This window comes from Sedimentitalea sp. XS_ASV28, assembly GCF_041224545.1.
GTDB lineage: Bacteria > Pseudomonadota > Alphaproteobacteria > Rhodobacterales > Rhodobacteraceae > Sedimentitalea.
The window spans coordinates 1-57,671 of sequence record NZ_JBGFGP010000151.1; the positions used below are offsets into that span (position 1 = coordinate 1).

Genomic DNA, 57,671 nt, shown 5'->3' on the forward strand with positions numbered 1-57,671 from the left:
ACGCCTTCGGCTCGCGCGCGAAGTTCCAGAGCCGGAACAGGGACCATTCCGAACGCCGCTCCTCGGCCACGGCCAGCTCGGTGCGGCTGATGTGGAAAGGGGTGCGTTCCCAGCCATTCGTCGTCTTCACCTCGACTAGGCGCAGGCGGCCATCCGGCGCGAAGCTGGCGATATCGTAGCCCGCACCATCGCCATCCTCCTCCGACACCCACCGAACCCTCCGCGCAAGGTCGTCGCGGCCCGCTGATTTAAGGGTTGCACGCTCGTGCGCTAGGACGCGCTCCTCACCGGCACGGCCGAGGGTGCGGTTTCTCTCGTCTCTCGCCGCGACATCGAATTTTCGGGCGATGTGCAGCATCTGCTCCAGCTCCTGCGGCGGCGGCTGGTTCGACAGCGTGGGCGGCGGCCCGATCCAGATCGGCGCGGCGTCAGCCAGGCCGGTCGGCGGTCGCGCAGCAGGACGGCGACCAAGCCAAGCCGGGTTCAGCGCCAGCCAGCGCGCCACGGCATCCACCAGCGTCATCTGGAAATTGAAGGCGGGCTTGTAGCCCGGGATCCAGTCTTCACCCAGCCCCTTCAGCACCGCGCTGATGTTCTGGTGCTTGAACTCGACCGATCCCTCAGATCTATCGTTCAGCAAAGGCAGTAGCGCCCGTCGATGCTCGGCCTTGTTGTAGCGGTGCCCAGCGATGTCATCGGCCAGCATCGCGAAGTAATCCGCGACGATCAGGTCGTTTTCTTCATCTGTCCAGGGCACAGTCGACATGCCGCCAGGCTAGGGGCGGAAACTGCGTTTGTCATCAGAGACTTCGCGCGAGCGTTCGCACTGTTTCCAAGAACCACGCCGCTTTCGGGTGTCTCTGTTCGCGTTGATGGCGGTCGAGCCTGCCTCAACTGCGGCGCAGTCCATTCTCGCCAAGCCTCTGAAAAGAATACCAGTTTCAATTCCGTCTCAATCTGGGTGCGGGGCGGATGGAAAGAGACGCGGGACGTTCGGAGACCAATTTTGGCCAAACGACCAGTCTCCGAAAGTCGGATGGCATCGCTAAACCCCTTTGAACCAAAAAGAAAAAAGGCCCCGCTAGGAACCTCATCTCGGGTTTGCGAATAGTTGGTGGCGGAGAGACAGGGATTCGAACCCTGGAGACGGTCTCCCGCCTACACACTTTCCAGGCGTGCGCCTTCGACCACTCGGCCACCTCTCCGTGGGGGCGATATGTGCCGGAACATGCGGGGTATTGCAAGCTGGAAAACGACCGTTGCAACGCTGACCTTTTGCGATCGCGTTTCGGCGCAGCCGGGCGACTGACTTGCTGCGGCGGATGCCACCCCGCCGCCGGGGCCGATCTGCAATTCCTGCTGTGATCGGGCGGCGCCACCGCGTGCAGAAGCGGGTGCGAGGCATGGACAAACCCCGGCAGGCATGGCACGCAACTGTTCAGATCAACAGGAGCACGTGTTCATGTCCGACCTCACCATCGTTCCCGGCCCTGACACCAGTCGCGCCTATCGCATGGCGCTCGGGTGTTTCGGCACCGGTGTCACGGTGGTCACGACTGCGACAGAGGATGGCCCGCTGGCGATGACGGCGAATTCCTTTGCCTCTGTCTCGCTCGAACCGGCCATGGTGCTCTGGTGCGCTGCCAAGCATTCGAAGCGGTACAACGCCTTTGCCAATGCGCGAGATTACGCGATCCACATTCTCGCCGAGGACCAGATGGACCTGGCGGTGCATTTTTCTCGTGTCGGCACCGATTTTTCACCCACCAGCTGGCAGCCGGATGAGGCGGGCGTGCCGATCCTGCAGGGGTGTATCGCGCGGTTCGATTGTCGGCAGACCGCTCTGCACGACGCCGGGGATCACACGATCATCGTCGGCGAGGTGCAGCGCGTCATGCGCCGTCAGGGCACCGGCCTGTTGCACAAATCAGGACAATATGGCGGCTTCAGCGGCTTTGACGAACGGGCCTAGCCGCCGGGCGATCCATGCACGGCAAACTGGTCGAGCCCCGCAGACTGTGGCTTGATGGTCCGGTAGGTCTCGCGCACTCCGGCCTCTGTCAGTTCTCTTGCCACCGTGATCAACGTATTGGCATCATGTTCTTCGCAGAGTTCGGCCATATGCGCGATCTCCTGCTGCGCAACGTCGCGGGCCTCGTCCACCGACGGGGCACCGTAGAGGTCAACGAAATGCCGCGCCAGGGCGTCGGTCAGCGTCGCGACTTCGCCCGGTTGCACCTGCGTGACCGCCACGAATGTCACCCGACCGAATGTTTCCAGACCAAGCCAGCCATTGGCAAAGGCCTGTCGGGCCTTGCCGCTCAGATCGGCCTCGGTCCAGTTGGAAAACTCGAACCCGCCAGAGATGCACCATTCACCGGTGCGCGCAGGGTTGCTGAACACGTTTCGATCACTGTCATCGAAATGAATGGCGCGGGCCAGCTTCATTTGTCTTCTCCCAGCAGGGTGCTCAGCGGTACCAGGTGCGTGGCCGCGTCATCGCGCAGCAACATACCGAAACGCTCGTCCGTGCCAAGCAGGCAGCCGCTCCGCCCCGCATAGGCGACCGGCTGGCCGATACTGTGCAACAGGCCGGACCAGGCGGCGTGCAGCGGCGCATTGCCCTCTTCACTCCAGCGATTGATCCAGACCAGACAGTGACGCGCCCAGCTTTCGAGGAGGAGCACGGAGTCCACCTCGGCACAGCCTTCGTCATAAAGCGCGGTAACATCGGGAGTATCTCCGGGGTTGTCGCCGGTCTGAAGAAGGGTCAGATCCAGCCCGATGACCAGCCAGTCGGGCACATCGTCCGCGGCCGCCCGTGCTGCCGATGCCCGTAGACGGCCGCACTGCGCACCGTTCACCCGGATGCCGCCGTCCCAGTCGAGATGCACAGCCACTTCGGGCGGCGACAGAGCGCCAAGCGCATTCTGAAATCCGACGGCGCATAACGGCAGCATCGCCATGGCATCTTCGATCGTGACTTCCGGCGCAAGGACCATCGCGGCGCGCAAGCGGTCGGCCTGGACGTTGTGCACGATGGTGCCGCTGTCACATCCGCGCACCGCCATGTCACGCGCCAGATCGAACGGGTCGCCTTGCCCCTCTGCCGCCACGCCGACCATCAAGGGTGGAAAGCGTGGCGTCACGATCATGACTGACCCTTGGCGATCAGATTGCGGGCCACATGGCGAAACGCCTCCGCCTGCGCGCTGTCGGGTTTGCTCACCACAACCGGGGCGCCCCCGTCGGCGGCAAGCCGGATGTCGAGGTGCAGTGGGATTTCAGAGAGCAGCGGCACGCCCAGCTTTTCGGCCTCTGCAACGACGCCCCCATGCCCGAATACGTGCTCTTCATGACCGCAATTCGAACAGATATGCGTGCTCATGTTCTCGATCATGCCGAGAATCGGCGTGTTCAATTGCCGGAACATGTCGATCGCCTTGCGCGCGTCCAACAGCGCCACGTCCTGCGGCGTGCTGACGATGATGGCGCCGTCGACCGCGAATTTCTGACACAGGGTCAGTTGCACGTCGCCGGTGCCCGGCGGCAGGTCGACCACCAACACATCCAGCGCGCCCCATTGCACCTGCATCATCATCTGCTGCAACGCCCCCATCAGCATGGGTCCGCGCCATACGACCGCCTGGTTTTCGTTGGTCATCAAACCAAGCGACATCATCGTGACACCATGATTGCGCAGCGGAAGGATGGTCTTGCCATCCGGGCTGGCGGGGCGTCCGGAAACGCCAAGCATGCGCGGCTGGCTGGGGCCGTAGACATCCGCATCCAGCAGTCCAACGCGCCGCCCCTCGGCGGCAAGGGCACAGGCCAGGTTCGCCGACACCGTCGATTTGCCGACACCGCCCTTGCCCGAGGCAATCGCGATGATCCGGTCGACACCCGGCACCTTTTGCGGCCCTTTGGGTTCCGCCGGCTTGGCCGGTTTCAGATCGGGCGGCGCCTTGTCGCTATGTGCGGTCATCATCGCCGACACGCTGCGGATACCATCCAACGCCTTGACCCGCGCCTCTGCGTCTGCGCGAACGGGTTCCATCACCTTGGCATGCGCCGGGTCGATCTCCAGCACGAACCGCACCGCGCCTCCTTCGACGTTCAGCGCCCGCACGATCCCGGCAGCGACGATATCCTGACCGCTTGCGGGATCCGTGATCTGTTTCAGTTCGGCCAGAACCGCCTCGCGCGTCGCCATTGCTCAGTCGGTCCCCTTGATGGTGCCGGTCACGACATGTTCGACGTCCAGACCGTCAATGGTCAGCACAACCTTCGCCTCATAGGTCTTGCCCTGCGTGTTGCCCGCCTTGCGCAAACCTTCCTCGATCGCCTGCTGGCTGGTCACACCCACCTGCTTGAGGAATTTGCGCATCGACATGTTGAATTCTTCGCTCATCGTCATTCTCCTGTCCGGTTCCTGCACTTGACGCGGCGCATCATGCCCCCTGGGGACTCACAAGATGCACGCCCTGCTTCTTTGCCTCACTCTGTTGCCGAGTTCCAGCCCGGTCGCCACCCAGGACACCCCCGAACTCGCAGCGCCCGGCCAGTTGGTCGAAATCGGTTTGCGACAACATATGCTGCCGAGGTATCGCTCAGGACATCGCTGCGCGTCGTTCATGATCCGTCCGGTTCCATGATCATTGGCGCATCGCCCATAGCGCCAGTCAAACTGAACAAGGACGGCATGGAAGCAATACTTGCCGATGTTGCACGCCCCAGCGCCGCAAATCTCGGCCCACTTCTCTCCTTTCAGTGATCCCTCCGTCCCGACAGGTAATCGTCTGTGGTCCGCACCCTTGGTTTGTCATTACCTGCAAACGGGTTGTCGGTGTTGCGGAACTGGCGGTTGACGCGACAATCGTCGCACATCCGGATCAGCTTTGCCTGCTCGCTGCTCGCGAACATCGGGTGGCTGCCGGCGAGCTTGTCCATGACCCGCTCAACGGTCGATTTCACGCCAAAGAGCGCGCCGCATTCGATACAGGCAAATGGCTCTTCCTCGTGCAGCACGCGCTGCGTCAGGGCCGCGTCGCTGGTATCCATCTGCGGGGTCAGCGTAATCGCCTGTTCCGGACAGATCGTGCGGCAGATCCCGCATTGCAGGCAGGCATCTTCCTGGAACCGGAGTTGCGGCATATCGGGGTTGTCGATCAATGCCCCCGACGGGCAGAGCGATACACAGGACAGGCACAGGCTGCACGCATCGGTATCGACCTGTACTGCCCCATAGGGCGCGCCCGCCGGCAAGGGCAGCGGCGCGTCCGCCGCGGGGTTCAGGGCCTGGGCGGAGAGCCGGGCAATCTGGCGGCGATTACCAAGCGTCAGAACCGGAGATACATCGACCGGATCGACCGTGGCCGCGTAGAGCGCATCGCTCATCAGATCGGGATCGCTCTCGTCGAGCAGGATCACCCGACCCGCCGCTCCCATCGCCTCGGCAAGTGTGGCTTCACGCAACAGCGCATCGCGCTCGGTTGCGGGCGCAAGCAGCACATGGACCGAGGCAAAGCCCTGCGCCAGTGCCGCGAGCATTTCCGCATGCCCGAAACCCGAGACAACGCCAAGTTCCAATGGAATGACATCGGCAGGCAGACCCCGCCCGAACCGCGCGGCCAGCCGGATCATCTCGGCACCGTGAGCGTCATGCACCAACAATCGTGGTGTGGCGCCACCTGCGGCCCGGAACGCCTCGGCCAGCCTGCGCAATCTTGTGACCACATGGCCAACCGGTGGATCCTGGTAGGTGATCGCCGTCGACGGGCACAGGGCGGCACAGGAGCCGCACCCCGCGCAAACCATCGGATCAATCGCAACCTGGTCTCCATCAGGAGTGATCGCGCCCGTCGGACAGATATCCAGACACTTAGAACAGCCGACTTGCCCGGCCCGCGAATGGGCGCACAGCGTCTCGTCCAGCCGGACATAGAGCGGCTTTTCAAACGTCCCGGTCATTTGCACCGCTTCAAACGCACATTTCTGAACCGCGCTCCGGTCACGCGGATCGGCGCGCAGATAGCCTTCGCGCTTCTCGGGTGCCGGCACCATCGGAGTGGCACCGCTGACGTCGATCACGATATCACAGGTCGAGCGCGCTCCATCCTGCGGTGCCCCCCAGCCAAACGTGCCACGCCCACCCGGAACAACCTGTTGCAGGGCGTCGATCAGGATCTCGAAACCGCCGAACGCGCCGCTTACACGCGTCAGACGCCCGCGCACTACATCGAATGTCCGCAGCGCCGGTGGTTCCGTATCGTCGGTCAAGAACACCGTAACGGCCAGCGCATCGGCAAGCTGCGCCGCGAGTTCCAGCGCTACCTCACCCGGCCCCACGATGAAACAGACCCCGTGCGAGACCACATCGACGCTGCGCCGTTCGGGTGCGGGCAACAGCGCCTCGGCCACCAGCGCCGCCATCTTGGGCGTGGCATCGGCGCCCTGTTCCGACCAGCCGGCCCGATCGCGCAAATCGACGGATCCCGGCTGTTCCACCCCGATTTCCTCGGCGAATTCGCCAAGACGCACCTGTTCCTGTCCGCAGGCGATAATCGCCTCGCCCCCATCCATCAACGCAGCCGCCGACATGATCTCGGTGGTGCAAAGCGCCGAGTGCACGCGTGAACATGCAACACCGCACACGTCGGAAATGGCCTCCGGATCGATGCGCTGCGTTCCCATGCAATCACACAGGATCAGTGACTTGGTCATGGCTTCCTCCCCCGGTTTCATGTTGCTGCACCCGGGCAGCCGCGTCACGAGAGCCTAGGGCAAGCATGTCTGCAAGGTAAAGCCGGAACCGCCCTCCGACATCGGTTCGGCCGTCTACTACTTTGGTCTCAAGACCGTCACGGACACGAGCAAAAAACTTGGCGAAATCAGATTTTTGTCCCATAGTTGACGGGCGCGTAAGGGAGAAAACGTGTCACCAACGGTCGGATACAAGATCGAAATGCCCCTCGGGGTCGTTGTTCGCAAGACGCCGGGCGTAACCCGCTGGGCGAGATGGAACTGGTCGGCGGTCGCCGTGCTGCCCGGTGCGGCACCGGCGCGCTGGATGGAACTGCGACGCGAAGGCGAGGCTGTTGAATACCATGCAGCCACCATGCCCCTGATATTGTGGGCCAGCGATAGCGAGGCTTATCTGGCGAATCTTTCGGACCATCGCCCATCCATCTATGTCGTCATGCGTGACGAGGGCGCAGGGGGGGCGCCCCTCACCATGCTGCTCGCGACCGCCTCGCCCTACGAAGGACAGGACTATGCCGACAATGGCGAGGACATTGTCGAAAAGGTGCCAATGCCCGAGGGGTTGATCGCCTGGGTGTCGGATTTCGCGTTGGCGCATCATGAACACGAGGTTTTCGTCAAACGCCGTCGCGACCGCGCGCGGATCGACCTTTACCAGGACGGCAAGGGCGATGCCCGCATCCGGCAGGCATCCGACGTCTACCGCGCCCCGAACCGGGGGCTGCCATGACCGCCCGCGACCCCGTTGATTTCTGGTCCCGCCGACGGGCCGCCGTCGAGGCCGAAGCCGGCGCAATCGCCGAGGCCGAAATCGACGAAAGACGCGCCGCCCTGGAGGCGCGAGAAGATTCCGAAATATTGCAGGAACTGAACCTGCCCGATCCGGACACGCTCACCTCCGACGACAATATCAGCGCCTTCATGGGCCGGCTGGTCCCCGACCGCCTGCGCCGCCGTGCGCTGCGACGCTTCTGGCGGCTCAATCCGGTCCTGGCGAATGTGGACGGCCTTGTCGACTATGGCGAGGATTTCACGGACAAGGCAACGGTCATCGACAACCTGAAATCGGCCTATCAGGTCGGCAAGGGCATGCTGGCGCATATCGAGGCCCAGGAGGAGAGTGGCAAGACCGTCACTTCCGAACCGGCCGCTCCAGCCGACGAAGAAGAAGATGTCGAGTCACCGACGACGGCGGCAATCGCCGGGGAGGTCGCAGCCGCGACCGACACAGGCAAGGAGGCGGTCCCCGTCGGGGACCCCGACGCGCCTGTCGACCGACCGGCTCCGCGTCGCATGCGTTTCGATTTTCCCGCAGGCAGCGAGGTGTCCTGAATGACCGGCGCGGCCATATCCACCACCGAGGTGCCCGCAGAAGACCGGCTGCGCGCGGATTTCTACAACTTTCTCGGCCTGCTGCTGTCGGCCCCGCCGGATCAGCCGGTTCTGAACCAGGTGGCGGCGCTCGACGGCGACGACAGCGAACTCGGCCGCGCGATCGGCGCGATGGCACGCGTCGCCAGAGTCACCCGTCCCGAGGCAGCCGAACGCGAATTCAACGCCCTTTTCATCGGGCTGGGCCGGGGAGAACTGTTGCCCTATGCGAGCTATTATCTGACGGGTTTTCTCAATGAAAAGCCCCTCGCCCAGTTGCGTGCCGACATGGCATCGCGCGGGATCAGCCGCGCGCCGAACGTCTACGAACCCCAGGACAACATCGCCAGCCTCATGGAAATGATGGCCGGAATGATCGTCGGGCGTTTCGGCACCCCGGCACCGCTGGACGATCAGAAAATCTTCTGGTCGCGACACATAGGCCCCTGGGCCGGACATTTCTATTCGGATCTCGAAGCTGCAGAACACTCGGTTCTCTATGCCTCGGTCGGCACGGCCGGCCGGATTTTCATGGAGATCGAACGCGACGGCTTCAGGATGCTCGCGGGTTAGGCCCGCCCCTCAGCGCCCCGGCAGCGGGGCAGACCGCATAACGGAAGGAGACACGCCGATGCGCAAACCCAAGGAAGACGGCGGCAGCCGCCGCGATTTCCTCAAACTGGCGGGCAGTGCAGCGCCCGCGGCCATCGCCGCCGCCACGCTTGGCGCGCCCAAGGCCGAGGCCGCCGCGCTGCCGGTCGACGAAACCCGGCTCCAGGACACGGCACATACCCGCGCCTATCTGGACGCGGCGCGCTTCTGACGCGGCCACAGCCAACACACGCGCCCGGTCATGACAACCGGACGACATACTCCAAGACAGGCGATGGCATGACGACCTGACGCCGGACCGGAGACACCCAGCCAGCCATTGCACAGGCCAGCACGGAAGGAAATAAAATGCTAAGGAAAAAGACCAACGGGGTAACACGCCGTCCAACCCGGACCAGCATCCTGTCTGACGTGACAAGAACATCCGTGGATCGCCGCGCATTCCTGCGGGGTTCGGGGCTTGCCATCGGCGGGCTCGCCGCAATCAGCGCCACCGGCGGCACGGTCGCCCCGGCCAACGCCCAGACCGCGGCCAAAGCAGCGGTCGAAACGGTCAAATCCGTCTGCACCCATTGTTCGGTCGGCTGTACCGTCATCGCCGAGGTTCAGGACGGCGTCTGGATCGGCCAGGAACCCGGATGGGACAGCCCGTTCAATCTCGGCGGGCATTGCGCCAAAGGGGCCGCCGTGCGCGAACATGCCCACGGCGAACGCCGCCTGAAATATCCGATGAAAAAGGAAGGCGGCGAGTGGAAGCGCATCAGCTGGGACCAGGCGATCGACGAAATCGGCGATGGCATGATGTCGATCCGCGAGGAAAGCGGGCCTGACAGCGTCTACTGGCTCGGTTCCGCCAAGTACAACAACGAACAGGCCTATCTGTTCCGCAAGTTCGCGGCCTATTGGGGCACCAACAACGTCGATCACCAGGCCCGGATCTGTCACTCCACAACCGTGTCCGGCGTAGCCAATACATGGGGCTATGGCGCCATGACCAACAGCTATAACGACATTCACAACAGCAAGGCGATTTTCCTGATCGGCAGCAACCCCGCCGAGGCGCACCCGGTCTCTCTGGTACACCTGCTCAAGGCCAAGGAACAGAACAACGCACCGCTGATCGTGTGCGACCCGCGCTTTACCCGCACCGCGGCCCATGCGGACGAATATGTCCGCTTCCGGCCGGGCACCGACGTGGCGCTGGTCTGGGGCATCCTGTGGCACATTTTCGAGAACGGCTGGGAAGACAAGGAGTTCATCCGCACCCGGGTCTGGGGGATGGACCAGATTCGCGACGAGGTGGCCCGCTGGACCCCGGAAGAGGTCGAGCGCGTCACCGGAACACCGGGCAGCCAGCTGCGCCGTGTGGCCCGGACCATGGTCAACAACCGTCCGGGCACCGTGATCTGGTGCATGGGCGGAACCCAGCACACCAATGGCAACAACAACACCCGCGCCTATTGCATCCTGCAACTGGCCCTCGGCAACATGGGCACCTCGGGCGGGGGCACCAACATTTTCCGTGGCCATGACAACGTGCAGGGTGCCACCGACCTGGGTGTCCTGTCGCATACCCTGCCCGGTTATTACGGCCTTTCCGAAGGCGCATGGGCGCATTGGGCCCGTGTCTGGGAAGAGGACCCCGAGTGGTTGTCCGCACGATTTGCCAGCATGACGGACAGCGAGGGCAAGGAGAGCTCGCTGCAATACGTCACCGGCATCCCCGTCAGCCGCTGGATCGACGGTGTGCTTGAAGACCCGGACAACATGGACAACCCCGACAAGCTGCGCGCGATGGTCCTGTGGGGCCACGCTCCGAACAGCCAGACGCGGGGCAAGGAAATGAAGACGGCGATGGAGCAGCTCGACATGCTGGTCGTCATCGACCCCTATCCGACCGTATCGGCGGTGCTGCATGACCGCACCGATGGTGTGTACCTGTTGCCGGCCTGCACGCAGTTCGAAACACGGGGCTCGGTCACCGCGTCCAACCGCTCGCTGCAATGGCGCGATCGCGTGGTGGAGCCGCTTTTCGAAAGCCTGCCCGACGAAGTCATCATGGCCAAATTCGCCAGGAAATTCGGTTACGCCGACCGTCTGTTCCGTAATATCGAGATGGAAGACGACGAAACACCGGTCGTTGAAAGCCTCACGCGCGAGTTCAACAAGGGCATGTGGACGGTCGGCTATACCGGGCAATCGCCCGAGCGGATCAAGCTGCACATGGCCAACCAGCACACGTTCGATCGCACCACCTTGCAGGCGGTCGGCGGCCCGGCTGACGGCGATTATTACGGCATGCCATGGCCTTGCTGGGGCACGCCCGAGATGAAACACCCCGGCACGCCCAACCTCTACGACATGTCCAAACCGGTGGCAGAGGGCGGCCTGACCTTCCGTGCCCGGTTCGGTGTCGAGCGGGATGGCGACAATCTGCTGGCCGACGGTGTCTATTCCGTCGGGTCCGAGATTCAGGACGGCTATCCGGAGTTTACCTATCAGATGCTCAGGGATCTGGGGTGGCATACGGACCTGACCGAGGAAGAACGGCGCGCCATTGCGCGGGCCGCGTCGCTGGATGGTTTCAAGGAGGTCGGCGAGGCCGGGATGTCGCCTTTCCCGTCGGACTACGATGATCGGGTCAGCAGCGTGAACTGGAAGACCGATCTGTCGGGCGGCATCCAGCGCGTCGCCATCGCCCATGGCTGCGCACCCTTTGGCAACGCCAAGGCGCGGGCCGTGGTCTGGACGTTCCCCGATCCGGTGCCCGTGCATCGCGAACCGCTCTATACGCCGCGCCGCGATCTGGTCGCCGACTATCCCACTTACGAGGATCGCAAGTTCTATCGCTTGCCGACCATGTATGCCTCGATCCAGAAAAACGACTTCTCCCAGGAGTATCCGATCATCCTGACCTCGGGGCGACTGGTCGAATATGAAGGCGGCGGAGACGAGTCGCGGTCGAACTCGTGGCTGGCCGAGCTTCAGCAGGACATGTTCGTCGAGATCAACCCGCGGGACGCCAACAACCTGGGTGTTCGGGACGGCGCACAGGTCTGGGTCGAAGGGGCCGAAGGGGCAAGGGTCAAGGTCATGGCGATGGTCACCGAGAGGGTCGGGGCCGGCGTGGCCTTCATGCCCTTCCATTTCGGCGGTCATTTCGAAGGCAAGGATCTGCGGGACAAGTATCCGAGCGGTGCCGATCCCTATGTTCTCGGAGAAAGCACGAACACCGCCCAGACCTATGGCTATGACAGCGTAACCCAGATGCAGGAGACCAAGGCCACTCTCTGCAAGATCTCGGCAGCATAAGGAGTAAGGACATGGCAAGAGCAAAGTTTCTCTGCGACGCCGAACGCTGCATCGAATGCAACGCCTGCGTCACCGCCTGCAAGAACGAACACGAGGTTCCCTGGGGCATCAACCGGCGGCGGGTCGTCACCATCAATGATGGCAAGCCCGGCGAACGGTCGATCTCGGTCGCCTGCATGCATTGTTCGGACGCGCCTTGCATGGCGGTCTGCCCGGTCGATTGTTTCTATCAGACCGAGGAAGGCGTCGTGCTGCACTCCAAGGATCTGTGCATCGGTTGCGGATATTGCTTCTATGCATGCCCCTTTGGCGCGCCACAATATCCACAGGCCGGCAATTTCGGTTCGCGCGGCAAAATGGACAAATGCACCTTCTGCGCCGGTGGTCCGGAAGAGAGCCATTCCAGCGCCGAATTCGCCAAATACGGCCGCAACCGGATCGCGGAAGGCAAGCTGCCGATCTGTGCCGAGATGTGCTCGACCAAGGCGCTGCTGGCGGGGGATGGCGATGTGGTCTCGGCCATCTATCGCGAACGTGTCGTCGCGCGCGGCTTTGGCAGCGGGGCCTGGGGCTGGGGTACGGCCTATGAGCAAAAGGGCGGTTAGGCCCTGAACCGGATCGGGCAGCGCACAATGCTCCCGCCCGATCATACCACGCGACGGACCGAACCAAGGATGGGACAAACGAGATGCGCCTTTGCCTACTGACGCTGCTTGTCAGCCTGCTATTGCCGCTGTCTGTCACCGCACAGGACATGTCCGTGCGGCAGTTGACCGAACCCCTCGCGGTCGATCCCGGCAGCGCACCACCGGACGCGAGCGACAGCCGCGCGGCGACCGGCGGCGCACAGACCCTTGCGGATATCCTGGCCCGGCAGCGCGGCGAAAAGATCGACGACAGCTTTCGGCGCAATGCCACTGGAGATCCCGACAGCGCCAGCGGCATCGCTTCCCAACTCGGCACATTGGGCGGCAGTTCGGATTCCGAGCTGCTCCGCGCCATGCGCTATGGCAGCGCCGACATCACCGTGACCTCGCGCAGCCCCGCCGCCGATGTCATCATGCAGGATGGCGGCATGTGGTGGCTGAAGTTCCGGCAAGGGCCTCTGGCGACCTACGGCGCCTATCTTCTGGGCGGCACGCTGCTCCTGTTGGCACTCTTCTTTCTCATCCGCGGCCGCATCCGTATCGACGGCGAAAGGACCGGACGCACGATCACCCGGTTCAGTAGTTTTGAACGGTTTGGTCACTGGCTGTTCGCAGGCAGCTTTCTCGTGCTTGGGGCCACGGGTCTGATCTCGCTCTTCGGCCGCACGGTCATGATCCCGCTCTTTGGCAAGGACATGTTTGCCTCGCTCGCGCTGGCCAGCAAATGGATTCACAACAATGTCGCATGGGCGTTCATGGTCGGGTTGGTCATCGTCATGCTGAACTGGACCCTGCAGAACATTCCCAACAAGCATGATCTGAAATGGCTGGCCATGGCGGGCGGGCTGTTCTCCAAGGGTGTTCACGCGCCCGCGCGAAAGTTCAATGCCGGCCAGAAGATGATCTTCTGGGGATGCGTCATTCTCGGCCTGTCGATCAGCGCCTCGGGTCTGTCGCTGCTGTTTCCGTTCGAAATGCCGATGTTTGCCAAGACCTTTGCCATCCTGAACGATATCGGCGTACCCGGGTGGTTCGGACTTGAACCCTTTCCCGAAGTTCTCGCCGCGCAGGAAGAGATGCAATATGCCCAGCTCTGGCATGCCATCGTCGCCTTTGTCTTCATGGCGATGATTTTCGCCCATATCTACCTTGGCACCATCGGCATGGAAGGCGCATTTGACGCCATGGGTTCGGGCGAGGTCGACGAACAATGGGCGCGCGAACATCACGGCCTGTGGGTCGACGAAGTCAGGGCAAAGGAAGCGGAAAACGCCTCCGCCACCCCAGCCGAGTAACCATGTGGCGCGCGCTCGCCCTGACTGCTGCACTCCTGCCGCTGCCGGTATCGGCACAGGATTTCTTCACGCTCAAGGGCCATGGCGGACCGATCATGGACATCGCCGTTTCGCAATCCGGTCGCATCGCGACCGCCAGTTTCGACAACGCGGTCGGTCTGTGGACCGGTGAAACGCCAAACTGGTTCGAAGGACATCGTGCAGCCGTCAACACCGTCATCTTCGCGGGCGAATCGACCCTGGTCTCTGCCGGCGACGATTTCCAGATACGTGTGTGGGACATCGCTGAAAATCGCGGCCGGACGATCGGTACGCACAAGGGCAAGGTTGTCGACCTTGCCTATTCCCCCTCCGCCAACCTGCTCGCCGCCGCAAGCTGGGACGGGTCCATCAGCCTGTGGTCCTTGCCCGGTCAGGACACCGGCGAACCGCTGGCCACGTTCGACGGCCACGATCAGGGTGTCAACGGTGTCGCTTTTTCTCCGGATGGCGGCACGCTCTACTCGGCATCCATGGACGGCTCGATCCGCCTTTGGGATATCGAGACGGCCAGCGAACGGCAAATCCTCGTCAACCACGGATTTGGCATCAACGAGCTGGTCCTGAACCCGCGGGCCGGTTGGCTCGCCTACGGGGCCGTCGATGGGGTCACGCGGATCGTCGATACGGACACCGGAACCGAACTGCATGACTTCACCCTTGATCGACGGCCCATTCTCGCAATGGCCCTGTCACGCGACGGACGATTCCTCGCAGTCGGGGATGGCGAGGGGTATATCATGGTCATCGACACGCGTCGCTGGCGCGTTGCGCATGACTTTCGCGCCACCCTGCGCGGCCCGGTCTGGGCGCTGGCCTTTTCAAATGATGGCGCCAACATCCATGCGGGCGGCCTGGATGAAGCGATATACAGCTGGCCCCTGGCCAATCTTGACGCGTATGGTCCGATGGCGGCGACCGAACACAGCTATCTCAGGGACCCTGCCGCAATGGATAACGGTGAACGACAATTCGTGCGAAAATGCTCGATCTGCCACAGCCTGACCCCCGGCAGCGGACGCCGCGCCGGCCCGACCCTTTATCGCCTGTTCGGACGCCCGGCCGGTAGCGTACCAGACTACGCCTATTCCCGAGACCTGAGCGCGTCCGGCATCATCTGGGACGCGGAGAGCATAAATGCGCTTTTCGATCTCGGCCCCGATCATTACATTCCCGGGAGCAAGATGCCGATGCAACGGATCACCAACCCCGGCGACCGGGCCGACCTGATCGCCTATATGCGCCGGGCCACAGCCGGAGACACCACAGAATGAAATCCATGCTGAGCGCCTTTGCCATGATCGCGGTGATCGCTGTCGCCGCCTCCTACGGCCTGCACAGGGCGGGCTTCTCCGCCGCCCAGAGCGGCAGCGGCCCCGATGTCCGTCTTGACAGCGAATGAACGACTATCTGACCACGCGCGAGCTGGCCGATCTGCTTCGCATCGGCGAACGTAAGGTCTATGATCTCGCCGGCAACGGAGAGGTTCCCTGTGTGCGGGCGGTCGGCAAGCTGCTGTTTCCCCGTGCCGAGATCACCGCGTGGCTGAACGCCTCACGCAGCGGGCCGCACGTGGCCGACGCCCCCCTGCCCCCGATCATCGCCGGCAGTCATGACCCGCTGCTGGACTGGGCGCTACGCGAAAGCCGTTCGGAACTGGCCAGCTTCTATGACGGGTCCTACGACGGGCTCGAACGCCTCGCCGCGCGTTCGGCACAGGCTGCGGGCCTTCACATCCGCGAGGACAGTGGCTGGAACCGCGACGCCCTGCGCGACGCCCTCGGAGAGGCTCCGGTCGTGCTGGTGCAAATCGCCGAGCGGCAACGCGGGCTGCTGCTCTCCCCCGGAACCGGCGGAGTGTCGGATTTTTCCGACCTCGCCGGGCGACGCGTCGCGCTGCGCCAGGGCAGCGCCGCCAGCCAGCGGGAGTTCGAAACCCGGCTGACAGGGGCGGGCCTGACCCTGCAGGACATCAACCCGCTGCCAGTCCGCGCCCGCACGGAAGAAGAGCTCGCGATTGCCCTGCACGATGGCAAGGCAGAGGTGGGCTTCGGTCTCGGCGCGCTCGCCGGTCTCTACGGGCTCGACTTCATTCCGCTCGCGGTCGAACGGTTCGACCTCGCAATCTGGCGGCGCGCATGGTTCGAACCGCCGCTGCAGAAACTCATGCGCTTCCTCGCCTCGCCCGCCTGCGCCGAACGCGCTGCCGAACTGCCGGGCTATGACCTTTCCGGGCTGGGAACCATCCACTACAACGGCGCCGACGGCTGATCCTTATTCATCTTTGGGAAAATACTCCGGGGTGCCCGAGGGGCAGCGCCCCTCGGCCCCGCCACCTACCCCGACGCATACGGATCTTTCGGGGACCTGTCCGACGACAGGCTGTCCTGGCGCGCCAGGACCAGATCCTCGATGGCATCCGCCAGATGAATACGGTCAATGTGATGATCGCCACGCGCCACGCGCAGGCGATGCGCCCGGATCATCACATCCGCATATGTACAGCCTGCCGGAGGTTCAAAGCGGTAGCTGGCGAGTTCGATCAACAATCCCAGCGGATCCCTGAAATAGATCGAATCCATGAAGCCGCGATCCTTGGGACCCGAATGGTCGATGCCGCGTTCGTCGAGCCGTTCAACCGCTTGCCAGAATGTGGCCTGGCTGACATTGAAGGCCAGATGATGCACGCATCCCGGCTCGGTCGGTGTACGGTCCGGCGTGCCTTTGCGAGTCTCATCGGTAAATACCGTGATCAGACGCCCGTCCCCCGGATCGAAATAAACGTGCCCCTCGCCGGGATTGTCGAGATTTGGCTGATCGAAGACAAATGGCATCCCGAGCACCCCTTCCCAGAAATCGATGGTCGTCTGCCGGTCCGCCCCGGTCAGGGTGATGTGATGCACTCCCTGGGTCTGTAACTTGCGCATGCTGCCTCCTCCCTTTGCACCCAGACTGCCACGCAATATCCCGCCTGTCATCCACGCGAAACCGGCAGGACACCGCCGAGGCTCGGCATGCGCCGCGACAAGTGCGGCGCGCGCCCTTATCTCTGGTGAAAGGAGAGCGTTTCAATGCGACTGGTCTACATCATCCCGGCCCTCGGCTTCTGCGTAGCCCTTATGGCCTCCGCCCTGTCGGTCGATGCCAAGGACAAACCCTATGCCGACAAGGGTTGCCCACCGGGGCTCGCCAAAAAATCACCGTCCTGCGTGCCGCCGGGCCAGGCGAAAAAATACAACGCGCCTTATCGTATCGGCGACCGGATCCTTGACGGCTACGTGATCGTCGAGCGGCCCGGTCGCTATGGGCTGGACCCAAGCCAGACCTATTTCCGCGTCGGGGACAATATCTTTCGGGTCAATCGCGAAACCCGGGAAGTGCTCGATTTCATCGGCGCAGCGGCGGCTCTTCTGGACTGAAGACTGGCAGGCTCACTCCGCGGCCAGCCGCTCTCCGGTCAGCATCGGCTTCAGGTATCGTCCGGTATGGCTGCCCTCCACCTCCGCAACCTCTTCGGGCGTGCCCGTGGCGACAATCTTGCCGCCGCCATCACCGCCCTCCGGGCCGATATCGATGATCCAGTCGGCCGTCTTGATGACATCCAGGTTATGCTCGATCACAACGACCGAATTTCCCTGCTCCACCAGCTCGTGCAGCACCTCCAGCAGCTTGCGGACATCCTCGAAATGCAGCCCGGTTGTCGGTTCGTCCAGAATATAAAGCGTGCGCCCGGTGGACCTCTTGGCGAGTTCCTTTGACAGCTTGACCCGCTGCGCCTCGCCCCCTGAAAGCGTGGTGGCCTGCTGCCCGACCTTAATATAGCCAAGCCCCACCCGCATCAGCGCATCCATCTTTTCACGGATCGACGGCACCGCCTTGAAAAACTCCTGTGCATCCTCGACCGTCATGTCCAGCACGTCGGCAATGCTCTTGCCCTTGAAGCGGATCTCCAGCGTCTCGCGATTGTACCGCGCGCCTTTGCAGGTCTCGCAGGTGACATAGACATCCGGCAAAAAGTGCATTTCGATCTTGATCAAGCCATCGCCCTGGCAGGCCTCGCAGCGCCCGCCCTTGACGTTAAAGCTGAACCGGCCCGGCTTGTAACCGCGCGCCTTGGCCTCCGGCAGCCCAGCGAACCAGTCGCGGATCGGCGTGAAGGCCCCCGTATAGGTCGCCGGGTTTGACCGCGGCGTTCGCCCGATGGGGCGCTGATCTATGTCGATCACCTTGTCCAGATGTTCCAGGCCCTTGATGGTTTCACAAGGCGCAGGGGTCTGCCGCGCACCGTTCAGGCGCATCGAGGCGGTCTTGAACAGGGTTTCAATCGTCAGGGTGGACTTGCCGCCACCGGACACCCCGGTGACACAGACAAATTTGCCAAGCGGGAATTCAGCCGTCACGGATTTCAGGTTGTTCCCGGTCGCCTTGACCACCTTGACCGCCTTGCCCTTGCCCTTGCGCCGCTCTGACGGGATCGCGATCGACCGGGTGCCGGCAAGATACTGCCCGGTGATACTCTGAGCGTTCGCCGCGATCTCGTCCGGTGTGCCCTTCGCCACCACCTGCCCGCCATGCACGCCGGCGCCCGGGCCAATGTCGAAGACATAATCTGCCTCGCGGATCGCCTCTTCGTCATGTTCGACCACAATCACCGTATTGCCCTGATCGCGCAGGTTCTTGAGCGTATCCAGGAGCCGGTCATTATCGCGCTGGTGCAAACCGATACTGGGTTCGTCCAGCACGTACAGCACACCGGTCAGACCGGACCCGATCTGGCTGGCCAGACGGATACGCTGGCTTTCGCCGCCGCTGAGCGTGCCGCTCGAACGCGACAGCGTCAGATATTCCAGACCGACATTGTTCAGAAATCCCAGACGTTCGCGAATTTCCTTGAGGATCGCGCGGGCGATCTCGTTCTTCTGGTTGCTGAGGTAATCCGGTACTTTCTGACACCAGGCATAGGCCTCGCGAATGCTCATCTGCACCACCTGACCCACATGCAACAGCGCGTCCCTGTCACCGGTTGCCGGGCCGATCTTGACGGCCAGCGCCTCTTCGCGCAGCCGGTAGCCACTGCAACTGCCACAAGGCCGGTTATTCTGGTAGCGCTCGAATTCCTCGCGGATCCAGTTGCTGTCGGTCTCACGATAGCGCCGTTCCATGTTCGGGATGACACCCTCGAACACGCGTGTCACCTCGTAAACGCGTCCGCCTTCGTCATAGCGGAAAGGAATTTCTTCCTTGCCCGACCCATAGAGGAACACCTGCTGCACCTTTTCGGGCAGATCCTTCCATTTGGTGTTGCGGTCGAATTCATAGTGCTTTGCAATTGCCTCGATGGTTTGCAGGAAATACGGGCTCTTGCCCTTGCGCCAGGGGGCCAGCGCACCGTCATAGATTTTCAGGTTCTGGTCCGGCACCACCAGCCGCTCATCAAAGAACAGCTCTTTTCCCAGCCCGTCACATTCCGGGCATGCCCCGAACGGCGCGTTGAACGAAAACAGACGCGGTTCGATCTCGGGAATGGTGAAACCACTGACCGGGCAGGCGAATTTCTCGCTGAACGTGATGCGTTCGGCATCGCCCTCACGCGGCGCGGTTTCGAGAATGGCAATCCCCTCGGCCAGGTCCAGCGCGGTGCGCAGACTGTCGGCGAGGCGCGTTTCCAGCCCCTCGCGCACCACCAGGCGATCGACCACCACGTCGATGTCATGGCGGTATTTCTTGTCCAGCGTCGGCGGCTCGTCGAGTTCATAGAATTCACCATCGACCTTGACCCGCTGAAAGCCCTGCTTGCGCAGTTCAACGAATTCCTTGCGGTATTCCCCCTTGCGATCGCGCACGATGGGGGCCAGCAAATAGCCGCGCGTGCCCTCTTCCATCGCCATGATGCGATCGACCATATCCTGCACCTGCTGCGCCTCGATCGGCTCGCCAGTGGCAGGGGAATACGGCGTTCCCGCCCGCGCGAACAGCAGGCGCAGGTAGTCGTAGATCTCGGTGACGGTGCCGACCGTCGAACGCGGGTTCTTGGATGTCGTCTTTTGTTCGATCGAGATGGCCGGCGACAGACCGCTAATATGATCGACATCCGGCTTTTCCATCATGTCGAGGAACTGACGCGCATAGGCCGACAGGCTCTCGACATAGCGGCGCTGTCCCTCGGCATAGATGGTGTCAAACGCGAGGCTGGATTTGCCAGACCCGGACAGGCCGGTGATCACCACGAACTGATCGCGCGGGATATCCACGTCGATACTCTTGAGGTTGTGCTCGCGTGCGCCCCGCACTTCGATATTTTTCAGTTCAGCCATCATGCCCTCGTTTCACGGTTAACACATAGTGACCCCGGGCTGAGTCTCCAACAGAAAAATAAGAACATTACAAGAACGAAAGTCTTTTCGACGCACGAAGGTCTCCGTCCTCGCGACGCCGCCACAGGCATCAGCCGAGTTTTGACAGGGCACACCCTGCCCCGCTAGGATTTATCACGACGCCAACACCGCCCTAAACCTGCGAAAGGGGAGTTTGCGGATGCCTTCGATGTACCTGGTCGCGAACGAGGTCTTCTTTACCTCATACGGGCATATCCAGTTCGTCTTTGATGCCGATGACAGCTATGGCAGCGGTGACGAGCGCGAGATCGAGGTTCAACCGACCTCGCTGGGCTTTGGTGACTGGGATGTCAGCCCGGTTCAGAACCTCGACATCCCCTCTGGTGTCGACAGCGTCGCGGTCAGGCTCGACATGCCGCAGGGCCGCAATGTCTCCGACATCTGGGACCTGCTTGCGAATGTGCGTGATTTCTTTGCCGGGATTACCGTGGACTATCGGCTTGGAATCACGGGGTCCATCGAAGGGCAGAACAGCAACACCTACATCACCACCCTCGCGCATATTGTCGGTCTCGACATTGCCCCGGCTATCGCAACCCTGCTGGCATCGCATCACATCGGCGCGTTGCCCGGTCTCGACCGGAACGTGCTGTTTGACCATATCACCTCGAACGGGAGCGCGCTGCCGCCGGTCGCGCTGAGTCTCGCCGGAACCGATGGGGCCGACATACTCGCCGGCGGCGACGGGGCCGACACCCTGAGCGGTGCACAGGGGCGCGATATATTGCACGGGTTCGGCGACAACGACACGCTTAGCGGCGGAAACGGGCACGACACCATTTTGGGCGGGGATGGCGACGACACGGCCAACGGCAATCACGGGCGGGATCGGATCGCCGGCGAAAACGGCGATGACATATTATCCGGACAGGGCGGCAACGACCGATTGACCGGCGGCGCGGGCGACGACCTGCTGCGCGGCGGGGCCGGGGCAGACTGGCTTGCGGGCAACGCTGGCTCTGACAGGCTCTGGGGTGGCAAGGACGCGGATGTGTTGCGCGGTGGCCGGGGGCATGACGATCTCTTCGGCCAGGGCGGCGATGATGTTCTGCACGGCATGGCTGGCAACGATGTGATGAGCGGCGGCGGCGGGTCCGACGTTTTCCTGTTTGACGGCCTGAGCTACGAAGGACGGGACGAAATCACCGATTTCATGATCGGAACCGACATCCTGCGCATATCCGGGCTGGTCTTTGACGATATCGTGATTGAAGGCGGGGACACGGCTCTCATAGCGCTGGATGACAAGACCGAAATATCGCTGAACGGGATTCCTGCCGCGCATATCGGCGCAAGCGATTTCGAGTTCGTATAGGTCCGCCGATTCGTCATCTCATATCATCACGATCAACGAATGACGGTGGCGCGGGTCGGAATCGTGCGGGTCCGCGTGGCCGCCACTCCCGGTTTTGTTCCACGTCCTGTGGGTGATGGCTGTCCGACCGCGCGAGGGGCGGCCGGACTCCAGGGGCATCACGACAGGTGATGCACCTCTTGCAAGCCGTAGACGGGCGTATCCAGGCCTTCCTGACGGGCCTTGATCTGAAGCGCGAGATACAGCGAATAATGTCGCGACTGGTGCAGGTTTCCACCGTGCAGCCAGAGGTTTGGTTGCTGCGTCGGTTTCCACATATTGCGCTGTTCACCTTCCCATGGGCCGGGATCCTTGGTGGTGTCCGACCCCAGACCCCAGACCTTGCCGATACGGTCAGCGACCTCCTGGCTGATCAGATCGGCGGCCCAGCCGTTCATCGATCCGTATCCCGTTGCCATGACGACAAGGTCGGCTTCGAGACGGGTGCCATCGGACAGAACGACCGCATCTTCCTCGAAATGATCGACCTGTCCTTTAACAAGCTTCACCTCGCCATCGATGATCAACTGGCTGGCACCGACGTCGATGTAATATCCCGATGCGCGGCGCAGGTATTTCATGAACAGACCCGAGTCATCGTCACCGAAATCAAGTTCGAACCCGGCCTTTTCCAGCCCGGCATAAAACGCGGCATCGCGTTCGCGGATCTGATCGTAAACCGGCTTCTGGAATTCATGCATGATGCGATAGGGCAGCGATGCAAAGATCATGTCGGCTTTTTCCGTGGTCACGCCATTGGCCACCGCCTCTTCGGAATAGAGCGCACCGAGCCCGATCTCCATCAGCGAATCCGAGCGCACGATATGGGTCGATGATCGCTGAACCATCGTGACGTCTACGTCATGTTCCCAGAGTGCCGCGCAGATGTCATGGGCCGAGTTGTTTGAGCCGATGACAACCACCTTTTTCCCGGTCCACGCATCCGGCCCCTCGTGTTGCGACGAGTGCTGGATCTCGCCCTTGAACCTGTCCATGCCGGGAAATTCCGGCATGTTCATCTTGCCGGACATGCCCGTTGCCAGAACAAGCTGCGTGGGTTTCAGAACAACTTTTTCACCGTCGCGGTCGACCTCGACGGTCCACTCTCCGGCCTCTTCGTCAAAGCTCGCCTTTGTGACCTCGGAGCGGGTCCAGTAGTTCAGTTCCATAACCCTGGTGTACATTTCCAGCCAGTCGCCCACCTTGTCCTTCGGGGTAAACACCGGCCAGTTATCCGGGAATTTGATATAGGGCAGATGATCGTACCAGACCGGGTCATGCAGGCAGAGCGACTTGTAGCGGTTGCGCCACTGATCACCGGGGCGGTCATGCTTGTCCAGCACGATGGTCGGCACCCCAAGCTGGCGCAAACGTGCACCCAGCGCGATGCCTCCCTGTCCGCCGCCGATGATTACCGTGTAGGGCTGGGTGTCATATCCCAGCGTGGCGGCCTCGGCCTCGCGCTCTTCCTTCCAGGTGCTGCGGTTCTTGGCGGCGCCGTGCCTGGCCCCCATCGGCCGCCGTGTGCGACGTGGTTCTTCATGGCCCTTCAATTCCTGCAAGGCGGTCAGCAAGGTCCAGATGCGGTCATCCCTCAGCCGGATCAGTCCCCAGCCGCGCCCCAACGCAGTTTCAAAGGTGATCCATGCGGTAATGACGCCGCCCTCCTCGGTCGGCATTTCGCCCTCCTGAAGCCTGAAGTCGGATGGTCTGATCGATGCAAGCTGGCTGTCCAGCATGTCGCCGATCTGTGCGGGGCCCTCGGCCGTCTTGATATTCCAGGTAAAGGCCACCAGATCGCGCCAATAGCTGTCGGTTGCAAACTGCGCCTTGATGCGCTCCACGTCGCCGGCGGCAAAGCCTTCGTTCAGCGCGTCCAGAATGGCCTGCGTGCGGGTTGTCACTGTTGAATTGAGCATTGCGTATCCTCCTCATTCGCGTCTCTGTGGCGCAAACTCTGGGTTACGATACCGGCATCACGCCAGTGTTTTAACGGGGTCTGAAACCGAAAACCGTGCCCGCGCCGGGTTGGCGTTGCACGCGCAACAGCGTGCAACACGGTCGCTCAGGCGGGCGGGGTCAGCCCTTCGCGTCGCATCCGTCGCAGCACGGTCGAGCGATTGACCCCCAGACGGCGCGCCGCCTGCGACATGTTCCAGCAGCAGGCTTCGAGCACCTCTTCCAGTGTTTCCTCTGCCGCGATACCGGTGTCGGTTCCGGCCGGTTGCGGCAGGTCGGGCAGGTCGATAACCTCGCCATCGCATAGGGCGACCGCCACATCCAGGAGCCGTTCAAGCTCGTGCAGATTGCCCGGCCAGTCGCGCCCCGCCAGATCGGCGCGCGCGGCGGGGGAAAGGCGCAATTCACCCCCGGTGCGACGCCGCAACAACCGATCAATCAGCCACCCGAGATCCTGACGTCTGCGCAAGGGCGGCAGCGTCAGCACCGCGCCCGACAGACGATAGAACAGTGGTTTGTAAAACTGCCCGTCCTGCACGGCCATGCCCAGGTCGGCGCAGCTCGTCACGATGAGCCGCAATCCCGGTCGCTCATCCAAAAGCGCGGTCAGCAGAACCTGAAGATCGGGCGGCATGTCCTCGACCCGGCGCAGCACGAGCGTGGCACGGGTCTGACCCGGCGGTCCGAGAGCTTCGGTCAGGCGGTGACAGGATTGCGCCGCACACTCGATGCCAATCAGATCACGGCGTTCGCCGCCCGCCACGTGGATCGCCCGCGCCAGCCGCATCTTACCGGTGCCGGTTTCGCCTGACAGGAGCACAGGTACGTCCGTACCGGCGAGCCGTTCTGCCTGTAGCAGCAGTTGTTGCATCGCCGGATCATGGCCCGCCAGCGCATCCATCGGGCCTGCCTTGTTGCGCATTCGACGCGCCAGAGCCCCGCTGCCGCGCGGCGCTTGCGGAGCGATGGCATGACCAAAAAGCGCGCCCCCGTCCGGCATGTTGACAACCCGGTCCTCGGTTGGCCTATCCCGCATGAGGTCAGGCAATTCATCGACCGACAGGTCCAGAAGGGACTCGATCCGCCGCCCCAGCAATCCGCGCCCATCGCCCCCAAAGAGCTTGCCCGCCGCACGGGTAAACCCGATCACGCGGCCAGAGCCATCCAGCGACACCGCCGCTTCGGGATCGACATCCAGAAACTCGGGATTGGCTGACAGGCGCAACACCCATTCGCGCCGACTCTGGGCCATCAGATTGGCCATTTCCACCCGCCGCGCCGAAGCCGACACCAGGCTCATCGCGAGATTCTGGCTGGATTTCGGCAGGGGAGACTGCAAAAGCGAGATATTCAGGACCGCTGCCAATTGCCCCATGCTGTCAAAGATCGGCGCGGCGGTGCAGGACAACGCGGTATGGGCGTTGCCGAAATGGTCATCCTGATGAATCGTTGTTGGTTCGCCCGTCACGATGCAGGCACCGGCAGCATTCGTTCCGGCCAGATCCTCGGACCAGCGCGCGCCCATGAACAGACCCGCGCCCCGCAACTCCGCCTCGAAATCGGGGTCCCCGAAGAAATCGACACAGACCCCTTTGGCATCCGTCAGCAGCACGGTGTAGTTCTGGCGGGCGACCTGCCGAAACAGGGTCTGCAGGCCGGATCGCGCCGACGCGATCATCTGTTCCGCCTGCATCCGGTGTTCACGCAGCTCGGTTTCGGTGACTATATGCGCCGGGTCGGAGCGCGCCGGGTCCATGCCATAGACCTCGACACAGCGCTTCCATGACGCGGATACCGCGCTGTCGCGTCCGGTTGCGCATCCATCCAGAACGCGCTCGATTTCCTCGACATGCTCGCGTGCGATCGTCCCCTCCCTTCATCGCTCTGATCCAGAGGGATAGCACAGAACGACCGCGAAAACGACAAGCCAAAAGGTCGGAGATGCGGCGAAACCCATATCCGACCCCCGATGTTCAGGCAGGCATGCGCAAACCCAGGATCTCGCGGGCCTGCTGCCATGTCGCAACCGGGCGTTCATATTTTTCGCATATCTCGACCGCGCGGCCCACAAGCGCCGCGTTCGACGGGGCCAGCGTATCGCGGTCCATCCGCACATTGTCTTCGAGTCCGGTTCGGGCATGTCCGCCACTGGAAATTGCCCAGTCATTCAACAGGATTTGCCGTGCGCCGATGCCTGCCGCGCACCAGTGGGCATCGCGACCGAACAGACGCTTGACCGTTTCCACATAGTAATCGAACACGTTCCGGTCGGCGGGCATCGCGTTTTTCACCCCCATTACGAATTGTACATAGGGTGTGTCCCTGATCTGGCCCATCTCGTGCATCTCTGCCGCCTTGAGGATGTGGCTCAGATCGAAGGCTTCGATTTCCGGTTTGACGTCGTGCTCCAGCATCTCCGAGGCCAGCCAGTCAACCAGATCCGGCGGATTCTCGTAAACGCGGGTCGGGAAGTTGTTCGAGCCGACCGACAATGACGCCATGTCCGGGCCGAGCGGCAACATGCCGCCACGGGCGCGGCCCGCCCCCGACCGCCCGCCTGTCGAAAACTGGATGATCATGCCGGGACAGTGCTTTTCCAGACCCTCTTTCAAGCGTGCGAACTTGTCGGGATCGGATGACGGTGTCTGATCGCTGTTGCGCACATGCGCATGGCAAATCGTGGCGCCGGCCTCGAATGCCGCGTGGGTCGACTCGACCTGTTCGCTGACCGAAATCGGGACCGCCGGATTGTTTGCCTTGGTCGGCAATGAGCCGGTGATCGCAACGCAGATGATGCAGGGTTTTGCCATGATGCCTCTCACATGTCGAAAAAAATGGTCTCGTCCGGACCCTGAAGATGGATATCGAACCGATATTCGCCCACGGAAACCTTTTTGGCCAGCAGGGTCGGGATACGGTTCTGATGCTCGATCCGTGTCAGGATCGGGTCGGTCGCGTTGGCAGCCGCCTCGTCCTCGAAATAGATGCGCGTGTGCAGGCCGATATTGATGCCACGCGCCACCACCCATGCGGTGATATGCGGCGCCTGCATCCGCCCGTCCGGGAACGGAACCGCGCCGGGTTTGACCGTTTCAAAGCGGAACTCGCCGGTCGTCATGTCGCCGGGCGATCGCCCCCAGCCGCGGAAATTCGGATCGGCCCGGCCCCGGGTCTCGTTGGTCGAGGGGAACAACCCGGCCGCATCCGGCTGCCAGATCTCGACCAGCGCATCGCGCAGCGGCGTGCCCGTACCGTCATAGACGATCCCCCGCAAGGTGATCTCCTGCCCCTGTACCGGGCCGGTTTTCATCGACGCGCCAAGATCGCCGCCGTAAATCTCGATCCCGGTAAAGTTCGGCGTGCATCCGATATGCACATAGGGGCCGGCGGTCTGGCTCGGGCTTTCCTTGAGATAGGGAGGTTGCCGCGTCATGATCAAAGGCCCTCCAGGCGGTTCTCGAAACAGCTCTGACGGCGGCCACGCAGCACGATATCGAACCTGTAAGCGCGGCTGTCCATCGGCACCGTGTGATGCATGTCCAGAAGCGCGGTCAACGCATCCACCGCTTCCTGCGATTTCAGCCCGCCCACGATCGGGCAGAGCCTGATATGCGGGTCGCCCTCGAAATACATCTGGGTGATCAGCCGCTGTGCAAATCCGTGTCCGAAGATCGAGAAATGGATATGCGCGGGCCGCCAGTCATTCATGCCATTCGGCCAGGGATAGGGTCCGGGCTGGATCGTGCGAAATTCATAGGATCCGTCATCGGCCGTGATCGTGCGCCCGCAGCCCCCGAAATTCGGGTCAAGCGCCGCCTGATAGCTCTCTTTCTTGTGACGGTATCGCCCGCCCGCGTTGGCCTGCCAGAATTCGATCAAGGCGCCCGGCACGCCCCGCCCCATTTCATCCAGCACCCGGCCATGCACGATGAGCCGGGGACCAATCGCGCTCTCGCCCGGCCTGGCAAAATTGTGGATCAGGTCGTTATCGAGCTCTCCGATCGTGTCGTGACCGAACACCGGCGATGTTTCCTCGCTCAGGGTCGTCGGAAAGGACAGCAACGCCGCCTGCGGGCTGCGCTTGACGCTGGTCTTGTAGCGCGGCGTCAGCGCGTCTGGCTGCCAGTCACGATCGCGCGGTACAAATCCGCCGGCTTGCTTGATCAGGCTCATAACGCGACCCCCAGTTCGGTGAATGTTTGCTTCGCCAGCTTGATCGCGTGGTTCGCCTTGGGCACGCCGGCATAGACCGCCACATGCAGAAAGGCCTGCATGATCTCGTCCGGGGTCGCACCGGTATTCCGGCTTGCGCGAACATGCATCGGAATTTCCTCGAAATTGCCCGTCGCGGCCAGAAGCGCAAGCGTCAAAAGGGACCTATCCCGCCGCGAGATGGTATCATCTGCCCAGAGCGTGCCCCACGCCCCTTCGGTAATCATCGTCTGGAACGGCGTGTCAAACGCGGTCCTGGCCGCTTCGGCGCGATCCACATGCGCATCGCCCAGCACCTCGCGGCGCACGGTCATGCCCGCTTCAAATCGATCTTGCATGGCATCTCTCCTCATCATCGGTGCCGAAACGGCCAAATCCCTTGCGCGTCCTCAATATGGCAGGCCAACGTAATTCTCTGCCATCGCCTGTTGCGCCGCCCTGTTCGCACGCAGAAACTCCAGCTCGGCCAGTTGCATCTTGAGGTCAAAGGCGGATTGATCCGGATAGCGATGCAACAGCGACGAAAACCACCACGAGAATCGCTCGGCCTTCCAGACGCGGGCAAGCGCCCTTTTGGAATAGGCGTTGATCCCGGCCTCGGACCCGTCCCGGTAATACTCTCGCAGGGCGTTGTAGAGATAATGCACATCCGACGCCGCGGTATTCAGCCCCTTGGCACCGGTGGGCGGCACGATATGCGCAGCATCACCACAGAGGAACAGCCGCCCCCAGCGCATCGGTTCCGTCACGAATGACCTCAGCGGCGCAATGGATTTCTCGATCGACGGCCCCGTCACCAGCGTGTCGGCCTGCGCCTTGGGAATGCGCCGTTTCAGTTCTTCCCAAAATGCCTCATCCGTCCAGTCGGCGGGGCTGTCGCTCAGCGAACACTGGATATAATAGCGGCTCAGATGGTCATTGCGCATGGAGCACAGCGCAAAGCCGCGTTCGGAATTGGCATAGATCAGCTCGTGATTGACCGGTGGGGTTTTGCTCAGCACACCCAGCCAGCCGAAGGGATAGATCTTTTCATATTCCCGCCGCACGGTCAGCGGAATGGCCTGGCGACTGACCCCGTGAAAGCCGTCACATCCGGCGACGAACTCGCAATCGATCCGGCGCGCCGTGCCATTGCGGGTGTACTGCACATGGGGCCGGTCGGTATCGGCGTCGCGGATCATGACGTCGTCGACCTCGAACTCGATCTTGCCGCCCGCCTTTTCGCGCGCATCATAGAGGTCACGGGTCACTTCGGTCTGCCCATAGATCAAGACGGGGGTGCCGGTATGCTCCGCAAAGTCGATGCGGAATATCTCGGATCCGTACGAGATCAGCGCACCGTCATGCGAAAAGCCCTCCGCATGCATCCGCCCGGCGCATCCGGCCTCTTCCATAAGCCTGACAAGACCCTGCTCCAGAACCCCGGCGCGGATACGGCCCAGCACGTAATCCCGCGTCTTGCGTTCGAGAATGACACTGTCGATGCCGTTCACATGCAAAAGTTGCGACAGCAAAAGACCTGCCGGACCGCCTCCGATGATCGCAACCTGTGTTCGCATTGTCCTCTCCCAACCGGTTGCACGCAGGTTAATTGACCTTATCCTGTATGAAAAATGACAAATTGCGCCGGTAACTTGCCAATATGGAATACAAGAAATATCGCCAGATCAAGATGCGGCACCTGCTGGCCTTTGTCGAAACCGTGCGCTGCGGTAGCCTCAAGGCGGCATCCGAGCGCATTTTCCTGACCCAGCCCGCGATTTCCAAGACTCTGAAAGATCTTGAAACCATTCTTGGCGTATCACTCATGCACCGGGATCGCGGCGGTGTCGTGCTCACCCGAGAGGGGGCTGTGTTTCGCCAGTTCGCGGAACAGTGCCTTGCCGCGCTCAGCCACGGGCTGGCCAGTCTGGACGCGCTGAGTTCCGGTGCGGCCACTCCGCTGCGGATCGGTGCCCTGCCCAGCGTTGCGGCAGACCTGTTGCCCGACGTGATCCAGCGTTTTGCGGAACTGTCACCGCCCACGCCCGTCACCGTCGAGGATGGCCGCATCGGCAGCTTGCTCGAGAGATTGCGCTCGGGCGATCTGGATCTCGTCGTCGGGCGTATGCCCCGCCCCGAGAGCATGGCAGGGCTTTCCTTCACCCAGCTCTACGCCGAACAGGTGGTATTCGCCGTGGCAGCCGATCATCCGCTGGCCCATGCCACGCGGCTGGATGCGCTTTCGGACTGCCGCATTCTCTACCCGCCCAAGGGTGCAGCCATCCGCCCGCTCGTCGACCGTTTCCTGATCGCGCATGGCGTCGCCGATTGGACAAATCGCATCGAAACCGTATCCGGGGCCTTTGGGCGCGCAATGACGCTGGGCCCGGCGCGGGCGATCTGGATCATCAGCCAGGGCGTCGTCGCCCGCGACATCGCGGCGGGCCGCATGGTCGCATTGCCGATCGACACCCGCGCGATGGCCGGACCCGTGGGCATCCTGGCGCGGGCCGAAGAAGACCCCACCCCGCCCGTCCGGCTTTTCCGACAAGCCATTCTGGACGCGACAGGCAAAGCAACGGCGCGTTGATCAGCCGGCGTCTTTCGCGCCGATATGGCGGATTTGCCTCAGGAGCCGATCCGCATTGTCGAGCGCGGCACCGGAGAGTTCGAGCATCGCTGGCAATGTCATCCACTCCACCGCCCAGGCCGCACCGGACCGCTCCTGCTCGTGGATCATCGATTGCGCCAGTATCCCCTGATGACCACCGACAACCCGCGCGAGCGCGACCAGAACCTCGGACCGGACCGGATTCTGCTTGTGCGGCATGGCCGATGACCCGCCCGCCCGGTCAAGCCGCACTTCGTCGATCCCCTGCTGCGCCATCAGCGCGATATCCTGACCGATCTTTCCCAATGTCCCGCAGAGCGCGGTCAGCCAATGTCCGATCTCGAGCATGACGGCGCGATCAGTATGCCAGACCGGCGAGACGCGCAGCCCAAGTGCTCTGGCAACACTTGCCGCGACGGTTTCGGCGCAACCGGCTGGCGCATCGCGCAGACCGACCGCGCCGCCCACCTGCACCACGCCGATCTCGTCGATCAACAGATCCAACCGCTCTCGCCGGGCACGCATCGGGGTGCGCCAGTCCTCGATCCGATCCCCGGCGGTGATTGGCAACGCCAACTGCATCCGAGTGCGCCCCGAAATCGGATTGTCGGCAAATCGCGCGTCGAGATCCTCAAGACGGCGCAGGATTGCATCGCAACGGCTTTTGAAGATCGCGAGCACCGCGCGCACCGTCAGGATCATCGCGGTATCGATGACATCCTGGCTCGTGGCACCGGCATGGATGGCCGCGCGGGCCTCTTCGGGCAGAGCGGCTTTCATCTGGCGCACCAGCGCGGGCACAGGCAGCCCATCGACATCCGATCCCCGCGCCAGCGCCGCGAAGTCCGGCTCGAACCGCGCGATCGCGGCAAGCGCTTCGTCCGCAATATCGGACGGAACCGCCCCGGCATCCCGCAAGGCGCGGGTCCAGGCGGTTTCGAATTGCACCATCCGGGCGCAGAAGCGATCGGCTGAGAACTCTGCAGCGACGTCCTCGTCCTGAAACAGGGTGCCCCACAGTTGCGTTCGGGTGAGTGCGTTGCTCATACTGGCAGACCTACGTTCCTTTCGGGATCAGAACAAGCGGCACTATGAGCGTCCAATCCTGTGTTTCGCAAGAGCCGGTCAGGCCACATTGTCCGCAGCGTCGCGCGAGAGCGCGTCCGCAGGGCAAGCAGTCCGATGTTCAGGCCACCTCGCGCGGGGCCGTCCGCGCCGCCAGCCTGAGCGGGACCGGCACCGTGAGGATCACAAGGCATATCACGACCATCGCCACTCCGATCCAGCCAAGGGCGGGCAAACGCTCTCCAAGCACAATCATCGCCAACAGAGCGGCGACAACCGGTTCCAGCAGGGTGATGATCGTTGCCGTGCTGGCCGCCACACGGGCCAGCCCGAACCCAAAGCACAGATAACCAAGGAACATGGGCACCACGGCCATGTAAATCCCGACAGCGGCATTCGTCCAGGACGCCAGGAACGGAGCACCCGTCACCAAGAGCACCGGCAACAGGAACACTCCACCCAGACCAAAGGTCGCGCCCATCGCCACAGAAGAGCGCATGCCCCCCAGCATCATTTTCCGCGCCGACCAGGAATAGAGCGCATAGGTCAAACCGCCAATCGTGCCCAACAAAACACCGAGCGGGACCGAGTCTCCTCCGATTGCCTCGTGTTGGGACAGGCTCTCGGCACTACAGATCAGCGCCATGCCGATCAGCCCGATCAGGGCACCGATGGCCCAGCGCCGCGACAGCCTGACACGATCCAGCAGGTATTCGATCAATGCAGACAGCAACGGAGCCGACCCGAGTGTGATCACGGTACCGATGGTCACGCCGGCCAGACGCATCGCGCCATAGAAGGCCAACGGGTAGATTGCCACCGCAAGCGCGCCAGCGATCAGCAGACCACGCTGATCCCAGAGCATCCAGCGTGCGCGCACGATGCCCCGGGCCGCCACCAGGGCCTGTGCGATGCCGCCAATCCCCATCGCCGCGGCACCGATGGCCGCCGCGCTCACATCGGGCGCAAAGCGCGCGGCGGTGCCGGTCGTTCCCCAGACAACCGCCGAAAACAGGATCGCGATCACCCCCCAGGCATGGCCCGACATCATGTCAGAGTTCCTTCAGCATGTCCTGGACAATCGCCCGCGCCGCGCGGATACGGGCCGTGTCGCCTTCAAGCCCGGCCCGGACCATCGCCCCTTCGAGCAGAAATGCAATATGCTCGGCGATCCGCGAAACCCGCTGCGGGTCGTCGGGAAGCAGTTCGGCGAGATGCGCGGTCAGGATCGCCTCGACCTCTTCCTTGTGCCTGCGCACCGCGTCGCGTCCTTGCTCTCCCGCCTCAAGCTCTGCCGCCGCGTTCAGCAATCCGCACCCGCGGAATCCCCGCTCATAGTCAAATTCCGCGTGATCCCGATAGGCATCGAATACCGCCAGCACGCGCGCACCCGGATCGCAGGCCGACGCGACCCGCCTGTCATACAGCGCCATCCATTCGGCATGGCGGGCGTCGAGGTAGGTGTTCACGAGATCCGCCTTGGAGGCGAAGTTGTTATAGAGGCTCTTCTTGGCAACCCCGGCACGGGCCACAATGGCGTCAATCCCGGTGCCGCTGATGCCGTGGTTGTAAAACAACTCCATCGCCGCCTTTAACAGCCGATCCCGCGCAGGTGCTTTTGACACGGAGTTCGTTTTGGTCATCGCGATTCTCAACATAGTAGGTAGACCGGTATACCTATAATTCTGATCCACGAAAGTTCAACGATTCTCTTAGCGCCTCTCGGCCGTTAATCCGCATCACCGGCGCGACGGCGGGCTTTCACAGCCCGCAGATGGTGCCGCTACCCGGCATCCGGCGCGCCAAGGCCTCGGGAAATCGTGCTCGCTGCAACGCGGACCAGTTCGCCAATCTCGGCAATACGGTCCAAGCCCATCCTGTTCGTAGGTCCGGAGACCGAGATCCCCGCGACTGCTTCGCCATAGAGGTTGAGGATGGGCGCCGCGACACAGCGCATGCCGCCCGTGCGCTCTTCATCGTCGAATGAATAACCCTGCGCCCGGATCTGTGCCAGTTCGGCGCGCAACCCGTCGGGCGTGGTGATGGTTTTGTCGGTGAACCGGTCCTGACGACAGGTCCGGAAATAGCGGGCCAACTGCTCTTCGCCCAGCCTCGACAACAGCGCCTTGCCGATCCCCGATGCATGCATCGGCGACAGGGTGCCAGGCGGGAAAAAGGCGCGTATGGATTCGTTCGTTTCCACTTGCGATACAAACATCACTTCGCCTTGCCGTTCGATGCCGAGGTTCGATGTTTCCCCGGTGGCCTGCATCAGTTCGTGCATGACCGGTCGGCTCCGTTCGGCAACGCTGCTGCGCCGCAGAAAGGCCGAGCCAAGCCGAAACGCCGTCGGACCGATATGCCAGGCCTGCGCCGCCGGGTCCATTTCCACGTATCCGCGCGCTTCCAGCGTGCTGAGCACCCGGTAGATCGTTGCCGGAGATTGATCCAGTTCCGTCGAGATCTCGGTCAGGGTCAGCCCGCCGGAATTCGTCAGCCTGTCGAGCACTTCCAACGCCCGGTCCAACGACTGGATCGTGATTTGCGCCGTCTTCCCCGAGAAGGATTTCGGACGGCCGCGCTTGCGGGGAGTCTCTTTCGCCATGCCTGCTCCGCAGATTGTTTTGCTGCGAATATTCTGTTCTGAAAATTCATTCTACTCAATGAAAAAACCAGTACATTGATTTTGTGAAATAAATTATGAATTTCTCATTTTGAAAAATAATTTCAAAAAAATTTCCAACCCAAAATTCATGAGCTAAGCTCTGGTCGACCGCCAAAGGAGGGCGCTGCCATGAGTTTTCAGAACCCCGTATTCATCCCCGGCCCGACCAACATGCCCGAGGAGTTGCGCAAGGCGTGTGACCTGCCGACGATCGACCACCGTTCGCCCATGTTTGGTAAAATTCTGCACCCGTGCATCGAAGGGGTCCGCAAGGTCCTGCGCTCGGACGACGCCCGGATCTTCTTTTTCCCATCCACCGGAACGGGCGGCTGGGAAACCGCACTGACCAATACGCTATGCGCGGGGGACGGTGTTCTCGCCGCGCGCAACGGCATGTTCAGCCACCGATGGATCGACATGTGCCAGCGTCATGGCCTGAATGTGACGATTATCGAGACGCCGTGGGGACAGGGCCTGCCCGCAGATCGCTACGAAGAAATCCTGCGCGCCGATACCAACCACCGGATCAAGGTGGTTCTTGCCACGCATAATGAAACCGCCACCGGTGTGAAATCCGATATCGCCGCGGTGCGGCGCGCGCTTGATGCCGCGAACCATCCCGCGCTGCTCTTCGTGGACGGGGTCAGTTCCATCGGCTCGATGGATTTCCGGTTTGATGACTGGGGCGTGGATGTTGCGGTCACCGGCAGCCAGAAAGGGTTCATGCTGCCTGCAGGTCTGGCCATCGTCGGCTTCAGCGCGCGCGCCATGACAGCGGTAGAAACCGCCACCCTGCCCCGCACGTTCTTTGACGTGCGCGACATGGGCAACAGCTATGCAAATAGCGGTTTCCCTTATACGCCGCCGGTCGGGTTGATGAACGGGCTGATGCTGTCGCTGGACATGCTGCTTGGCGAGGGGCTGGACAATGTTCATGCCCGCCACCACCGGATCGCCGAGGGCGTGCGCCTTGCCGCGCGGGCCTGGGGGCTGGACCTTTGCGCCGCGTCCCCCGACCTCTATTCCGACACCGTTTCCGCCATCCGCACCCCCGAAGGTTTCGACGCAACCGACATCGTGACGCGCGCCGCCAGCGAATATGGCATGGCGTTCGGGGTCGGCCTTGGGGATGTCGCCGGCAAAGTGTTCCGTATCGGGCATCTGGGCAGCCTGACCGACGCGATGATGCTGTCCGGACTTGGCGTTGCCGAGATGGTGATGGCGGATCTGGGGTTGAACGTCCGGCTTGGGTCGGGCGTGGCCGCCGCGCAGGAGTTTTACCGCCACGGATCGGGCACCGCACACCGGGCCGCAGCATGATGAAGGACAATGTTGGCATGAATATCCCGACACTCGACGACATGCTTGCCGCGCATGAGCGTATCAAGCCGCATATCCACCGCACGCCGGTTCTGACCTCGCGCTTTCTCAATGACCTGACCGGGGCCGAGTTGTTTTTCAAATGCGAGAATTTTCAAAAGGCCGCGGCGTTCAAGGTGCGCGGCGCGTCCAACGCGGTGTTCGGCCTGAACGACGACGCGGCGAAACATGGTGTTGCCACCCATTCGAGCGGCAATCACGCGCTGTCACTGTCCTATGCGGCCGGGCGTCGCGGCATTCCCTGTCATGTGGTCATGCCGCGCACCGCGCCGCAAGCCAAGAAAGACGCCGTGATCGGATATGGCGGCAGGATCACGGAATGCGAGCCGTCGACCAGCAGCCGCGAAGCCGTCTTTGCCGAGGTTCAGGCGCAGACAGGTGCCGACTTCGTGCATCCCTATAATGACCCGAGGGTAATCGCGGGTCAGGGTACGTGTTCGCGCGAATTGCTGGAACAGGTTGACGGTCTGGATGCCGTAATTGCGCCGATTGGCGGCGGCGGCATGGTTTCGGGCACCTGCCTGACACTGTCGAACCTTGCGCCAGATGTCGAGATCTTCGCGGCGGAACCTGAACAGGCCGACGATGCCTATCGCAGTTTCAAGGCCGGGCACATCATTGCCGATGATGCGCCGGTGACGGTGGCTGACGGGCTCAAGGTGCCGCTCAAGGATTTGACGTGGCATTTCGTCAGCAACCACGTAACCGACATTCTGACCGCGTCGGAACAGGAAATCATCGACGCGATGCGGATGATCTGGGCGCGAATGAAAATCGTGATGGAGCCATCCTCGGCGGTGCCTCTCGCCACGATCCTGAAGAATCGCGAAAGGTTCGCCGGTCGGAGAATCGGCGTGATCGTGACTGGCGGCAACGTCGATCTGGACAAACTGCCGTGGATGAACGGCTAATCTTGGAGAGCTAAGATGAACGCACAGACTGAATTTGACAATCTCGAAGTCGGGTTTGACGTGCCAGCCCTGCCCGGCATGGACGCGGCCGACATTCAGACGCCCTGCCTCGTGCTCGATCTCGACGCGCTGGAATACAATATCAGGAAGATGGGCGATTACGCGCGCGAACACGGGATGCGCCACCGGGTGCACGGCAAGATGCATAAATCCGTCGATGTCGCCAGGCTGCAGGAACGGCTTGGCGGCGCGGTTGGTGTTTGTTGCCAGAAGGTGTCCGAGGCCGAGGTTTTCGCCCGTGGCGGCATCAAGGACGTGCTGGTGTCAAACCAGGTGCGCGACCCTGCCAAGATCGACCGCCTTGCGCAATTGCCCAAACTCGGCGCGCGGACCATCGTCTGTGTCGACGATGTGAACAACGTGGCCGACCTGTCGGCAGCGGCCCGAAAACATGGCACCGAACTTGAGGTCTTTGTCGAGATCGACTGCGGTGCCGGACGATGCGGCGTGACGACAACCCCGGCGGTGGTGGAAATAGCCAAGGCGGTCGAGGCCGCGCCAAATCTGAAGTTTACAGGTATTCAGGCCTATCAGGGCGCGATGCAGCATCTGGACAGCTATGAAGCGCGCAAGGAAAAGCTCGATATCGCCATTGGCATGGTCAAGGATGCGGTTGCCGGCCTCAAGGCGGAAGGCATCGACTGCGAACTGGTCTCGGGCGGCGGCACCGGCAGCTATTATTTCGAATCCAACTCGGGCGTGTACAACGAATTGCAATGCGGTTCCTACGCCTTCATGGACGCGGATTATGGCCGGATCCTCGACAAGGACGGCAACCGTATCGACCAGGGCGAGTGGAAAAACGCGTTCTTCATCCTGACCCAGGTGATGAGCCATGCCAAGGCGGACAAGGCGATCTGTGATGCCGGTCTCAAGGCGCAATCGGTCGATAGTGGCCTGCCGTTCATCTTTGGCCGCGATGACGTCGAATACATCAAGTGTTCGGACGAGCACGGTGTGATTTCCGACCCGCAGGGGGTGCTCAAGGTCGGGGAAAAGTTGCGGCTGGTGCCCGGTCATTGTGATCCCACCGCCAATGTTCACGATTGGTATGTCGGTGTACGCAACGGCAAGGTCGAAAGCCTCTGGCCCGTATCCGCACGCGGCAAGGCGTATTGACACTGCCAATTCCGGTTATCTCCCCTGTGGCGGGGTTCGGTTGTCATCCGGCCCCGCCGTTTTTTTCAGATCAGATAAGGTATCGACATGATCATCGTTCCCGAGCGTGAAATCGCAGACCTGATGACCCGTGAGGCAGCGTTTGACGCGGTCGAGCAGGTCTTTGCCTCAATGGCGTCCCGCGACGCCTACAACTTCCCGGTCGTGCGCGAGGCAATTGGCCATGCCGACGCGCTCTACGGATTCAAGGGCGGCTTTGACCGCGCGGGCATGACGCTTGGCCTCAAGGCGGGCGGTTACTGGCCCAACAACCTTGAACAACACGGGATCATAAACCACCAGTCGACGGTCTTCCTGTTCGATCCGGATACCGGCAAAGCCAACGCCATGGTCGGCGGCAACCTGCTGACCGCGCTGCGTACGGCGGCGGCCTCGTCGGTTTCGATCAAGCATCTTGCGCGCGCGGATTCCAAAATCATCGGCATGATCGGCGCAGGGCACCAGGCCACGTTCCAATTGCGCGCGGCGCTGGAGCAGCGGAGCTTTGAAAAGGTGATAGGCTGGAATTATCATCCCGAAATGCTGCCAAACATCGAAAAGGTGGCAATCGACGCCGGTCTGCCCTTCGAGGCGGTATCGCTGGATCGGATGCAGGATGCGGATGTGATCATCTCGATTACCTCGGCCTTTGCGCCGTCGCTGATGGCCGACCACGTCGCGCCCGGCACGCATATCGCCTGCATGGGCACCGACACCAAGGGTAAACAGGAAGTCGAAGCGGCGTTGCTGGCACGCGCAACCGTGTTCACCGACGAAATCGCACAATCGATCAGCATCGGCGAAGCACAGCATGCCATCGCCGATGGCACCCTGGATCAGGACCAGATCACCGAAATCGGGGCGGTGATCAACGGCACCCATCCCGGCCGCAGTTCGGATCAGGAAATCACCCTGTTTGACGGCACGGGGGTCGGCCTGCAGGATCTCGCGGTCGCCTCGGCAGTCGTCAGACTGGCGGTGGACAAGGGTATCGCGATCGAGGTCGATTTCTGAACCCGCACACCGCCGCGTTTAGTCTTGCACGTCGGCGGTCAGATCGGTCACGATCCTCTCGATCCGGGTCAGCCATTCGCCTTTTTGCGCGTCCACATGCGCCATCATCGCCTTGATGAAGGCAATCTGGTCCCTGATGGAAGCGGTCTGGCGGAAGGATCCGCCTCTCCGCCACGCGCGATCGAGCCAAAACCGGATTTCCGTCTCGGCCTTGGTATCCGCGCGCTCCGGGTCCAGCAATCCGCGCAGGACATCGGTCTGCGGCCGCACGATGCCGTTCCAGAAGCTCGGCTCCAGACGTTCCTGCACACCGCTCTCCGCAGCCAGCCGGTCGAGCCAGACCGCGGCAGAGCGGACCGTCTGATCGGTGTAGGTCTCGTCCAGCGCGCTCAGGATCACCACACCCGTCAGCCAGTTGATACCGGCGTAAAGATTGATGCGCTCGGAATCGTCGGCAAGCGATTTGAGCAGCGCCGCATGGTAATTCTCGGTCATGCGTTTCAACGTCTTGACGCGTGTGGCGCCGGTGTCTGACAAGGCCTGACATTTCAAGGCAGCTCCCCGCAGGCACAGCCGGTACGCGGAGGGTTCTCCGCCCGACAACGCGTCAAGCTGATCATAGCTCGCCAGCGCCTCCTTGACGGCGGCGCGCACGCGCCGGGCGGCGGCGGTTCTGTCCTTGCGGGTTTCGCAGGCACGCCACGCACGGCTGGCCTGCCGCACACCGAGATCGACCAGCCGGTGCTTGGCATCAAGCGAGCCGGGCCGCCCGGTGGCCCGCATCGCCTTGTCGAGATAGCTGATCGCCGTATCAAAGGCGTTGAGACGCGAATAGGCCTTGCCCATCTCGGCACGCCACGCACCGTCCGTTTCCCAGTCAGGCTTGGCACTGAGTTCGATATCGACCAGCTGCGCCATCAGCGCAGCGCGCCCCTGTCGTGTCGAGCCGGCCTTTTCCGCGATATTCCGCGCCGCCTTGGTCGCCTGATCGGCCGAGTAATAGCGCGTCTGCGGTGCTTCGCCGGTCTCCGCGGCGATGTCACGGAAACGATAATCGGGATCGCCGTAACATTGGTATGCGCCCCAGGTATTGGTCTCTGGATATGCCTGGAACACCTGTTCCCGCGCTAGATGGACCGACTTGCCAAACGTATGCCCCGCAAGCATCGCGGTATAGAAACTGCGCGCGAACTGCTTGGCCGCGTCGTCGTCCACCTCCCAACCCGCGGCGATCACCGCGCGCACACCGCGCTCGACAAACGCCACCGAGAGGCTGGCTGCGATCTCGTTGACCTCGGTTCCCACATGCCCGAGATGGCAGCAATTCATGAACACGAATTCAGGCACGTAACGCATCTGGTTGATTTCGGAAACCGTGAGAAACAAATCCTTGCCGAGCACCATGCCCGTCCGCGCAAAACGGTCGGATTGATAGACCCCGTGCCCCGCCAGATGAATGAGCTTGGCGGGTCTCAGGATCATTTCCTTGATAACCTCGACTCCCTTTTGGGGCTGATCGAGGTAAGTCGTTTTCCAATCCGCCTTTTCCAGGAGTTCCTTGACGATCCGGGCCTCTTCCTGCGCCCCCACGAGCGCCGGCAGATCGCTCTTCGGGTCGCCGACGACCAGCGCGCTGGATTCACCGGGGCGTGGCACTTTGGGTCCGGACGTGATCAGCCGTCGGATCACCGGCGCGCGCACGACCAGCGGCCCGGTTTCACGGTTCTGGACAGTGTCCTCCGCAGGCCGGACGCCGGTGAATTCATAGCGCTTGAAATCATCCTCCATCAGTTCCCAGGGATATGCCGCCGTCTGCTTGTCGAGGATCAGCATGATGTTCTCGTTGTTCCGGGCAAAAGACTTCATGTCGCCCGGAACAAGCAATTCGAACAGCAGCCTGCCTACATCCCGGTTGCTCGTGGTGCCGTCCGTTCGCTGGGTCAACAACTGTTGCAGCACATGGGGCTGATAGGCCGACGTCAGAAAATCAGCGCGTGAATTGTCGCTGATCGCGGTAAAGCTGAGATCGAGATTGGCAGACCCCCTGGCGTCACCCGCGTCGTTCTGTGCGGTCACCGTGATCCGCTTCCACCAGTCCCGCTGCATGCCGTAATGCGTGCGCACGCGTGCATCCCGCACCGTGCGAATTTCACCATCGAAAGCGAACACATCGCCCATGCGCCCCATTGACTGCACATAATCCAGCGCGCTTGCGGCCTGAAACGCCGTATCGTCGAACAGTTCGACGAACTCCAGATGTTCGATGGGCGTCTCTCCAAGCGCCTCGTTTGCCTCGGCCACGGCCTGAAGGATCGCCTCGACGCTCTGTTGTATCGTGATATTCGCGCCCATGTGGCCGATCAGCAAGGTCGACAGGCCAAGCGGTGCGAGCGCCGCGTTGCCCGCAGGAGACGATTCCTTGCGGCGCTCGCGCGTCACCAACCCGTAGCGCAGGACCGCTTGCCGGAACGTGTCCTTCAACTTGCCGGGCGTAAGCGAACCATAGGTCCCCAGGCCGACCACGACCGCACCCTGCGGCGCCCGATCCTCGCGCAGGATCACCTCGCAGGTTTCAAGTTCGCCGGGATAGAGACCGAGATTGCGCACATTCGTCAGGGTGTAATCCAGACATTCATCAAGCGCCTTTTCCGCACCCATCATCGGATCGTCGATATGGTGTCCCACGGCGACCGGATAACTTGCAAACCGCAGGTTGCCATGGCGTACCGACACCTTGGTCGTGCTCACCTGTCTGGCAACAGTCGTTGGCGCGGCGCCGCTGCCCCCCAAGAAATCATCGATGATATCCTGGTGATCCGGGAACAGCTCGATCGGCTTGTCCACAACCGGGGTCGGGGTCGTGTCGGCGGTGCGGCTGGTCCTCGGCTTGTGCTGTGACAGGCGCGCGGTCGTACCGGTCTGCAAGAGGTCCAGATAGGCGGGAAAGGCCTCGCGGGTCCGCGGCAAGTCGCCATGGATTGCATCAACGTACCATTTCGGTATGCCATCGGGAATTCCGGTTGCCCATGTAACGGTGCCATCGCCCTCGGGGGTTGCAAAGAACTTGATGCGGTCCTTGCCCTTGGCAGACGGGTCCAGCCGCACCGATGAGATGGTGTTTTCCTTTCCCAGTCCCGCCACGTAGCAGGTCAGTTCCGGGTCGAGCTGGTGAGCGTCCAGCACCTTGCGGCCCGTCCGCGCGATCTTGAGTGCATCGCTGGTCGGCTTGACCCAGTCCGCGCCGTACAGCGTGTGCATCTGATCCCAGAACTCATCGCTCAGGTAGCGGCCGTTGTCGTCGCTGGGCAACAGTTGCAAGGCCCCCGGCATTCCGGCAACGATGCTCAGCAATTCTCGCATGTCATGCTTGAAGTCGGCCACCTCCAGCTTGCGGATCGAACTGGCGCGTCCCAACAGCGTGTACATCATTGAAAACGCGCCGCCATTGGGCGTGCCGAGCATCACGAAACGGCTCTCCCGACGTTCCTTGATCCGGGTCCAGAGGTCGGGCCGGGCCTGGAACATCGCACGCACTACCAGCCCGCCCATCGAATGGGCAAGAAACCGGATCGGCCGGGATGTCCGGTTCAACTCCGCCTCGACCAACAGGGCCAGCTTGCGCGCCGCGTCCGCGTGGCCCTGCTCCAGGATCGAAAGCCGCCAGTCATAGTCAAAGGGCACGACCTTGTGGCTGCGCGACAGGTAGCGGCAGAGATCCCAGTAATAGGTCTTGATCGGGTTGGTCGAACGGACCTTGTCTCTGTCGATTCTGATACGGGCGAGGCCGCCAAACGCAATCTGCAGCGGGTTTGTCCAGATCCAGTCCTTGTCCTGTGACAGGTGGCTGCCCAGGATGCCGGGCAGGACGAAACAGACCGGATCATTGGCGCTGCCGCGTGTTTCCAGTTCCGGGAAACGCTCCTCGGGAGGAATCTCGCCCGATACGACGCCGCGCGATCCCGGCAAGACAAGAAAACCACCATCATCTTCAATTGCCGCGCCGACGATCTCTCGCCGCGAGTCGGGATTGTAGAAATAGCTGAAATGGGACACGTCCGGCCCCTTGACCAGATAGGGTTTAATCAACGCCCCGCGCGCGCCCCCGCGTGTCATGGATTCGGTATCGACCACGAAATCATGATCCGCACGAAAGAACAGGTCGGCGGCAAACACACCGAGACGGCGCAAGACACCGGCCCCTTCGGTATCGCCTGCGATCACGCGCAGGCCGTTGGCATAGATCACGTCCGGCCGGTTCAGCATCCGCGTCAGCGGACTCGTCGGCATCATCGCTTCAAGACCCGGCAGCGTCGCGGGATCCGCCTTGGTCCGGATAAAGGCCAGCAGGAAGGATTTCAGCAGATCGGCGGCACCGGTCCGTCGCAACACCGGGATCAGTTCAAACACGTTCAGCGCAACCGAAAGATATCGGTCGAGCCGCTGCGACGCCAATGTCGTACCAGCCATCGGACCGGCAACCCGGATCACACGATTGACCTCGGGCGCCTTGTCCGCCAGAGCCTTGTTCAGCGCTTCAAGCTCCTTCATCTGCCCCGTCCGGTCAGGAAACAGCTTGAAAATCGCCATGTCCGTACCATCTATTGCGCCGGTCTTGTCGATATCCTCGCGCGCCGCGCGGCTGATCAATTCACAAACCATACCGCCGCGCGAATGCGACATCAGGCTGATCTTTGCGCCCCTGGGCAGCGCATCAACCAGATCGATGGCGTTCTTGACCGGGCTTTCCGTGACAGAGGCATGTTCCAACGCGTAGATGCCGCCGGGATAGGCAGATTGCAGTGGCTGCCACACCTCCTCGGCCGGTGCGATGGCCAGTTCCCCAAAGCTGCCCTGCGTGCTTGAGAAGGTGCCATGCACCAGGATCAGGATCTTCTGGTCCGTGGGTATATCCTCGGCTTTGACGGTCTTCAGATCGATGGTGCCCAGACCATTCACCACCTTGCGGTCGCACCGGTAAAATCCGGGTGTGATCGAATCTTCGATCTTGCGGGCAAGCGCCTGCGCCGATAGCTTTCCGGCTTGGCCCACCGGATCGCCGCGCAACAGGCGAACGGCGCGAACCAGGTATTTGCCGACACCCCTGCTCTGTCCGGCTGCATCGGTAAAGACCAGTTCCCGCGGAATCGCGAGGGCGGCATCGTCGCCTGAACGGTTGGCCGGAGACTGAAAATCGCTGGCCGCCATCTCGACCGACTGCCACAGCTTCAAGCCGTCACCGAATTCGATTTCCAGGATGTCGGTCGGTTCGGTATCGGGCACCGCAAAGGTATCCGTGCCATCGCCCGCGCCACGCCCGACGCTGACATGCCCGGCGGCGATTATCCTGCCCGTCATCACCCCCGACAGATGCTCGGGCCAGACGACCTCTTCCTGAGGAAGCGTAACACGTTGGCCCGGCAAAAAAATCCTGGACATAATATTCCTCCTTGTCGGCCCTCAAATAGCGGCCGTGGAAATGTTTAAAATGAATGGTCAACTCTACTCATGGTGGCGAGCTTGCGTCAAATGCGACCGGCTTTAACCCCCTTTATTGCAACCTCGGCCACCCTTCCATACGGCGAAGAATAACGTCGAAACAGCATCTTGCCTGTGACTCATCGGACAACATGGCCTGCGGGGAATGCCCTTGCCGGTTCCAGCATGTGAGGTAAGTGTCTAATCTTCCGAAAAATCTGATTCGCGCTTCGCACGAACACATGCTGAAAAAAGGACCCTGCGCCCCATGCCTCTCACCCACGTCGTCCGGTCCTGTCTTTTGGTTTGCGTCATGGCGATCCCCCTGCTGGGGCAGACCGCGATTGCACAGGAAGAGGCTGCGGCCCCCAAGGTGTCCATCGCCGCGGCCTACACCAAAGAGATCATCGACGAGGCGACCTTTATCGGCGAGGGCGAGGCGATCGATCAGGTCGATATCGTTGCGCGGGTCAGCGGGTTCGTCGAAGCGGTTCTTGTGGACGACGGGGCAATTGTCGAAAAGAATGACATCCTTTTCCAGATCGAAACCGACAGCTATTCTGCAACGCTTGCCGCACGACAAGCCGATCTGGCCAAGGCCCAAGCCGACCTGGAACTGGCAGGGATCGAATATCGCCGCAAGTCCGAGCTTCTCGAACGCGGGTCGGCCCCGGAATCGGAACGCGACATCGCACGCGCCAATGAACTGGGGGCCGAGGCGGCGGTGCAGGCCGCACAGGCCGCAATCCGGCAGGCCCAGCTCGAACTGAGCTATACCGAGATTCGCGCCCCGTTTTCCGGTCGCCTGGGTCGCCTGTCCGTCAGCGAAGGAGAGCTGATCAGCCCGTCGACTCCCTCGCTTGTCACTCTCGTGCGCGAAGCGCCGATCTATGTGCGCTTTTCGCTGAGCGAAAAACAACTCGCCGATGTACTGGAAGAACTTGAAATCGCTGCCGGTGAGCTGACCACGGCAGATGCCAGCCCCGCGGTACACGCTACCCTTCCCAACGGCACGACCGTGGATGAGCCGGGCAAGGTGGTGTTTGTCGACAACCGCATTTCGCCGACCACCGGCACGATCGCAATGCTCGCCCGGTTTGAAAACAAGAGCAAGCAGATCATCGACGGGGCGTTCCTGCAAGTCCGGATCGAGGCTCCTGCGCCGACGCTGCGGCTTCTGGTGCCGCAGGCCGCCCTGCAACGCGATCAGCGCGGCGATTTCGTTCTGGTGGTGAATTCACAGCAAATGGTCGAACAGCGCTATATTGAAACCGGCGATCAGGTCGGCACCGAGATCGTCGTCAACGAAGGGCTGCGAGAGGGAGAGAGCGTGATTGTCGAAGGCCTGCAACGGGTGCGCCCCGGCGTGCAGGTCGATGCCATTCTTGCCGGCCAGCAGGAAGGGTAAGACATCGTGTTTTCTTCGATTTTCATCACCCGGCCAAAGATGGCCATGGTCATTTCGCTGGTCCTGACCATCATGGGCGGCATCGGGTATTTCGCCCTGCCCGTCGAACAGTTCCCAGACATCACGCCCCCGGTTGTCAGCGTCAATGCCTATTACACCGGGGCCGACGCGGAAACCGTCGAGAGCACCGTCGCCGCGCCCATCGAGGAGCAGGTGAACGGGGTCGACGACATGATGTACATGTCCTCGAACAGCACCGACTCCGGGTCATATTCGCTATCGGTGACATTCGAAGTGGGCACCGACGCGGATATTGCCTCGGTAAACGTGCAGAACCGCGTGGCGCAAGCCACCGCGAGCCTGCCCGCAGAAGTCACCGCATCCGGCGTCGTGACCCAGAAATCATCGACGAACATGTTGCTGGTTGCGGTGCTCACCTCGCCTCAGGCCACCTATGACGAGGTGTTTCTGTCCAACTACGCATCGATCAATCTCAAGGATGCGCTGGCGCGGGTTCAGGGGGTCGGCAAGGCCGAAGTTCTGACCGATTTCGAATATGCCATGCGCATGTGGATGGATCCCGATCACATGGCCAGCCTCGGCATCACGCCGGGTGATCTGATCCAGGCGATCCGTGAACAGAATATCGAGGTATCCGCCGGCCAGATCGGCACCCCTCCTGTGCCCAGCGGGCAACAATTCCAGTACACGATCAAATCCAAGGGCCGTCTGTCGACGGTAGAGGAGTTTGAAAACATCGTGATCCGCACCGGAGAGGCCGGCGGCATCGTCCGTCTGCGCGATGTTGCAAGGGTCGAACTCGGCGCGAGCTACTACAACGCCTCGGGACGGTTCAACAACCAGGCCGCCACGGTGCTCGCCGTCTATCAGGCACCCGGCGCAAATGCGCTCGCCGTATCCGATCGGGTGCTGGCCGAGCTCGAGCGCCTGTCTGCCGGCTTTCCCGACGACGTGGAATACGAGGTCCCCTTCAACAGCACCAAGTTTGTCGAACAGTCGCTGAACGATGTGATCACGACGCTGATCCTGACTTTTGTGTTGGTGATGTCGGTTGTGTTCGTGTTTCTAGGCAATATCCGGGCCACGATCATCCCGGCGGTTGCGATCCCCGTGTCGCTGATCGGGACGTTTGCCATTCTCCTGTTCCTGGGCATGTCGCTCAACACGATTTCGCTGTTTGCGCTGGTACTGGCAATCGGCATCGTCGTGGATGACGCCATCGTCGTGGTCGAGAACGTGGAGCGCCTTATCGCGGACGAGGGGCTCAGCCCGGCAGAAGCCACCCGCAAGGCAATGGGACAGATCACAGGGCCGGTCATCGCCACCACGCTCGTCCTGCTGGCGGTCTTTGTTCCCGTCACCTTCATGCCCGGCATTACCGGTCGTCTGTATTCGCAATTCGCCATCACGATCTCGACTGCGGTTGTCATCTCGTCGATCAACGCGCTGACCCTGTCACCGGCGCTTTGCGCCCTCGTTCTCAGGTCCCGATCGGGGTCACCCACCGGCCTTCTCAGGCGGTTCGAACAGGGGATCGACGCAACACGCGGCGGTTATGTCGGTGTCGTGCGGCGACTGGTGCGGATGCCATTGATCGGGCTGGTGATCCTGGTCGCGCTGATCGTCGGCGCCGGCGGCCTGATGAAATCCCTGCCCGCCGGTTTCATTCCGGCCGAGGATAACGGCAATCTTTTTGTCGATGTGCAATTGCCGGATGCTGCAGCGCTGGAACGAACCGAACAGGTAACCGAACGCGTCAACAGCCAGATTTCACAATTGCCCGGTGTCGCCAACACGGTGCTGGTCAACGGCTTCAGCCTGCTCGGAGGATCCGGATCGAACGGCGCGATGATCATCGTCAACCTCGATCCCTGGGATGACCGCACCGCCCCCCAGCGCAGCGCAGCCAGCATATTGCAATCGATCCTGGGGATCGCCAACCAGGAGGCCAGCGCCAGCGTCATCGCCTTCAACCCGCCGCCGATCCCCGGCCTCGGGTTGAGCGCGGGTGTTGAAATGAAGGTACAGCAAACCGGTGGCGGCTCTGCCCAGGACTTGTCCGCAGCCCTCGGGTCACTGATCTACGCCGCGAACCAGCGGCCCGAAATCGCTCAGGCCTATACCACATTCCGCGCCAACGTGCCCAAGGTCTTTGTCGATCTGGACAGGGAAAAGGCCAAGACGCTCAACGTGCCCGTCAGCGAGGTCTTTCAGACCTTGCAGGCCTATATGGGGTCGTATTACGTGAACGATTTCAACCTGTTCGGTCGCGTCTACCAGGTCATGATCCAGGCCGAGGGCAGCTATCGCGACAAGGTCGAAGACATCAAGGCCCTGTATGCCCGTTCGACCACGGGCGACATGGTGCCGCTTGGCACGCTGATCGACGTTGAAAACGTACTGGGTCCGATCCTGCTCAATCGCTACAACATGTTCCGTGCGGCGACGGTCACGGCGGTCGAGGCACCGGGCCTGTCCACCGGAGACGCCATTCGCGTGCTTCAGGAAGAAGCCCTGACCGCCCTGCCCCCCGGGTTTTCCTATGAGTGGACCGGGACCGCGCAGCAGCAATTGTCGTCCGCAGGAATGGTGGTTGTCATTCTCGCGATGGCGGTTGTCTTCGGCTATCTGTTCCTGGTGGCGCAATACGAAAGCTGGACGATGCCGGTCGGTATCCTGCTGTCGGTGACGGTGGCGCTGTTCGGGGCACTCGCGGCGGTCGCGATCGTGGGCAGCGACGTGAACCTGTACACGCAGATCGGTATGATCATGTTGATCGGCCTGGCCTCGAAAAACGCGATCCTGATCGTCGAGTTCGCGATGGAGCGACGCGACGCCGGCATGAGCACGACCGAAGCCGCACTCGACGCTGCGGGCCAGCGTTTCCGCGCCGTGATGATGACGGCACTCTCGTTCCTGTTGGGCGTGGTGCCGCTGATGACCGCTTCTGGGGCGGGCGCCGCCAGCCAGAAGGCGATCGGATACGCAGTATTCGGCGGCATGCTCGCGGCAACGGTGATCGGCGTCGTCCTTGTGCCGGTGCTCTATGTCATCATGCAGAACCTGCGGGAATTCGTGAAAGGCCTTGCCGCGAAAGCATCAAGAACCTGAGAACCGGTCGGCGACCGCCGCATTTCCCGGACAAGTTTAACTGTTAGCACCCCCTTAACCCGGCGCCTGCTATTCCGGTGGCGGGTGAGAAAGGGTGGTGGATATGGGTGCGCAAACCAATGTCGCGCCAGTCATCATCAAACGGAAAAAGGTTATTGCCGGCGGCGGCCATCACGGTGGTGCCTGGAAAGTCGCTTATGCCGACTTCGTAACGGCCATGATGGCCTTTTTCATGTTGATGTGGCTGTTGAATGCAACGACGGAAAAGCAACGCAAAGGGTTGGCCGACTACTTTGCGCCGACGGTTCCGATCAACCGGATCTCCGGGGGCGGCGATGGTGCATTTGGCGGCACAAACATGTTCTCGGAGAACGATCTGCCGCAGGACGGCACCGGCGCGACCAACCGCTATCCGGACGATGCACGACAATCACGGGGAACCGTCGGAGTCGCTGAAATCGGCATCGACGCACTCGGTCAGAATGAGTTCAAGGTTATCGACGACGCGCTCAGCGGGCGTGGCGGCGAAAGCATGATCTCGGACGAGGCGCGCAAGCACATAGTGACTCGGGTCACAGACGAAGGTTTGATCATAGAGATTTTCGCGCTCGACGGTGTGCCTCTGTTCGAAGACGGCAGCGACCGACCAACCCAGGTGTTCCGCGACATCACCGGGATGGTCTCGCGCATCTCAGGGCTCGTGACGAATGGAATCGCGATCAACGGCCACATCAAGGCCCATCCCGTTGTTCTGGCCAAGAATCCGGTCTGGGAATTGTCCACCGCGCGCGCCGACCGCACCCGCACCCTGCTGCAAGCGGGAGGGACGGATGCCGAACGTCTTCAGCGGGTCACCGGCCATGCGGATCGAAAACCTGCGGTCAGCAACAGGATGGCGAACCGCAACAATCGGATCGAAGTGATCCTGCTGCGGAACGAGACGCGCTGAAGTAGAAGGCATTTTACCTGTTAGCGCGATGTTAAGCCGGCGCGCGTAGCTGTTGCCTTAGCAGAGATTGATGCAGCAGAAAGGCGCGCCAATGACCATTTCTTCTTCGCTAAACGCGGGAATCGCCGGACTCTCCGCGAACTCGACCCGCCTGGCGTCGATTTCCGACAACATCGCGAATTCGTCCACCTATGGCTACAAGCGGGTGGAAACAGATTTCCATTCCATGGTCATCTCTTCGAGCGGCGGCTCCTATTCCGCCGGCGGCGTACGCGCCACGACGCAACGCATGATCAACGAACAGGGTCCGCTGGTCGCCACCTCCAATGCCACCGACCTCGCGGTGCGCGGTCGCGGCATGCTGCCGGTTGCCTCTTATGCCGACGTCAACAGCGGTGACGGCGATCAAACGATGATGCTGACCACGACAGGCTCGTTCCGCGCCGACAAGCATGGATACCTGACCTCGGAGTCCGGGCTTGTCCTGCTCGGCTGGCCCGCCCTGCCGGATGGTACGATCCCCAGCTATCCCCGCGACACGCCCAACGGTCTTGAGCCGGTGCGCCTGTTGGTGAACGAGGTAACCGGTGAACCGACCACCAGCATCGACATCAGCCTGAACCTGCCGGCAACCGATACAAGCGCCGATTCAGATGGCACAGCCCAGTCGGTTTCGATCGAGTATTACGACAACACGGGCACACCGGAAAGTATCCAGATCACGATGACCCCAACCGTACCCGCGACCGGGGATTCGAATGAATGGACCATGGTATTGCGTGATACCGCTTCCGGTAATGCGGTGATCGGCGAATATGTCCTGACCTTTGACGACTCGCGCGCCAATGGCGGCAGCCTCGCGACGGTCGCAACCGTTTCGGGCGGGGCATACGACCCGACGACGGGCAGCCTTGTCGTGAACGTCGATGGCGGCCCGATCGAAATTTCAATCGGCGGTCCCGGCCTCGAAGGCGGGCTTTCGCAATTGTCCGACACCTTCGCGCCCATCTCGATCGAAAAAGACGGTTTCCCAGTCGGCAACATGACCGGTGTCGAGGTGGACGCCAACGGCATCGTACGCGCCCATTTCGATAACGGTGCGGCCCGTACCGTCTTCCAGATTCCGCTGGTGGATCTGCCGAACCCGAACGGGATGATGTCGCTCGATCAGCAAACCTACATGCCAACCCCGGATAGCGGTCTCTATTTCATGTGGGATGCGGGTGACGGGCCAACAGGTGAAATCGTCTCCTTTGCACGCGAGGAATCGAAAACCGACGTGGCCAGCGAACTGACATCGATGATCCGCACCCAGCGGGCCTATTCATCGAATGCCAAGGTGATCCAGACCGTCGACGAAATGCTTCAGGAAACCACGAATATCAAGCGCTGACCGACAGGTTAGCGCGCAACTGAAGCACAAGAACAGGAGCCGCAGACATGAGCTTATCATCGGCGCTGAACAGTGCGCTGTCCGGCCTGACCGCCGCCAGCCGCGCTTCGGGCATCGTCTCTGACAACCTGGCAAACGTGATGACGCCGGGCTACGCGCGAAGATCGCTCGAACTCGCCTCTGCCTCGACGACCGGGCCCGGAGTAAAGATCGTCGGCGTTCATCGGCAGAGCGATCCCGTCGTCCTTTCGGATCGCCGCAGCGCCGATGCCGAGCACGGGAACGCCCGGGTCCTGTCCGATTTCTACAGCAGGTTCGAAGCCCTGATAGGTACGGGCACCGATACCGGTTCGCTGAGCTCCCGGCTCGCCAGGTTCGAGACCAGCCTGATCACGGCGACCAGTGGCCCGGAGTCGACCCAGCGGCTGGATGCAGTGGCCTATGCGGCAAAGGATCTCGCGACCGCCATCAATGACGCGGCCGAAGGCCTGCGAACCATGCGATCACAGTCAGATGCCGCGATCGGCATACAGGTCGCAAAGCTCAACCAGTCGCTGGAGAACGTGCAAAAGCTCAACACGCGCATCACCTCGACGCTGTCCTCGGGCGGCGATGTCTCTGCTCTGCAGGACCAGCGTCAGACCCTCGTCGACGAAATCAACACGATTGTTCCGGTCAACGTGGTCGAACGTGACTATGGACAAATCGCGCTCTACACAGGTGGCGGCGCGATCCTCATCGACGGCTCGGCGGCGGAACTCGGTTTTGTCGCCGCCGGCGATACAGTTCCGGAAATGACACTGGCCGGCGGTGGCCTCTCGGGCCTCACGATCAACGGCATCGACGTCAGCGAGCGCGCCATCGACGGCGGAACGCTCGCGGCGCATTTCAAAATCAGGGATGAGGCGGCTGTCACCGCGCAAAGCGAACTCGACGCCCTGGCCCGTGACCTGATCGAACGGTTCGAAACCGCCGGGCTTGATCCCACCGCCGCTGCCGGCGATCCCGGCCTCTTCACCGATTCCGGCGCAACATTCGACCCGACGCGTGACATCGGCCTCGCCAACAGAATTGCCTTGAACGACATTGTCGATCCTGCCGAAGGCGGCGAAAGCTGGCGCCTGCGCGCGGGACTCGGCGCCGCCGATCCCGGCGAAAGTGGCGAGGCGCGCCAGCTGCGGGCCTTCGCCGATATACTGCAAGCGGGGCGTGCCACCGCTACTCCGGTCTTTGGAACAGGTCTCGCTAGCGCGGCGGACATAGCGTCCGACCTCACGTCCCGCGCTGCCCAGAACAGCGACCTTGCTGACGGCAGGCTGACCTTTGCGGCGGCGAACCAGACGGAAATGACCCGCGTCGAAGCCGCACGGGGCGTCGATACAGATGCCGAATTGCAGCAATTGATGATCGTCGAACAGGCCTACGCCGCAAATGCGCGGATGATCCAGGCGATCGACGAAATGATGGAAACGCTTCTGAGGCTCTGACACATGAACATGACATCTATCGGCGATCTGGCAAACTCGATCCTGTTGCGCCAGCGCAGCGCCCAACTCAACCAGGAAATATCGACGCTGACCCAGGAGTTGAGTTCGGGTCAGGTCGCTGACGTATCCCGCCGATTGGGCAGCGACTATTCCTATCTCACCGATATCGACCGAAACCTCGCACGGCTCGATGGCTATAACATATCCGCGAGCGAGGCGGCGATGTTCGCGGGTGCGGCCCAGACCAGCCTCGAACGGCTTCAGGATCTGACCGCATCACTCAGCGATTCCCTGATCATGTTCGATGAGGCCAGCAGCGGGGAATTGCGGAGCCACATGTCCGAGAAGGCCGAGGACGATCTGGCATCGGCGATTTCGGCTCTCAACGCATCGGTCGGTGGCCGCAGCCTGTTCGGCGGGACGGCAACCGACCGGCCTCCGCTCGGTTCGGCGGACAGGCTCATGTCGGAATTGAGAACCCTGGTGACGGGGCTGACCGGTTCCGCGGATATCGAAACTGCGGTCGATAACTGGTTTGCGGATCCAACAGGCTACGAAACCGTCATGTACGAAGGCGCGCAGGACGTTCTGGCCCCGATCCCGATCGGCGCGGGCGAAGAGGTGTCGCTAAGCCTCACAGCCCGCGATTCCGCCATTCGCGAAACGCTACGTGACATGGCGGTCGCGGCACTGGCGGCCGATCCGGGGCTGGGGCTGGATCGCGCGGTGCAGGACGATCTGTTTCGCTCGGCCGGTGCCGGCATGCTGACCGGGCAGGACGCGCTCACCGGCATTCGCGCCGATCTCGGGTTTGCCGAGGCACGTATCGAGGAAATCTCGACGCGCAATATCACCGCCCGCACCAGCCTGGAATTCAGCCGGGCGGCCCTGCTCGAGGCTGACCCGTTCGACACCGCGACCCGCCTGGAAGAAGCACAGTTCCAGCTTGAGAGCCTTTATACGGTGACCGTCCGCTCGGCCAACCTGTCGCTGCTGAACTTCCTGTCATGATGATGTTTCGTGTTCTCATTCTGTGCCTGTTGCTGCCGGTAATGGCGCATGCCAATGCCATCCGGCTCAAGGATCTGGTCGAATTTGACGGGGTACGCGGCAACGATCTCGTCGGGTATGGCCTCGTCGTAGGTTTGAACGGGACCGGCGACGGGCTGCGCAACTCTCCTTTTACCGAAGAGATCATGGCCAACATATTGGAGCGCCTTGGCGTCAACGTGACCGGCGAACAACTCCGCCCCAAGAACGTCGCTGCGGTCATCGTGACCGCCAGCCTGCCGCCGTTCGCCCGAGTCGGGGGACAGATCGACGTGATGGTGTCCGCCATCGGCGACTCTGACAGCCTCTTGGGCGGCACGCTGATCATGACGCCGCTGAACGCGGCGGATGGCCAGATCTATGCGGTCGCTCAGGGCACCATTCTCGCGGGCGGCGCGGTCGCAGAAGGCGACGCGGCATCGGTCACGCAGGGCGTGCCGACGGCCGGTGTCATCCCGGCGGGCGCGCGGGTCGAGCGTGAGATCGATTTCGACCTGTCCTCGCTCGCCAACATGCGGCTGGCCCTGAGAGAGCCCGATTTCACCACCGCAGGCCGCATCGAAAACGCGATCAACCGCGAATTTCGACGTGCGGTGGCGGTGATGCGGGATTCCGGCACCGTCGAACTGGATATTGCGGCCACCCGCATGTCATCGACGGCCCACGCCATTGGACGGATCGAGAACATACTTGTGGAACCGCAGCTTAAGGCGCGTGTTGTTGTCGATCAGCGATCCGGCACCATCGTCATGGGAAGCGACGTACGTCTGTCCCGCGTTGCGGTTTCGCAAGGCAACCTGACCCTGCGCATCGAAGAGACACCTGCCGTCGTGCAGCCCAACCCATTTGCCGATGGCGCAACCGTCGTGGTTCCGCGTACGAACGCCGCCATCGAGGACGACGATGGAGTTGCCCTTGCCGAGGTGCCTGAGGGAACCTCGCTATCCGAGGTCGTGGCCGGCCTGAACGCGCTTGGTGTATCGCCGCGCGACATGATCGATATTCTCAAAAGCCTGAAGGCCGCCGGAGCCTTGCACGCCGAATTTGTCGTCCGCTAGGATAAGAGGCCGTAAGCCGTAAGGCCACACAGCTGGTTGCGAAACCGGTTATGGTAATTTCCGACGCCGCACCGGCCCTGCTTTCACCTGTTGCAGGATCGGCACGACCGATACCTGAGTTGGTGAGAACGTCACGCAGACTTGAAAAAGGCTCTCGATCCACCGAGAATGCGTCGAAAAATCCCATTTGGGGCGAAGCAGACGCACCTTTCAGAGAAAGCCTGACATGCAACGGTTCATCGCACTTATCGTATCTTTGGTGGTTATGCCACTTTTCGCGTCTCAGGCATTGGCGCAGAGCTCATACAAGATCAAATCCGGCGACGTCTTGCGCATCGAGGTACTGGAAGATTCGAGCCTGAACGGCGAGAGCATCGTTCTGCCCGATGGTCGCGCCTCGGTTCCGCTGGTCGGAACGGTGCCGGTCAGGGGGCGCAGCGTTGATGAGGTGCGCAACGACCTCGTGGCACGGCTGCGCCCGAATTTCGCCTCCGATCCGACCGTCTATGTATCGCTGTCAAGCGTCGCAACCGACGAACCCGAGGACGATACGCTGACGATCTACATGCTTGGCGAGGTGACGACACCGGGGACAATCGAAGTGGAGCGCGGCACCACCTTTTTGCAGGCGCTTGCGCAAGGCGGCGGTGTCACGCGATTTGGCGCAACCAAACGTCTGCAACTGCGCCGCCCCGGCGCAAATGGACAGATGCAGGTCTATACATTCAACGTAAAAGCGATCATGGATGGCAAATCCAGCGTGAACACCCCGGTGCTGAGAGAAGGCGATATCATCATCGTGCCGCAACGCCGGTTGTTTGAATAAGAAACCCGTCAGAGGGAGCCGTGGTGAACAACCGTCTGATCCGAAGCGCCGCAATAGGCGGTCTCGCAGCATTGGCTGTGACCCCCGCCGTGTCGCAGGACGAGGAAGAATACGATAGCTTTCGCCAACGCTTGCGGATCGAGCAGAATTTCGTCGGTGGCGACAACCTCGGTCTTGAGAACCCGAGCGAAGGACGCACAGCGCTTGCAACGACGCGGCTGAGCTACGGCCTGCAAAGCGAAACCGACATCCAGCAACTGTCTCTCGCGATTGGGGCCGGGCTTCGCTTTGGCAATATTGCTGACGGCAACACCATGCGGACCGGTTTCGTCGATCCGCTGATCGCCCTGCGCTACAATCGCGAGGGTGCAAACGCCCTCCTCGCGTTGGATGCGGATTACCAGCAAACCGACATTTCACTGGTCCAACCGCTCTGGACCTTTCTGGATTCCGACGGTGTCGTCACACCACCCGCGGATTTTTCCGACATACGCGGTTCGGGCGAGCGGCGCGCCTACAATATAGGCGCAAGGCTGGAAACCGGGCTGACCGACCCCTTCGGCTTGCGTCTGAGGGCCCGCACCAGCGGAACCAACTATATTGACGCAACCGATGATGAGCTGGCCGATTATGACAACACCAGCCTGGGCCTTACGGCACTGTTCCGGCTCAATCCGGTGACAACCGCGACCCTAGATATGTCGTATCTGAAGTATTCCAGCGCCGACGCAACCGATACGGATCGCGAAACCCGTACCGTTCAGGCCGGCTTCATCCGGGAATTGTCGAGCATCGCGACCCTGACTTTCAGCGCCGGATACTCTACCGTCGACAGCACCCTCACCGACCCGTTGACCGGTGTGCGCTCGACCGAGCGGTCCGAAGGCCCGAGCGGTGGCATCGATTATGATGCAGAGATGCCCAACGGGACATTCAATGCTGGTTTTGATGTGTATCAGAACCAGGACGGCCAGCGCGGAACATTTCTTGTGACCCGCGCCCTGGAATTGCCCAGAGGCAGCTTTTCGGGCAATCTGGGCGTGACCCAGCTCGAAGGCGCCGATCCGGAAATCATCGGTGGCTTCAACTGGATTTACAACATGCCGTCCAGCAGCTTTAGGCTGTTCTTCGATCGTACTGTCTATACCGACAGCAGCGATGAAGACCGTCTGACCAATCTCCTGGTTGCCGGATACAGCCACGAGATCAACCAGGTTTCGAGCCTGTCACTGGATCTCTCGCTCTCCTATACCGAGGCGTCTGCCGACGAAGAATCGTCCGAGCGCGGCACGTTGGTCCTCGCTTATAACCGCGAACTGAACGAATACTGGAGCTTCAATACCGGGGTCGCCTTTCGCTCACTTCAGGACGAAGCCATCGGCGAAGCGGATGCCACCGCGGTCTTCTTCGGAATCGGGCGCAATTTCGATTTTTGACTTCAGGATCTGAAAATTTCCTGAATGCACGTCAATCGGGGGCGCGCTTGGCGTCCGCGGCCTCCACCGCATTCAGCAGATCCAGCAATGCCTCATATCGCTCGGCACCGATTTGCGCCTTCGTCTGTTCCAGAACCGCAAGGCTGGCCGGAAGATGCGCCTCAATCAGCGCCTCGCCCGCCTCGGATATCTGAATGATCTGCTTGCGCTTGTCATCATCGTCCGGGCGCCGCGTTATCAACCCCTTGTCAGCGAGCTTTTGCAGAATACGGGTCAGACTGGGGAGCAACAGGCAAGCCAGTTCCGCAATTCGGGTCGGCTCCATCGGCCCGTCTTCGTCCAATACGCGCAATACGCGCCATTGCTGCTCGGTCAGACCCACACCCGACAGCATGTCACGGATCGGGCCCATGACCCGCTCTCGGGCACGCAACAGTGCTATGGGAAGGGAACGCGATGTTTTGGGATGATGCGATGTCATCTGGATGTTTTGCCCTTCAATGAAGCCAAGCGCAATCCAAGACTACGTGAGGCTGTCCCTTGACACAGCAATCAGTTTACTTAATATGTTAATAAATTGCAAGAGTGCGGACACAGAAGGACGTCCATGCCACATCTGATGATCGACTATTCGGCAAACATGGAAGACCGCA

General features: G+C 61.9%; 49 protein-coding genes and 1 tRNA gene (1 of these 50 running past the window's edge). 28 read left to right on the forward strand and 22 right to left on the reverse strand.

Annotation, left to right across the window (positions count from 1 at the left end):
• Together AB9K34_RS16350 and AB9K34_RS16355 are read right to left on the reverse strand one after the other, a co-directional pair.
• Positions 1 to 766 (reverse strand): DUF3883 domain-containing protein (locus AB9K34_RS16350; protein ID WP_369955501.1); only part of this gene is annotated, 766 nt, incomplete at its 3' end.
• A gap of 349 nt (positions 767 to 1,115) precedes the next feature.
• Positions 1,116 to 1,205, reverse strand: a tRNA-Ser gene (locus AB9K34_RS16355).
• A gap of 257 nt (positions 1,206 to 1,462) precedes the next feature.
• Here AB9K34_RS16355 and AB9K34_RS16360 point away from each other — a divergent pair.
• Positions 1,463 to 1,972: a flavin reductase family protein gene (locus tag AB9K34_RS16360; protein ID WP_369955502.1), complete on the forward strand. Its 510-nt coding sequence runs from the start codon at positions 1,463 to 1,465 to the stop codon at positions 1,970 to 1,972.
• On the opposite strand, the gene AB9K34_RS16365 is transcribed toward AB9K34_RS16360, so the two are convergent.
• The 5 genes from AB9K34_RS16365 to AB9K34_RS16385 all read right to left on the reverse strand — a co-directional run bounded on the left by AB9K34_RS16365 (position 1,969) and on the right by AB9K34_RS16385 (position 6,723).
• Positions 1,969 to 2,448 carry a DUF6505 family protein gene (locus AB9K34_RS16365; RefSeq protein WP_369955503.1) on the reverse strand — a complete coding sequence of 160 codons (480 nt, stop codon included), beginning with the start codon at positions 2,446 to 2,448 and terminating at the stop codon, positions 1,969 to 1,971. The genes AB9K34_RS16360 and AB9K34_RS16365 overlap by 4 nt on opposite strands.
• Complete coding sequence (locus AB9K34_RS16370; RefSeq protein WP_369955504.1) at positions 2,445 to 3,155, reverse strand: DUF4444 domain-containing protein; 711 nt, start codon at positions 3,153 to 3,155, stop codon at positions 2,445 to 2,447. The genes AB9K34_RS16365 and AB9K34_RS16370 overlap by 4 nt, the downstream gene beginning before the upstream one ends.
• Entirely contained in the window at positions 3,152 to 4,213 is a 1,062-nt protein-coding gene (locus tag AB9K34_RS16375; RefSeq protein WP_369955505.1) for an Mrp/NBP35 family ATP-binding protein, read from the reverse strand. The genes AB9K34_RS16370 and AB9K34_RS16375 overlap by 4 nt, the downstream gene beginning before the upstream one ends.
• A 3-nt stretch (positions 4,214 to 4,216) precedes the next feature.
• A complete protein-coding gene (locus AB9K34_RS16380) occupies positions 4,217 to 4,411 on the reverse strand; it encodes a DUF6494 family protein (protein ID WP_369955506.1) in 195 nt (64 codons plus the stop codon).
• 356 nt (positions 4,412 to 4,767) lie between these two features.
• The gene (locus AB9K34_RS16385; protein ID WP_369955507.1) at positions 4,768 to 6,723 is read right to left on the reverse strand and encodes a 4Fe-4S binding protein; all 1,956 of its coding nucleotides are present in this window, start codon (positions 6,721 to 6,723) and stop codon (positions 4,768 to 4,770) included.
• Positions 6,724 to 6,964: 241 nt separating this feature from the next.
• Here AB9K34_RS16385 and AB9K34_RS16390 point away from each other — a divergent pair, with 241 nt between their 5' ends.
• From AB9K34_RS16390 to AB9K34_RS16435, 10 genes are all read left to right on the forward strand, one after another.
• Positions 6,965 to 7,492 carry a DUF3305 domain-containing protein gene (locus tag AB9K34_RS16390; RefSeq protein WP_369955566.1) on the forward strand — a complete coding sequence of 176 codons (528 nt, stop codon included), beginning with the start codon at positions 6,965 to 6,967 and terminating at the stop codon, positions 7,490 to 7,492.
• Complete coding sequence (locus AB9K34_RS16395; protein ID WP_369955508.1) at positions 7,489 to 8,094, forward strand: DUF3306 domain-containing protein; 606 nt, start codon at positions 7,489 to 7,491, stop codon at positions 8,092 to 8,094. Before AB9K34_RS16390 ends, AB9K34_RS16395 begins: the two co-directional genes overlap by 4 nt.
• On the forward strand, positions 8,095 to 8,706 hold the full coding sequence (locus AB9K34_RS16400) for a molecular chaperone (protein WP_369955509.1): 612 nt from the start codon (positions 8,095 to 8,097) through the stop codon (positions 8,704 to 8,706).
• A gap of 58 nt (positions 8,707 to 8,764) precedes the next feature.
• Positions 8,765 to 8,956, forward strand: a complete 192-nt coding sequence (locus AB9K34_RS16405) for a twin-arginine translocation signal domain-containing protein (protein ID WP_369955510.1) — start codon at positions 8,765 to 8,767, stop codon at positions 8,954 to 8,956.
• Between the two features lie 137 nt (positions 8,957 to 9,093).
• The gene (locus tag AB9K34_RS16410) at positions 9,094 to 12,057 is read left to right on the forward strand and encodes a formate dehydrogenase subunit alpha (RefSeq protein ID WP_369955511.1); all 2,964 of its coding nucleotides are present in this window, start codon (positions 9,094 to 9,096) and stop codon (positions 12,055 to 12,057) included.
• An 11-nt stretch (positions 12,058 to 12,068) separates the two neighbouring features.
• Positions 12,069 to 12,662 (forward strand): formate dehydrogenase FDH3 subunit beta, encoded by a 594-nt coding sequence (fdh3B, locus tag AB9K34_RS16415; protein WP_369955512.1) that lies wholly within the window; start codon positions 12,069 to 12,071, stop codon positions 12,660 to 12,662.
• An 83-nt stretch (positions 12,663 to 12,745) separates the two neighbouring features.
• Entirely contained in the window at positions 12,746 to 13,999 is a 1,254-nt protein-coding gene (locus AB9K34_RS16420; RefSeq protein ID WP_369955513.1) for a formate dehydrogenase subunit gamma, read from the forward strand.
• A 2-nt stretch (positions 14,000 to 14,001) separates the two neighbouring features.
• Positions 14,002 to 15,312 carry a c-type cytochrome gene (locus AB9K34_RS16425; RefSeq protein ID WP_369955514.1) on the forward strand — a complete coding sequence of 437 codons (1,311 nt, stop codon included), beginning with the start codon at positions 14,002 to 14,004 and terminating at the stop codon, positions 15,310 to 15,312.
• Positions 15,309 to 15,440, forward strand: coding sequence for a hypothetical protein (locus AB9K34_RS16430; RefSeq protein ID WP_369955515.1), 132 nt, complete (start codon positions 15,309 to 15,311; stop codon positions 15,438 to 15,440). The genes AB9K34_RS16425 and AB9K34_RS16430 overlap by 4 nt, the downstream gene beginning before the upstream one ends.
• Entirely contained in the window at positions 15,437 to 16,309 is an 873-nt protein-coding gene (locus AB9K34_RS16435; RefSeq protein ID WP_369955516.1) for a substrate-binding domain-containing protein, read from the forward strand. The genes AB9K34_RS16430 and AB9K34_RS16435 overlap by 4 nt, the downstream gene beginning before the upstream one ends.
• A 65-nt stretch (positions 16,310 to 16,374) precedes the next feature.
• Here the strand turns inward: AB9K34_RS16435 and AB9K34_RS16440 are convergent, their stop codons facing one another.
• Entirely contained in the window at positions 16,375 to 16,965 is a 591-nt protein-coding gene (locus AB9K34_RS16440; RefSeq protein ID WP_369955517.1) for a VOC family protein, read from the reverse strand.
• Positions 16,966 to 17,109: 144 nt separating this feature from the next.
• On the opposite strand from AB9K34_RS16440, the gene AB9K34_RS16445 reads away from it, so the two are divergent.
• Positions 17,110 to 17,457 (forward strand): excinuclease ABC subunit A, encoded by a 348-nt coding sequence (locus AB9K34_RS16445; protein WP_369955518.1) that lies wholly within the window; start codon positions 17,110 to 17,112, stop codon positions 17,455 to 17,457.
• 12 nt (positions 17,458 to 17,469) lie between these two features.
• On the opposite strand, the gene uvrA is transcribed toward AB9K34_RS16445, so the two are convergent.
• The gene (gene uvrA / locus AB9K34_RS16450; protein WP_369955519.1) at positions 17,470 to 20,352 is read right to left on the reverse strand and encodes an excinuclease ABC subunit UvrA; all 2,883 of its coding nucleotides are present in this window, start codon (positions 20,350 to 20,352) and stop codon (positions 17,470 to 17,472) included.
• Positions 20,353 to 20,572: 220 nt separating this feature from the next.
• Here uvrA and AB9K34_RS16455 point away from each other — a divergent pair, with 220 nt between their 5' ends.
• Positions 20,573 to 21,748, forward strand: a complete 1,176-nt coding sequence (locus tag AB9K34_RS16455; RefSeq protein ID WP_369955520.1) for a calcium-binding protein — start codon at positions 20,573 to 20,575, stop codon at positions 21,746 to 21,748.
• Positions 21,749 to 21,906: 158 nt separating this feature from the next.
• On the opposite strand, the gene AB9K34_RS16460 is transcribed toward AB9K34_RS16455, so the two are convergent.
• From AB9K34_RS16460 to pobA, 7 genes are all read right to left on the reverse strand, one after another.
• On the reverse strand, positions 21,907 to 23,706 hold the full coding sequence (locus AB9K34_RS16460) for an NAD(P)/FAD-dependent oxidoreductase (protein WP_369955521.1): 1,800 nt from the start codon (positions 23,704 to 23,706) through the stop codon (positions 21,907 to 21,909).
• Positions 23,707 to 23,852: 146 nt separating this feature from the next.
• Positions 23,853 to 25,502 carry a sigma-54-dependent Fis family transcriptional regulator gene (locus AB9K34_RS16465; RefSeq protein ID WP_369955522.1) on the reverse strand — a complete coding sequence of 550 codons (1,650 nt, stop codon included), beginning with the start codon at positions 25,500 to 25,502 and terminating at the stop codon, positions 23,853 to 23,855.
• Between the two features lie 217 nt (positions 25,503 to 25,719).
• Positions 25,720 to 26,556 (reverse strand): 3-keto-5-aminohexanoate cleavage protein, encoded by an 837-nt coding sequence (locus tag AB9K34_RS16470; RefSeq protein ID WP_369955523.1) that lies wholly within the window; start codon positions 26,554 to 26,556, stop codon positions 25,720 to 25,722.
• 8 nt (positions 26,557 to 26,564) lie between these two features.
• Complete coding sequence (pcaG, locus tag AB9K34_RS16475) at positions 26,565 to 27,179, reverse strand: protocatechuate 3,4-dioxygenase subunit alpha (protein WP_369955524.1); 615 nt, start codon at positions 27,177 to 27,179, stop codon at positions 26,565 to 26,567.
• A 2-nt stretch (positions 27,180 to 27,181) separates the two neighbouring features.
• Positions 27,182 to 27,919, reverse strand: a complete 738-nt coding sequence (gene pcaH, locus AB9K34_RS16480; protein ID WP_369955525.1) for a protocatechuate 3,4-dioxygenase subunit beta — start codon at positions 27,917 to 27,919, stop codon at positions 27,182 to 27,184.
• Complete coding sequence (pcaC, locus tag AB9K34_RS16485; RefSeq protein WP_369955526.1) at positions 27,916 to 28,296, reverse strand: 4-carboxymuconolactone decarboxylase; 381 nt, start codon at positions 28,294 to 28,296, stop codon at positions 27,916 to 27,918. The genes pcaH and pcaC overlap by 4 nt, the downstream gene beginning before the upstream one ends.
• Before the next feature lie 51 nt (positions 28,297 to 28,347).
• Positions 28,348 to 29,517, reverse strand: a complete 1,170-nt coding sequence (gene pobA / locus AB9K34_RS16490; protein WP_369955527.1) for a 4-hydroxybenzoate 3-monooxygenase — start codon at positions 29,515 to 29,517, stop codon at positions 28,348 to 28,350.
• A gap of 83 nt (positions 29,518 to 29,600) precedes the next feature.
• Here pobA and pcaQ point away from each other — a divergent pair, with 83 nt between their 5' ends.
• On the forward strand, positions 29,601 to 30,530 hold the full coding sequence (pcaQ, locus tag AB9K34_RS16495) for a pca operon transcription factor PcaQ (protein WP_369955528.1): 930 nt from the start codon (positions 29,601 to 29,603) through the stop codon (positions 30,528 to 30,530).
• Here the strand turns inward: pcaQ and AB9K34_RS16500 are convergent, their stop codons facing one another.
• From AB9K34_RS16500 to bhcR, 4 genes are all read right to left on the reverse strand, one after another.
• Positions 30,531 to 31,598: a 3-carboxy-cis,cis-muconate cycloisomerase gene (locus AB9K34_RS16500; protein ID WP_369955529.1), complete on the reverse strand. Its 1,068-nt coding sequence runs from the start codon at positions 31,596 to 31,598 to the stop codon at positions 30,531 to 30,533.
• Positions 31,599 to 31,737: 139 nt separating this feature from the next.
• Positions 31,738 to 32,667, reverse strand: a complete 930-nt coding sequence (locus tag AB9K34_RS16505) for a DMT family transporter (protein WP_369955530.1) — start codon at positions 32,665 to 32,667, stop codon at positions 31,738 to 31,740.
• Between the two features lies 1 nt (position 32,668).
• On the reverse strand, positions 32,669 to 33,259 hold the full coding sequence (locus tag AB9K34_RS16510) for a TetR/AcrR family transcriptional regulator (protein ID WP_369955531.1): 591 nt from the start codon (positions 33,257 to 33,259) through the stop codon (positions 32,669 to 32,671).
• A gap of 140 nt (positions 33,260 to 33,399) precedes the next feature.
• Entirely contained in the window at positions 33,400 to 34,221 is an 822-nt protein-coding gene (bhcR, locus tag AB9K34_RS16515; RefSeq protein ID WP_369955532.1) for an HTH-type transcriptional regulator BhcR, read from the reverse strand.
• Between the two features lie 189 nt (positions 34,222 to 34,410).
• On the opposite strand from bhcR, the gene bhcA reads away from it, so the two are divergent.
• From bhcA to bhcD, 4 genes are all read left to right on the forward strand, one after another.
• A complete protein-coding gene (gene bhcA / locus AB9K34_RS16520; protein WP_369955533.1) occupies positions 34,411 to 35,601 on the forward strand; it encodes an L-aspartate--glyoxylate aminotransferase BhcA in 1,191 nt (396 codons plus the stop codon).
• Complete coding sequence (gene bhcB / locus AB9K34_RS16525; protein WP_369955567.1) at positions 35,601 to 36,572, forward strand: beta-hydroxyaspartate dehydratase BhcB; 972 nt, start codon at positions 35,601 to 35,603, stop codon at positions 36,570 to 36,572. Before bhcA ends, bhcB begins: the two co-directional genes overlap by 1 nt.
• A gap of 15 nt (positions 36,573 to 36,587) precedes the next feature.
• Complete coding sequence (gene bhcC, locus AB9K34_RS16530) at positions 36,588 to 37,751, forward strand: 3-hydroxy-D-aspartate aldolase BhcC (RefSeq protein WP_369955534.1); 1,164 nt, start codon at positions 36,588 to 36,590, stop codon at positions 37,749 to 37,751.
• An 87-nt stretch (positions 37,752 to 37,838) separates the two neighbouring features.
• Complete coding sequence (bhcD, locus tag AB9K34_RS16535; RefSeq protein ID WP_369955535.1) at positions 37,839 to 38,804, forward strand: iminosuccinate reductase BhcD; 966 nt, start codon at positions 37,839 to 37,841, stop codon at positions 38,802 to 38,804.
• 18 nt (positions 38,805 to 38,822) lie between these two features.
• Here bhcD and AB9K34_RS16540 read toward each other — a convergent pair whose 3' ends face one another.
• Complete coding sequence (locus tag AB9K34_RS16540) at positions 38,823 to 44,240, reverse strand: CHAT domain-containing protein (protein ID WP_369955536.1); 5,418 nt, start codon at positions 44,238 to 44,240, stop codon at positions 38,823 to 38,825.
• Positions 44,241 to 44,547: 307 nt separating this feature from the next.
• On the opposite strand from AB9K34_RS16540, the gene AB9K34_RS16545 reads away from it, so the two are divergent.
• From AB9K34_RS16545 to AB9K34_RS16585, 9 genes are all read left to right on the forward strand, one after another.
• A complete protein-coding gene (locus AB9K34_RS16545; protein ID WP_369955537.1) occupies positions 44,548 to 45,687 on the forward strand; it encodes an efflux RND transporter periplasmic adaptor subunit in 1,140 nt (379 codons plus the stop codon).
• A gap of 6 nt (positions 45,688 to 45,693) precedes the next feature.
• Positions 45,694 to 48,819, forward strand: a complete 3,126-nt coding sequence (locus AB9K34_RS16550; RefSeq protein ID WP_369955538.1) for an efflux RND transporter permease subunit — start codon at positions 45,694 to 45,696, stop codon at positions 48,817 to 48,819.
• A gap of 103 nt (positions 48,820 to 48,922) precedes the next feature.
• Positions 48,923 to 49,768 (forward strand): flagellar motor protein MotB, encoded by an 846-nt coding sequence (locus AB9K34_RS16555; RefSeq protein ID WP_369955539.1) that lies wholly within the window; start codon positions 48,923 to 48,925, stop codon positions 49,766 to 49,768.
• Between the two features lie 91 nt (positions 49,769 to 49,859).
• Entirely contained in the window at positions 49,860 to 51,161 is a 1,302-nt protein-coding gene (locus AB9K34_RS16560) for a flagellar hook protein FlgE (protein ID WP_369955540.1), read from the forward strand.
• Positions 51,162 to 51,208: 47 nt separating this feature from the next.
• Positions 51,209 to 52,648 carry a flagellar hook-associated protein FlgK gene (gene flgK, locus AB9K34_RS16565; protein WP_369955541.1) on the forward strand — a complete coding sequence of 480 codons (1,440 nt, stop codon included), beginning with the start codon at positions 51,209 to 51,211 and terminating at the stop codon, positions 52,646 to 52,648.
• A gap of 3 nt (positions 52,649 to 52,651) precedes the next feature.
• Positions 52,652 to 53,659, forward strand: coding sequence for a flagellin (locus AB9K34_RS16570; RefSeq protein ID WP_369955542.1), 1,008 nt, complete (start codon positions 52,652 to 52,654; stop codon positions 53,657 to 53,659).
• Entirely contained in the window at positions 53,659 to 54,756 is a 1,098-nt protein-coding gene (locus AB9K34_RS16575; protein WP_369955568.1) for a flagellar basal body P-ring protein FlgI, read from the forward strand. The genes AB9K34_RS16570 and AB9K34_RS16575 overlap by 1 nt, the downstream gene beginning before the upstream one ends.
• Positions 54,757 to 54,982: 226 nt before the next feature.
• Complete coding sequence (locus tag AB9K34_RS16580; RefSeq protein WP_369955543.1) at positions 54,983 to 55,582, forward strand: polysaccharide biosynthesis/export family protein; 600 nt, start codon at positions 54,983 to 54,985, stop codon at positions 55,580 to 55,582.
• 23 nt (positions 55,583 to 55,605) lie between these two features.
• A complete protein-coding gene (locus AB9K34_RS16585; protein WP_369955544.1) occupies positions 55,606 to 57,018 on the forward strand; it encodes a hypothetical protein in 1,413 nt (470 codons plus the stop codon).
• A gap of 31 nt (positions 57,019 to 57,049) precedes the next feature.
• On the opposite strand, the gene hpaR is transcribed toward AB9K34_RS16585, so the two are convergent.
• Positions 57,050 to 57,499, reverse strand: coding sequence for a homoprotocatechuate degradation operon regulator HpaR (hpaR, locus tag AB9K34_RS16590; protein ID WP_369955545.1), 450 nt, complete (start codon positions 57,497 to 57,499; stop codon positions 57,050 to 57,052).
• A 126-nt stretch (positions 57,500 to 57,625) separates the two neighbouring features.
• On the opposite strand from hpaR, the gene AB9K34_RS16595 reads away from it, so the two are divergent.
• Positions 57,626 to 57,671, forward strand: partial view of a 5-carboxymethyl-2-hydroxymuconate isomerase gene (locus AB9K34_RS16595; protein WP_369955546.1) — the 5' portion only. 377 nt of this gene lie beyond the right edge of the window; the window shows 46 of its 423 coding nt (coding positions 1-46); it begins with the start codon at positions 57,626 to 57,628; its stop codon lies off the right edge, out of view.

Coding starts and splice junctions, on each gene's coding strand:
- AB9K34_RS16360 (WP_369955502.1), top strand. CDS start 1,463: ATGTCCGACCTCACCATCGTTCCCGGCCCTGACACCAGTCGCGCCTAT.
- AB9K34_RS16365 (WP_369955503.1), bottom strand. CDS start 2,448: ATGAAGCTGGCCCGCGCCATTCATTTCGATGACAGTGATCGAAACGTG.
- AB9K34_RS16370 (WP_369955504.1), bottom strand. CDS start 3,155: ATGATCGTGACGCCACGCTTTCCACCCTTGATGGTCGGCGTGGCGGCA.
- AB9K34_RS16375 (WP_369955505.1), bottom strand. CDS start 4,213: ATGGCGACGCGCGAGGCGGTTCTGGCCGAACTGAAACAGATCACGGAT.
- AB9K34_RS16380 (WP_369955506.1), bottom strand. CDS start 4,411: ATGAGCGAAGAATTCAACATGTCGATGCGCAAATTCCTCAAGCAGGTG.
- AB9K34_RS16385 (WP_369955507.1), bottom strand. CDS start 6,723: ATGACCAAGTCACTGATCCTGTGTGATTGCATGGGAACGCAGCGCATC.
- AB9K34_RS16390 (WP_369955566.1), top strand. CDS start 6,965: ATGCCCCTCGGGGTCGTTGTTCGCAAGACGCCGGGCGTAACCCGCTGG.
- AB9K34_RS16395 (WP_369955508.1), top strand. CDS start 7,489: ATGACCGCCCGCGACCCCGTTGATTTCTGGTCCCGCCGACGGGCCGCC.
- AB9K34_RS16400 (WP_369955509.1), top strand. CDS start 8,095: ATGACCGGCGCGGCCATATCCACCACCGAGGTGCCCGCAGAAGACCGG.
- AB9K34_RS16405 (WP_369955510.1), top strand. CDS start 8,765: ATGCGCAAACCCAAGGAAGACGGCGGCAGCCGCCGCGATTTCCTCAAA.
- AB9K34_RS16410 (WP_369955511.1), top strand. CDS start 9,094: ATGCTAAGGAAAAAGACCAACGGGGTAACACGCCGTCCAACCCGGACC.
- fdh3B (WP_369955512.1), top strand. CDS start 12,069: ATGGCAAGAGCAAAGTTTCTCTGCGACGCCGAACGCTGCATCGAATGC.
- AB9K34_RS16420 (WP_369955513.1), top strand. CDS start 12,746: ATGCGCCTTTGCCTACTGACGCTGCTTGTCAGCCTGCTATTGCCGCTG.
- AB9K34_RS16425 (WP_369955514.1), top strand. CDS start 14,002: ATGTGGCGCGCGCTCGCCCTGACTGCTGCACTCCTGCCGCTGCCGGTA.
- AB9K34_RS16430 (WP_369955515.1), top strand. CDS start 15,309: ATGAAATCCATGCTGAGCGCCTTTGCCATGATCGCGGTGATCGCTGTC.
- AB9K34_RS16435 (WP_369955516.1), top strand. CDS start 15,437: ATGAACGACTATCTGACCACGCGCGAGCTGGCCGATCTGCTTCGCATC.
- AB9K34_RS16440 (WP_369955517.1), bottom strand. CDS start 16,965: ATGCGCAAGTTACAGACCCAGGGAGTGCATCACATCACCCTGACCGGG.
- AB9K34_RS16445 (WP_369955518.1), top strand. CDS start 17,110: ATGCGACTGGTCTACATCATCCCGGCCCTCGGCTTCTGCGTAGCCCTT.
- uvrA (WP_369955519.1), bottom strand. CDS start 20,352: ATGGCTGAACTGAAAAATATCGAAGTGCGGGGCGCACGCGAGCACAAC.
- AB9K34_RS16455 (WP_369955520.1), top strand. CDS start 20,573: ATGCCTTCGATGTACCTGGTCGCGAACGAGGTCTTCTTTACCTCATAC.
- AB9K34_RS16460 (WP_369955521.1), bottom strand. CDS start 23,706: ATGCTCAATTCAACAGTGACAACCCGCACGCAGGCCATTCTGGACGCG.
- AB9K34_RS16465 (WP_369955522.1), bottom strand. CDS start 25,502: ATGGACCCGGCGCGCTCCGACCCGGCGCATATAGTCACCGAAACCGAG.
- AB9K34_RS16470 (WP_369955523.1), bottom strand. CDS start 26,556: ATGGCAAAACCCTGCATCATCTGCGTTGCGATCACCGGCTCATTGCCG.
- pcaG (WP_369955524.1), bottom strand. CDS start 27,179: ATGACGCGGCAACCTCCCTATCTCAAGGAAAGCCCGAGCCAGACCGCC.
- pcaH (WP_369955525.1), bottom strand. CDS start 27,919: ATGAGCCTGATCAAGCAAGCCGGCGGATTTGTACCGCGCGATCGTGAC.
- pcaC (WP_369955526.1), bottom strand. CDS start 28,296: ATGCAAGATCGATTTGAAGCGGGCATGACCGTGCGCCGCGAGGTGCTG.
- pobA (WP_369955527.1), bottom strand. CDS start 29,517: ATGCGAACACAGGTTGCGATCATCGGAGGCGGTCCGGCAGGTCTTTTG.
- pcaQ (WP_369955528.1), top strand. CDS start 29,601: ATGGAATACAAGAAATATCGCCAGATCAAGATGCGGCACCTGCTGGCC.
- AB9K34_RS16500 (WP_369955529.1), bottom strand. CDS start 31,598: ATGAGCAACGCACTCACCCGAACGCAACTGTGGGGCACCCTGTTTCAG.
- AB9K34_RS16505 (WP_369955530.1), bottom strand. CDS start 32,667: ATGATGTCGGGCCATGCCTGGGGGGTGATCGCGATCCTGTTTTCGGCG.
- AB9K34_RS16510 (WP_369955531.1), bottom strand. CDS start 33,259: ATGACCAAAACGAACTCCGTGTCAAAAGCACCTGCGCGGGATCGGCTG.
- bhcR (WP_369955532.1), bottom strand. CDS start 34,221: ATGGCGAAAGAGACTCCCCGCAAGCGCGGCCGTCCGAAATCCTTCTCG.
- bhcA (WP_369955533.1), top strand. CDS start 34,411: ATGAGTTTTCAGAACCCCGTATTCATCCCCGGCCCGACCAACATGCCC.
- bhcB (WP_369955567.1), top strand. CDS start 35,601: ATGAAGGACAATGTTGGCATGAATATCCCGACACTCGACGACATGCTT.
- bhcC (WP_369955534.1), top strand. CDS start 36,588: ATGAACGCACAGACTGAATTTGACAATCTCGAAGTCGGGTTTGACGTG.
- bhcD (WP_369955535.1), top strand. CDS start 37,839: ATGATCATCGTTCCCGAGCGTGAAATCGCAGACCTGATGACCCGTGAG.
- AB9K34_RS16540 (WP_369955536.1), bottom strand. CDS start 44,240: ATGTCCAGGATTTTTTTGCCGGGCCAACGTGTTACGCTTCCTCAGGAA.
- AB9K34_RS16545 (WP_369955537.1), top strand. CDS start 44,548: ATGCCTCTCACCCACGTCGTCCGGTCCTGTCTTTTGGTTTGCGTCATG.
- AB9K34_RS16555 (WP_369955539.1), top strand. CDS start 48,923: ATGGGTGCGCAAACCAATGTCGCGCCAGTCATCATCAAACGGAAAAAG.
- AB9K34_RS16560 (WP_369955540.1), top strand. CDS start 49,860: ATGACCATTTCTTCTTCGCTAAACGCGGGAATCGCCGGACTCTCCGCG.
- flgK (WP_369955541.1), top strand. CDS start 51,209: ATGAGCTTATCATCGGCGCTGAACAGTGCGCTGTCCGGCCTGACCGCC.
- AB9K34_RS16570 (WP_369955542.1), top strand. CDS start 52,652: ATGAACATGACATCTATCGGCGATCTGGCAAACTCGATCCTGTTGCGC.
- AB9K34_RS16575 (WP_369955568.1), top strand. CDS start 53,659: ATGATGTTTCGTGTTCTCATTCTGTGCCTGTTGCTGCCGGTAATGGCG.
- AB9K34_RS16580 (WP_369955543.1), top strand. CDS start 54,983: ATGCAACGGTTCATCGCACTTATCGTATCTTTGGTGGTTATGCCACTT.
- hpaR (WP_369955545.1), bottom strand. CDS start 57,499: ATGACATCGCATCATCCCAAAACATCGCGTTCCCTTCCCATAGCACTG.